Annotated in this window: 51 protein-coding genes and 2 pseudogenes (1 of these 53 only partly in view); 26 read left to right on the top strand and 27 right to left on the bottom strand. The window is 63.4% G+C overall.

Features of this window, described 5'->3' with window-relative positions:
* The 5 genes from cobT to Q3C01_RS28520 form a co-directional block, all read left to right on the top strand.
* Positions 1–1699 carry the 3' portion of a cobaltochelatase subunit CobT gene (cobT, locus tag Q3C01_RS28540; protein WP_458148617.1) on the top strand. 206 nt of this gene lie to the left of the window's left edge, so 1699 of the gene's 1905 nt are visible here — the last part of the coding sequence; its start codon lies off the left edge, out of view; the stop codon is at positions 1697–1699.
* Positions 1696–2769 (top strand): esterase-like activity of phytase family protein, encoded by a 1074-nt coding sequence (locus tag Q3C01_RS28535; protein WP_458148616.1) that lies wholly within the window; start codon positions 1696–1698, stop codon positions 2767–2769. The genes cobT and Q3C01_RS28535 overlap by 4 nt, the downstream gene beginning before the upstream one ends.
* Positions 2770–2860: 91 nt before the next feature.
* Positions 2861–3556, top strand: a complete 696-nt coding sequence (locus Q3C01_RS28530; protein WP_458148615.1) for a hypothetical protein — start codon at positions 2861–2863, stop codon at positions 3554–3556.
* Between the two features lie 163 nt (positions 3557–3719).
* The gene (locus tag Q3C01_RS28525; protein WP_458148614.1) at positions 3720–4832 is read left to right on the top strand and encodes an NADH:flavin oxidoreductase/NADH oxidase; all 1113 of its coding nucleotides are present in this window, start codon (positions 3720–3722) and stop codon (positions 4830–4832) included.
* A gap of 343 nt (positions 4833–5175) precedes the next feature.
* Positions 5176–5583, top strand: a complete 408-nt coding sequence (locus Q3C01_RS28520; RefSeq protein ID WP_458148613.1) for a hypothetical protein — start codon at positions 5176–5178, stop codon at positions 5581–5583.
* A gap of 58 nt (positions 5584–5641) precedes the next feature.
* Here Q3C01_RS28520 and Q3C01_RS28515 read toward each other — a convergent pair whose 3' ends face one another.
* Positions 5642–5890: a PilZ domain-containing protein gene (locus Q3C01_RS28515; protein WP_458148612.1), complete on the bottom strand. Its 249-nt coding sequence runs from the start codon at positions 5888–5890 to the stop codon at positions 5642–5644.
* A 269-nt stretch (positions 5891–6159) separates the two neighbouring features.
* Positions 6160–7521, bottom strand: a complete 1362-nt coding sequence (locus Q3C01_RS28510) for a DUF2235 domain-containing protein (protein ID WP_458148611.1) — start codon at positions 7519–7521, stop codon at positions 6160–6162.
* A 265-nt stretch (positions 7522–7786) separates the two neighbouring features.
* On the opposite strand from Q3C01_RS28510, the gene Q3C01_RS28505 reads away from it, so the two are divergent.
* Positions 7787–8314 (top strand): hypothetical protein, encoded by a 528-nt coding sequence (locus Q3C01_RS28505; RefSeq protein ID WP_458148610.1) that lies wholly within the window; start codon positions 7787–7789, stop codon positions 8312–8314.
* A 236-nt stretch (positions 8315–8550) separates the two neighbouring features.
* On the opposite strand, the gene ftsZ is transcribed toward Q3C01_RS28505, so the two are convergent.
* The 4 genes from ftsZ to Q3C01_RS28485 all read right to left on the bottom strand — a co-directional run bounded on the left by ftsZ (position 8551) and on the right by Q3C01_RS28485 (position 11652).
* Positions 8551–9807, bottom strand: coding sequence for a cell division protein FtsZ (gene ftsZ / locus Q3C01_RS28500; protein WP_458148609.1), 1257 nt, complete (start codon positions 9805–9807; stop codon positions 8551–8553).
* 51 nt (positions 9808–9858) lie between these two features.
* Positions 9859–10371 (bottom strand): hypothetical protein, encoded by a 513-nt coding sequence (locus Q3C01_RS28495; RefSeq protein ID WP_458148608.1) that lies wholly within the window; start codon positions 10369–10371, stop codon positions 9859–9861.
* Positions 10372–10558: 187 nt separating this feature from the next.
* Positions 10559–11239, bottom strand: a complete 681-nt coding sequence (locus Q3C01_RS28490) for a DUF7002 family protein (RefSeq protein WP_458148607.1) — start codon at positions 11237–11239, stop codon at positions 10559–10561.
* Between the two features lie 113 nt (positions 11240–11352).
* On the bottom strand, positions 11353–11652 hold the full coding sequence (locus Q3C01_RS28485; protein WP_458148635.1) for a helix-turn-helix domain-containing protein: 300 nt from the start codon (positions 11650–11652) through the stop codon (positions 11353–11355).
* A 171-nt stretch (positions 11653–11823) separates the two neighbouring features.
* Here Q3C01_RS28485 and Q3C01_RS28480 point away from each other — a divergent pair, with 171 nt between their 5' ends.
* Both Q3C01_RS28480 and Q3C01_RS28475 read left to right on the top strand, forming a co-directional pair.
* The gene (locus Q3C01_RS28480; RefSeq protein ID WP_458148606.1) at positions 11824–12387 is read left to right on the top strand and encodes a hypothetical protein; all 564 of its coding nucleotides are present in this window, start codon (positions 11824–11826) and stop codon (positions 12385–12387) included.
* A gap of 128 nt (positions 12388–12515) precedes the next feature.
* Positions 12516–13889 carry a hypothetical protein gene (locus tag Q3C01_RS28475; protein WP_458148605.1) on the top strand — a complete coding sequence of 458 codons (1374 nt, stop codon included), beginning with the start codon at positions 12516–12518 and terminating at the stop codon, positions 13887–13889.
* Between the two features lie 3 nt (positions 13890–13892).
* Here Q3C01_RS28475 and Q3C01_RS28470 read toward each other — a convergent pair whose 3' ends face one another.
* The 3 genes from Q3C01_RS28470 to rpmB form a co-directional block, all read right to left on the bottom strand.
* A complete protein-coding gene (locus tag Q3C01_RS28470; RefSeq protein WP_458148604.1) occupies positions 13893–14582 on the bottom strand; it encodes a DUF7002 family protein in 690 nt (229 codons plus the stop codon).
* The gene (locus tag Q3C01_RS28465) at positions 14579–16177 is read right to left on the bottom strand and encodes an adenylosuccinate synthetase (protein ID WP_458148603.1); all 1599 of its coding nucleotides are present in this window, start codon (positions 16175–16177) and stop codon (positions 14579–14581) included. The genes Q3C01_RS28470 and Q3C01_RS28465 overlap by 4 nt, the downstream gene beginning before the upstream one ends.
* 247 nt (positions 16178–16424) lie before the next feature.
* Complete coding sequence (rpmB, locus tag Q3C01_RS28460) at positions 16425–16733, bottom strand: 50S ribosomal protein L28 (RefSeq protein WP_458148602.1); 309 nt, start codon at positions 16731–16733, stop codon at positions 16425–16427.
* Positions 16734–17267: 534 nt separating this feature from the next.
* Here rpmB and Q3C01_RS28455 point away from each other — a divergent pair.
* The 5 genes and pseudogenes from Q3C01_RS28455 (at position 17268) to Q3C01_RS28435 (ending at position 24375) form a co-directional block, all read left to right on the top strand.
* The gene (locus Q3C01_RS28455) at positions 17268–18068 is read left to right on the top strand and encodes a DUF3108 domain-containing protein (protein WP_458148634.1); all 801 of its coding nucleotides are present in this window, start codon (positions 17268–17270) and stop codon (positions 18066–18068) included.
* Between the two features lie 938 nt (positions 18069–19006).
* A complete protein-coding gene (locus tag Q3C01_RS28450) occupies positions 19007–22402 on the top strand; it encodes a helicase-related protein (protein WP_458148601.1) in 3396 nt (1131 codons plus the stop codon).
* Positions 22403–22474: 72 nt separating this feature from the next.
* A pseudogene (locus tag Q3C01_RS28445) lies at positions 22475–22741 on the top strand (RNA-binding S4 domain-containing protein); the annotation flags it as partial.
* Between the two features lie 137 nt (positions 22742–22878).
* A complete protein-coding gene (fdxA, locus tag Q3C01_RS28440) occupies positions 22879–23217 on the top strand; it encodes a ferredoxin FdxA (RefSeq protein ID WP_027526516.1) in 339 nt (112 codons plus the stop codon).
* Positions 23218–23562: 345 nt separating this feature from the next.
* Positions 23563–24375, top strand: a complete 813-nt coding sequence (locus Q3C01_RS28435; RefSeq protein ID WP_458148600.1) for a CarD family transcriptional regulator — start codon at positions 23563–23565, stop codon at positions 24373–24375.
* Between the two features lie 110 nt (positions 24376–24485).
* Here the strand turns inward: Q3C01_RS28435 and Q3C01_RS28430 are convergent, their stop codons facing one another.
* Positions 24486–24965, bottom strand: coding sequence for a hypothetical protein (locus Q3C01_RS28430; RefSeq protein WP_458148599.1), 480 nt, complete (start codon positions 24963–24965; stop codon positions 24486–24488).
* A gap of 339 nt (positions 24966–25304) precedes the next feature.
* On the opposite strand from Q3C01_RS28430, the gene Q3C01_RS28425 reads away from it, so the two are divergent.
* From Q3C01_RS28425 to Q3C01_RS28410, 4 genes are all read left to right on the top strand, one after another.
* Positions 25305–26561 (top strand): GTP cyclohydrolase II, encoded by a 1257-nt coding sequence (locus Q3C01_RS28425; RefSeq protein WP_458148598.1) that lies wholly within the window; start codon positions 25305–25307, stop codon positions 26559–26561.
* A gap of 8 nt (positions 26562–26569) precedes the next feature.
* A complete protein-coding gene (locus Q3C01_RS28420) occupies positions 26570–27808 on the top strand; it encodes a URC4/urg3 family protein (RefSeq protein WP_458148597.1) in 1239 nt (412 codons plus the stop codon).
* A 54-nt stretch (positions 27809–27862) separates the two neighbouring features.
* Positions 27863–28492, top strand: coding sequence for a uracil phosphoribosyltransferase (upp, locus tag Q3C01_RS28415; RefSeq protein ID WP_458148596.1), 630 nt, complete (start codon positions 27863–27865; stop codon positions 28490–28492).
* 128 nt (positions 28493–28620) lie between these two features.
* Positions 28621–29103: a c-type cytochrome gene (locus tag Q3C01_RS28410; RefSeq protein ID WP_458148595.1), complete on the top strand. Its 483-nt coding sequence runs from the start codon at positions 28621–28623 to the stop codon at positions 29101–29103.
* A gap of 98 nt (positions 29104–29201) precedes the next feature.
* On the opposite strand, the gene Q3C01_RS28405 is transcribed toward Q3C01_RS28410, so the two are convergent.
* On the bottom strand, positions 29202–30041 hold the full coding sequence (locus Q3C01_RS28405) for a DUF1194 domain-containing protein (protein WP_458148594.1): 840 nt from the start codon (positions 30039–30041) through the stop codon (positions 29202–29204).
* A 238-nt stretch (positions 30042–30279) separates the two neighbouring features.
* Complete coding sequence (locus Q3C01_RS28400; RefSeq protein ID WP_458148593.1) at positions 30280–30567, bottom strand: hypothetical protein; 288 nt, start codon at positions 30565–30567, stop codon at positions 30280–30282.
* 476 nt (positions 30568–31043) lie between these two features.
* Between Q3C01_RS28400 and Q3C01_RS28395 the strand changes: the two genes are divergently transcribed.
* Positions 31044–31943, top strand: coding sequence for an AraC family transcriptional regulator (locus tag Q3C01_RS28395; protein WP_458148592.1), 900 nt, complete (start codon positions 31044–31046; stop codon positions 31941–31943).
* Between the two features lie 11 nt (positions 31944–31954).
* Here the strand turns inward: Q3C01_RS28395 and Q3C01_RS28390 are convergent, their stop codons facing one another.
* The 8 genes from Q3C01_RS28390 to cyoA all read right to left on the bottom strand — a co-directional run bounded on the left by Q3C01_RS28390 (position 31955) and on the right by cyoA (position 40451).
* A complete protein-coding gene (locus tag Q3C01_RS28390; RefSeq protein WP_458148591.1) occupies positions 31955–33370 on the bottom strand; it encodes an adenylate/guanylate cyclase domain-containing protein in 1416 nt (471 codons plus the stop codon).
* A gap of 164 nt (positions 33371–33534) precedes the next feature.
* Positions 33535–34068, bottom strand: a complete 534-nt coding sequence (locus tag Q3C01_RS28385; protein WP_458148590.1) for a response regulator transcription factor — start codon at positions 34066–34068, stop codon at positions 33535–33537.
* Positions 34058–35455, bottom strand: a complete 1398-nt coding sequence (locus Q3C01_RS28380) for an ATP-binding protein (RefSeq protein ID WP_458148589.1) — start codon at positions 35453–35455, stop codon at positions 34058–34060. The genes Q3C01_RS28385 and Q3C01_RS28380 overlap by 11 nt, the downstream gene beginning before the upstream one ends.
* Positions 35427–36266 carry an SURF1 family protein gene (locus tag Q3C01_RS28375; protein WP_458148633.1) on the bottom strand — a complete coding sequence of 280 codons (840 nt, stop codon included), beginning with the start codon at positions 36264–36266 and terminating at the stop codon, positions 35427–35429. The genes Q3C01_RS28380 and Q3C01_RS28375 overlap by 29 nt, the downstream gene beginning before the upstream one ends.
* On the bottom strand, positions 36266–36643 hold the full coding sequence (cyoD, locus tag Q3C01_RS28370) for a cytochrome o ubiquinol oxidase subunit IV (RefSeq protein WP_458148588.1): 378 nt from the start codon (positions 36641–36643) through the stop codon (positions 36266–36268). The genes Q3C01_RS28375 and cyoD overlap by 1 nt, the downstream gene beginning before the upstream one ends.
* A complete protein-coding gene (gene cyoC / locus Q3C01_RS28365) occupies positions 36640–37269 on the bottom strand; it encodes a cytochrome o ubiquinol oxidase subunit III (protein ID WP_458148587.1) in 630 nt (209 codons plus the stop codon). Before cyoC ends, cyoD begins: the two co-directional genes overlap by 4 nt.
* Positions 37270–39267 carry a cytochrome o ubiquinol oxidase subunit I gene (gene cyoB, locus Q3C01_RS28360; RefSeq protein ID WP_458148586.1) on the bottom strand — a complete coding sequence of 666 codons (1998 nt, stop codon included), beginning with the start codon at positions 39265–39267 and terminating at the stop codon, positions 37270–37272.
* An 11-nt stretch (positions 39268–39278) separates the two neighbouring features.
* Positions 39279–40451 carry a ubiquinol oxidase subunit II gene (gene cyoA, locus Q3C01_RS28355; RefSeq protein ID WP_458148585.1) on the bottom strand — a complete coding sequence of 391 codons (1173 nt, stop codon included), beginning with the start codon at positions 40449–40451 and terminating at the stop codon, positions 39279–39281.
* Positions 40452–40629: 178 nt separating this feature from the next.
* On the opposite strand from cyoA, the gene Q3C01_RS28350 reads away from it, so the two are divergent.
* Positions 40630–41958, top strand: coding sequence for an MFS transporter (locus Q3C01_RS28350; protein WP_458148584.1), 1329 nt, complete (start codon positions 40630–40632; stop codon positions 41956–41958).
* Between the two features lie 133 nt (positions 41959–42091).
* On the opposite strand, the pseudogene Q3C01_RS28345 reads toward Q3C01_RS28350, so the two are convergent.
* Positions 42092–43385 (bottom strand): annotated as a pseudogene (locus Q3C01_RS28345) (M48 family metalloprotease).
* A 69-nt stretch (positions 43386–43454) separates the two neighbouring features.
* Positions 43455–44207, bottom strand: a complete 753-nt coding sequence (locus tag Q3C01_RS28340; protein WP_458148632.1) for a thermonuclease family protein — start codon at positions 44205–44207, stop codon at positions 43455–43457.
* A 217-nt stretch (positions 44208–44424) separates the two neighbouring features.
* Here Q3C01_RS28340 and Q3C01_RS28335 point away from each other — a divergent pair, with 217 nt between their 5' ends.
* The 4 genes from Q3C01_RS28335 to Q3C01_RS28320 all read left to right on the top strand — a co-directional run bounded on the left by Q3C01_RS28335 (position 44425) and on the right by Q3C01_RS28320 (position 49650).
* Complete coding sequence (locus Q3C01_RS28335) at positions 44425–45636, top strand: ABC transporter substrate-binding protein (RefSeq protein ID WP_458148583.1); 1212 nt, start codon at positions 44425–44427, stop codon at positions 45634–45636.
* Between the two features lie 179 nt (positions 45637–45815).
* Positions 45816–46607 (top strand): enoyl-CoA hydratase, encoded by a 792-nt coding sequence (locus tag Q3C01_RS28330; RefSeq protein ID WP_458148582.1) that lies wholly within the window; start codon positions 45816–45818, stop codon positions 46605–46607.
* A 2-nt stretch (positions 46608–46609) separates the two neighbouring features.
* Positions 46610–47374 carry a VOC family protein gene (locus tag Q3C01_RS28325; RefSeq protein WP_458148581.1) on the top strand — a complete coding sequence of 255 codons (765 nt, stop codon included), beginning with the start codon at positions 46610–46612 and terminating at the stop codon, positions 47372–47374.
* A 161-nt stretch (positions 47375–47535) separates the two neighbouring features.
* The gene (locus Q3C01_RS28320) at positions 47536–49650 is read left to right on the top strand and encodes an acetate--CoA ligase family protein (RefSeq protein ID WP_458148580.1); all 2115 of its coding nucleotides are present in this window, start codon (positions 47536–47538) and stop codon (positions 49648–49650) included.
* A gap of 194 nt (positions 49651–49844) precedes the next feature.
* Here Q3C01_RS28320 and Q3C01_RS28315 read toward each other — a convergent pair whose 3' ends face one another.
* The 3 genes from Q3C01_RS28315 to Q3C01_RS28305 are packed head-to-tail and all read right to left on the bottom strand — an operon-like array spanning position 49845 to position 52906.
* Positions 49845–50651 carry an enoyl-CoA hydratase/isomerase family protein gene (locus tag Q3C01_RS28315; protein ID WP_458148579.1) on the bottom strand — a complete coding sequence of 269 codons (807 nt, stop codon included), beginning with the start codon at positions 50649–50651 and terminating at the stop codon, positions 49845–49847.
* Positions 50652–50662: 11 nt separating this feature from the next.
* Positions 50663–51823, bottom strand: coding sequence for an acyl-CoA dehydrogenase family protein (locus tag Q3C01_RS28310; RefSeq protein ID WP_458148578.1), 1161 nt, complete (start codon positions 51821–51823; stop codon positions 50663–50665).
* Positions 51824–51841: 18 nt separating this feature from the next.
* On the bottom strand, positions 51842–52906 hold the full coding sequence (locus tag Q3C01_RS28305; protein ID WP_458148577.1) for an acyl-CoA dehydrogenase family protein: 1065 nt from the start codon (positions 52904–52906) through the stop codon (positions 51842–51844).
* A gap of 237 nt (positions 52907–53143) precedes the next feature.
* Between Q3C01_RS28305 and Q3C01_RS28300 the strand changes: the two genes are divergently transcribed.
* Entirely contained in the window at positions 53144–53929 is a 786-nt protein-coding gene (locus Q3C01_RS28300) for an SDR family NAD(P)-dependent oxidoreductase (RefSeq protein ID WP_458148576.1), read from the top strand.
* A 197-nt stretch (positions 53930–54126) separates the two neighbouring features.
* On the opposite strand, the gene Q3C01_RS28295 is transcribed toward Q3C01_RS28300, so the two are convergent.
* Entirely contained in the window at positions 54127–54393 is a 267-nt protein-coding gene (locus Q3C01_RS28295) for a GlsB/YeaQ/YmgE family stress response membrane protein (RefSeq protein WP_458148575.1), read from the bottom strand.
* Between the two features lie 48 nt (positions 54394–54441).
* Positions 54442–55035: a YidB family protein gene (locus tag Q3C01_RS28290; protein WP_458148574.1), complete on the bottom strand. Its 594-nt coding sequence runs from the start codon at positions 55033–55035 to the stop codon at positions 54442–54444.
* Positions 55036–55241: 206 nt separating this feature from the next.
* On the opposite strand from Q3C01_RS28290, the gene Q3C01_RS28285 reads away from it, so the two are divergent.
* A complete protein-coding gene (locus Q3C01_RS28285) occupies positions 55242–56249 on the top strand; it encodes a 2-dehydropantoate 2-reductase (RefSeq protein ID WP_458148573.1) in 1008 nt (335 codons plus the stop codon).
* Positions 56250–56277: 28 nt separating this feature from the next.
* Positions 56278–56493 carry a hypothetical protein gene (locus Q3C01_RS28280; protein ID WP_458148572.1) on the top strand — a complete coding sequence of 72 codons (216 nt, stop codon included), beginning with the start codon at positions 56278–56280 and terminating at the stop codon, positions 56491–56493.
* Positions 56494–56718 lie beyond the last annotated feature (225 nt).

The raw sequence follows: 56718 nt of genomic DNA, 5'->3' as shown, positions 1-56718 counted from the left end.
CGTGCGCGGCCACGCCGACTCGATTGCGCTCAAGCTCGCCTGTCATGATCCGAAGCTGCACCGCAAGCTGATGCCGGGCAATCCGCAGGCACGCGGCGTGTTCGAGGCGGTGGAGCAGGCTCGGGTCGAGGCGATCGGCGCGCGCCGCATGGCGGGTGTTGCGAAGAACCTCACCGCGATGCTCGATGATCATTTCCATCGCGGCAAGTTCGACGAGATCACCGACCGGGCCGATGCGCCGCTGGCGGATGCGCTCGCGATGCTGGTGCGTGAACGCCTGACCGGAATGGCGCCGCCGGCAGCGGCCAAGAAGATGGTCGATCTCTGGCGGCCGACGCTGGAGGACAAGATCGGCAGACGGCTCGATCGGCTCGACAGCCTGGTCGAGAACCAGACCAAGTTCGGCGACGCCATCCATGACCTGTTGTCGGCGCTCGAGCTGGGTGACGAGCGCAACGCCGATTCCGACGAGGACGACAACCAGGACGACAACCGCGACGGCGACAACGATCAGGCCGGCGCGGAAGGCTCGCCCGATTCCGACGCCGCGCAGGAGATGAGCGCCGACCAGGCGCAGGCGACCACGGAGGAGATGAGCGAGAGCGCGATGGAAAGCGCGCAGGCCTCGACATCAGACACCTTCGACGATGGCGAGCTCGGCGACGACGAGACGCCGGGGGAAGCGACGCGGCCGAATTCGCGCGGGGCCAACGAGCCGCGCGGGCCTGAATATCATGCCTTCGCGCCGAAGTTCGACGAGGTGATCGCCGCCGAAGACCTCTGCGACCATGACGAGCTGGAGCGCTTACGCTCTTACCTCGACAAGCAGCTCGCGCATCTGCAGGGCATCGTCGCACGCCTCGCCAACCGCTTGCAGCGGCGGCTGATGGCGCAGCAGAACCGCGCCTGGGAGTTCGATCTCGAAGAGGGCATCCTCGACCCCGCACGTCTGTCGCGCGTGGTGACGGACCCCTATCACCCGCTGTCCTTCATGCGCGAGAAGGAGGCGACGTTCCGCGACACCGTGGTGACGTTGCTGCTCGACAATTCCGGCTCGATGCGGGGACGTCCGATCACGGTGGCGGCGACCTGCGCCGACATCCTGGCGCGCACGCTGGAGCGTTGCGGCGTCAAGGTCGAGATTTTGGGCTTTACCACGCGCGCCTGGAAGGGCGGACAATCGCGTGAGGCCTGGCTCGCCGCCGGCAAGCCGGCCAATCCCGGCCGCCTCAACGACCTCCGCCACATCATCTACAAGTCGGCGGACGCGCCGTGGCGCCGTGCGCGGAAAAACCTTGGCCTGATGATGCGCGAGGGGCTGCTCAAGGAGAACATCGACGGCGAGGCGCTCGACTGGGCGCACAAGCGCCTCTTGGGGCGCACCGAGCAGCGCAAGATCCTGATGATGATCTCGGACGGCGCGCCGGTCGATGATTCCACGCTGTCGGTCAATGCCGGCAACTATCTCGAACGGCACCTGCGGTACATCATCGAGGAGATCGAGACGCGCTCGCCGGTGGAGCTGATCGCGATCGGCATCGGCCATGACGTCACGCGCTACTATCGCCGCGCGGTGACGATCGTGGACGCCGAGGAACTTGGCGGCGCCATCACCGAAAAGCTCGCCGAGCTCTTCAGCGAGACGCACTCGGCGCCTGCGCAACCTGCAAGCCGGCCGCGCCGCAAACTGCATTCGTGACCGCAGGTTTCTCCCGCCGCCAACTTCTCGCCCATGCGGCGGGAGCTGCCATATCAGCGCTCCCTTCGCTTGCGCGCGCTCAGCGCGCGACGGAGCCACCGCCGAAATCTGCCGGCCACGCCGAGCACACCGTCACCGAGCCGGTCGCCATCGAGGTCAACGCGCGGCAGATCCCTTCGTTCGAGCCGCGCGATCGCGCACGCACCCGCTTCGGCGCGTTGGAGTATCGCAGCGGCCTGGTGCTGACCTCGCCCTATCGCGGCTTCGGCGGCCTTTCCGGCATCCGCTTCCTCGATACCAAAGGCGAGCGCTTCATCGCGCTCTCCGATCAGGGCGCATGGTTCAGCGGGACCATCCTTTACGCGGGGCGCGACATGGCCGGGCTCGACAACGTCGAGGCCGCGCCGATGCTCAACGCCGAGGGGCGGCCGATCACCGAGAAGCGCTACTGGTACGACACGGAATCGATCGCGCTCGATGGTTCCTTCGTCTATGTCGGGCTCGAGCGCGTCAACGCGCTGATGCGCTTCGATTTCGCGAAAGGATTTACCCGCGCCCGCGGCGAGGTACTGCCGCTGCCGCCCGCGGCGCGGACTTTGCCGCGCAACAAGGGGCTGGAGGCGCTGGTATTCGTGCCCAAGGGGCAGCCGCTCGCCGGCACGCTGATCGCGCTCTCCGAGCGCGGACTCGACCGCGACGGCAACCTGATCGCCTTCCTGATCGGCGGTCCCTCGCCCGGGCAGTTCAGCGTGCGCCGCACCGGAAATTTCGACATCAGCGACGCCGTGCTGCTGCCCTCCGGCGAGCTTCTGATCCTGGAGCGCAAATTCTCCTGGTTCACCGGCGTCAACATCCGCATCCGTTCGCTAGCCTTGAAGTCGATCGCCCCCGGCGCGCTGGTCGACGGCCCCGAGCTGTTCGCCGCCGATCTCGGCCACGAGATCGACAACATGGAAGGCATCGACGCCCATGTCGGTGCGGATGGCGAGACCGTGCTGACGATGGTCTCGGACGATAATTTCTCGTTTCTGCAGCGCACGTTGCTGTTGCAGTTCACGCTGGTGGAGTAGCGCACCTTGTCGTCCCGGGGCTCGCGACTTCGTCCCGCCCCGGGACGACAGTGGTGTTGAACGCGCAGCCGGAGAGCCGCGACATACCGTCATGCACCTCCCTCGCACTTTCCTCGCCGCCCTCGCTCTTACCCTCACCGCACTGTCGCCGGCCCATGCCACGGCCGAGCACGACTATGCCAAGGGAGAGTACGCGATCGTCACGGGCGGCAAGGCGCCGAACGGAAAACTGTCGATCGCCGTGCATGGTAGCGGCGAAGGCGGCCACGACAATTTCCACGCCTATCTGATGGCTGAGCCGGGCCACCGCCGGCTCGCGGTGCTCGACAACGTCTCGTCGGACAACAATCTCGATACCGCGCCGGACGCCTATCACGCCACCTGGTCGCCGGACTCGCACCACGTCGCCATCTCTTTCCGCAGCGATCGGCACATCGTGACGCTGAACCTCTACGCCATCGAAGGCGGCCGCGCGCAGCTGATCGCCGCGCCGGACCTGTTCCGCGACGTGACGGGACACAAGATCGACCGCAAGACCGACGGCGACATGCGCACCTTCGATCCGGGCATCGAATGGCTGGGCCCGCGCCGCTTTCGCTTGTCCGAGTATCGGCTCTTCGTGATGCAGGATGCCGGGCTTGCCGACAAGCGCGACGCGTTCGGCAAGTCGAGCAAGATGGATGACGGCCGCTACTCGATCGAGTTCTCGGCGAAGGCCGAAGTCGAGCTTGTCAGCGGCGACCGCTTCCGCATCGGCAAGCCGGAGCCGGGCGCGTTCTGGGAGTAACTCCTTGATGTCGTCCTGGCTTTCGCCAGGACGCCAGCGGTGAATGGGGCCGCGCCTTGCAATGCACCGCGCCGCTAGCCGCCATTCCTTCCGCGCGGCTAGCATTCCTGCGCCCGCCCACTACACTTCCCCTCATCGCCCTCCATCCGCCGGAACATCACGCATGAGCGCCCTGTTTTCCCCGATCGAGCTGCGCGGCCTCTCCTTGAAGAACCGCATCATGGTGTCGCCGATGTGCCAGTATTCGGCCGAGGACGGCGTCGCCACCGACTGGCACTTCACCCACGTCAATTCGCTCTCGCTGTCGGGCGCGTCGGTGTTCTGCATCGAGGCGACGCATGTCGAGGCGATCGGGCGCATCACGCCGGGATGCCTCGGGCTCTACAGCGATGCCTGCGAGGCAGCGCTGAAGCGGATCATCGCCTCCGTGCGCAAGCATTCCACCGCTGCCGTCGCGATGCAGCTCGCGCATGCCGGCCGCAAGGGCTCTTCCGCGCGGCCCTGGGATGGCGGGCAGTTGATCGCCGTGGAGCAGGGCGGCTGGCAGACGGTTGCCCCAAGTGCGTTGCCGCACAAGGAGGGCGAGGCGGCCCCCACCGCGCTCGACCGCGCCGGCATGATCCGCATCCGCAACGCCTTCGTCGACTGCGCGCGTCGCGCGGAGCGCCTCGGCATCGACGCGATCGAGCTGCACGGCGCGCACGGCTATCTCATGCATCAATTCCTCTCGCCGATCTCCAACCACCGCACCGACGCGTATGGCGGCTCGCTCGAAAATCGCATGCGCTTTCCGCTCGAGGTGTTCGACGCGGTGCGCGCGGCTTTCCCGCATGACAAGCCCATCGGCATGCGGGTGTCCTCGACCGACTGGCTCGAGGACGGCTGGGACCTGCCGCAGACCATCGAATTCGTCAAAGCGCTGAAGAGCCACGGCATCGACTGGATCGACGCCTCCTCCGGTGGCGTGTCGCCGCTGCAGAAGATTCCGCTCGGCCCCGGCTACCAGGTGCCGTTCGCGGAGGCCATCAAGCGCGAGACCGGCGTGACGACGATCGCGGTCGGCCTGATCACGGAAGCACGGCACGCCGAGGAGATCGTCGCCTCGGGGAAGGCCGACATGGTCGCGCTTGCGCGGGCCATGCTCTACGATCCGCGCTGGGGCTGGCACGCCGCCGCCGAGCTCGGCGGTACCGTCGATGCCCCGCCGCAATACTGGCGCTCGCAGCCCTCGACGCAGAAGGCGCTGTTCGGCAAGACGACGTTCGGGGCGAGGTGAGCGGGCGTATTTCGCGTGAGTTGCGATAACGCGACGACGTTCACGGTTATCGTCCCGGGGCGCGCGAAGCGCGAGCCCGGGACCCATACCGCGTGATCTAACTGTAGCGCGCAGTGATCGTTGCGCGACAAACTAACAGTCTTCGCCAAACTTCTCCCTGGGGGTATGGGTCCCGGATCAGCGCTCCGCTGCGCTGCGCTTGTCCGGGACGACAGTGGCGTGTGTTGCCCGTTCCTCACGCATCCTCACCACCACCTCGCATCACCCCTCCGTGACTCGACCAACCTTCCGCCACTGCCGAAATTAGCCTAACCTCGCCATCGCGAACCCCGCGAGGCCTGCCATGCGCTATGGTGTCCGGAAGTCTGCCCACGTGCTGGAGCGCTGTGGACTGGCGTTGGCGGGGGCGGCGTGCGGCCTGTTCGTCGGCGCCCATGTCGGATCGGCCATCCCGGAGCTCACCACGCAGGGCTTTCTGGTGCTGATGATGCTTCTCGGCGCGGTTGGCTTCTATCTCGGCATCGACACCCCGCAGCTTCCCTTCGACCAGGCGCATGAGCAGATCGACGCCGCGGAATTCCTGAGCTCGGCCGGCACCCTCTGCGCCAGTGTGACCGCCTTCGTCTCCGTCGCCGTCATCGTGCTGCGCGAGAACCCGCACATCTTCTGGACCTGGGTCGTCTTCCTCGTCTGGATCGCCGGCGTCACCATGCAGATCGTCGCGGGCGCCAAGGCAAGGTGGCGGAAGTAGGGGGCGCGGTCGTCCTGGCTTTCGCCAGGACGACGGCGGAGCAAGGGCGCATGTCCCCCTAAAACACCACGCCGATCCGCGTCCCGCGCTTCCATGCGACGCGGCAGCGCTTCTTCGTGTTGACGTGGAGCAGCTCGAAACGATCGGGGACTTTCACCTGGCCGCCGAGATCGACGCAGGCGCCGCCCGGCGAATAGTCGATCAGCGTGCAGTTGATCACCGGCGCCTTCGGGTCCGTGATGATCTTGGCCTGCCGCGACACCAGCCCGCTCGGCTTGACGCGTGTAAATCGGCGCGGATGCTGCATGTCGCTTGTCCTCCTTACGCGAAATGCGTCCTCGCGGGAAGGAATGGCACAGCGTGTCGCACCATCGCGCTAACTGTTGAGTAAGAATTTTAGCGATTCTTCGATGCGATTAAGGGAGCAGTAACCATCATCTCCGCTGTCATGCCCCGGCTTGACCGGGGCATCCAGTACGCCGCGGCTCCTCCGTATTCGTCACGGCCTCTGGAATACTGGATCGCCCGATCAAGTCGGGCGATGACGGCGAAGTGTGTGGCGCGCTCCCCCACCCCTCACGCCGCCTCCACTGTCGTCGGCTTCTCCGGCCCGACCGGCATCGGCACGGTGACGAACTGCGTCGGCAGATTCACCGGCCTGTAGTCGGGCACGTCAGCCATCCGCTTCACCACGCTCTCATGCACATGCGCGCCTTCGGGGATCAGGCGCGGCTCGCAGTCGGGGATGTAGAAGCCGAAATGGACCTGCCGCTCCGGCCATTCCTTGTACTTCGCGCTCTTCGGCAGATATTCCAGCACGCGCCAGGCAGCCGTCATCGAATTGTGCAGCTTGCCGGTCACGCTGGGCGCGACGTAAGTGAACGGGCTGTTCTTGCGCTGCACGCCCCAGGCGAGCTGGTTCACCGTGCGCGGGTTGAAATGCAGCCCGCACTTGGACGCCTCGTCGATCATCCACAGCAGCGGATATTTCGACAGCGCGCTTTCGGTTTCGGCATAGCCGCCGCCGACGTCGCAATGGCAGCCGGCAAAGTACACCTGCAGGATATCCTGCGGCTCTTTCTTGTCATCAGGGACGAAGCGGTTGCTCCAGAACTGCTGCGGCTCCATCCACTCCTTGAGGCGGAACATGCAGCGCCGCTCGTCGATCGCGATCGCCTGGCGAAAGATTTTTACGCTCGGGTTCTGCAGCGTGAAGGCGAGCTCCTCCAGGCTCGGCCAGTACAGCCGGTCCGGCCGCGGCACGATCACGCTCGCCACCGTGTCCCACACGCCGATGAATCGGATCGTCGGCCAGCGCGAGGAGGTGATGCGCGCGAACTGCGCGGCGAGATCGAAGCGGTCGGACGGCAGCGGCCCGTCCTCGTCGGAGCCCGCATCGGTCAGCGCGGAGAGATCATTGCCGCGCCCCATGCCGGAATATTGCTTGTAGGCGATCAGGCCCGAGCCTGCGAGGTTCGCCTGTTCCGGCGAGATCAGACCGACCTTGTGGATCAGCCCCGCCAGCACCCGCACGGTATAGGCGCCGCGCGAGAAGCCGAACAAATAGATCTGGTCACCCGGCGCGTAATGCTCGACCAGGAAGCCATAGGCCGAGAGCACGTTGTCATCCAGCCCATAGCCGGTGGCGAGTCCCAGCACCAGGTTGATGTTGGCCTTCACCCGGTGCCACGTCGAGGGCTCGGTTACCGTGCCGACGCCGGGATCATAGAACACCAGCTGCCGCGGCCGCGTTTTGTCGGTCTTGCGCAGGCAGCGATAGAGCTTGAGCACATTGGAGATGTTCTCGCTGATCTCGTTGCCGGTGCCGTCGCAGCAGATGACGATGTTCTTCGGTTCGTTTTTGGGTGCGGTCGTGTGTTCGTGCCTGGTTTCGTTGTTGGTCTCGTTGTTGGTCTCGTTCTTGGCTTCGTGCTCCATCGAAGCGTCCCCTCCGGTGATGCTACCGGGGCGAGTATAGCCGATTGCCGTATCAGTCTGTTGAAATTAACGACTTGTTAACCATGCGGTCGCCTAATGTGGACGATTGGGGGATCACCATGTCGGCCCAAGCATGTCAGTCCATGTGACGCGACCGAAATTGATGCCTGTTTCGGCCGATCCGGTCATCCGGTCGGTGGCGAGGCTGGCGGTTCGCGCCAAGGCCGTACTACAGACCAAAACGGCTGTCCTACGGAGTAACCCAATGTTCGGAAAGGACGACTTAGTGGACAATCTCAGCCGCGATCTCGATCGCGTGCGCGGACGACGCGATGCACTTGCATCCGAAGCCGAGACCCTGACGACTCACATCGCCGAACTCGAAGCCCGCCTTTCGGAGGAAAGAATAAGGCGGGAACGCGATCGCGTTCTGGCGGAAATCGAAGCGATAAAAACCCGCATCAAACAGGCCGCCGGCGCCTTTGCGCCTGTCGTCGACGGTCTCTGCAAGGCGATCGAGCCGGCTGCGGCCGTCATGCCCGAGGCGCGCGAGCTCAACAGTTTCCTGGTGTCGGTGGCGACGGAAATCGACAGCGTGCTCGATCCCCTGTTGCGCGGACTGGATCAGCGCGCGGACGCGGTGCGCGTTGGACACGTTGCGCTGGACTTGCCGAGTTCAGCCAGTGAGGCGCCCATCGAGCCGCCAAAAGACAACATCGATCGCCTGCTTCGTTTTCCAGCCTGGCTGTCTCGCGACAAGGAGCCGGAAAAAAAGGAACCAGCGGACTCGTAGCACGGCAGCGTGAAGGATCGGCGCTGCTTGCGTGCCTCAACTCTCGCCTGCAGGTTCGACGTCCGGAATTCGCCGTTTCCATAACAGCGTTGCTCCTGCCACAAACTCCGCCGTCGTCCCGGCCTAGTGCGCAATTGCGCACGGGGGGCCGGGACCCCCGCGCGAGCGCCTGCGCTCGCGCGGGGATCCCGGGCTCGCGCTTCGCGCGCCCCGGGATGACGACCTATTACGACCGCTCAGCTGCCCGTGCGGCGCAGGAAGGCTGGGATATCGAGAACGCCGTCGTCGGGCGCATTGCGCGCAGAAGCGCGGCCGTAGGGATCGAGCGGCCGAGGCGCCGCCTGGCGCGCATGGTCCGGAGCAGGCCTTGGCGGAGGAGCCGCTTGTGGCCGGGCTTCCGCGCGGAGCGGCGGGCTCGCCACTTGCGGCAGGCTGGCACTGCGCTCGATGCGATCGGCGATGCGGCGGCTGTCGTTGCGCAGCTTGCCGGCGAGCTGCGTGAGCGAGGTTTCCACCGGCATCTCCTGCGCCGGGTCGAGATTATCGATCCCGGTCGCCACCACCGAGACGCGGACGATTCCTTCGAGGCTTTCATCAAAGGACGCGCCGACGATGATGTTGGCGTCCGGATCAGCCTCATCGCGAATGCGGGTCGCCGCTTCGTCGACTTCGTACAGCATGAGATCCTTGCCGCCGGTGATGGAGATGATGAGGCCGCTGGCGCGCTTGATCGATGGGTTCTCGATCAATGGATTGGAAATTGCAGCCAGCGCGGCGGCGAGCACGCGCTTCTCGCCGGACGCCTCGCCCCGTCCCATCATCGCCTTGCCCTTCTCCTTCATGACGGAGAGAACGTCGGCAAAATCGAGATTGATCAGGCCTTCCTTGACGATGAGATCGCTGATGCAGGCCACGCCCGAATAAAGCACCTGGTCGGCCAGGGCAAAGGCATCGGCGAATGTCGTCTTCTCGCTGGCCACCCGGAACAGGTTCTGGTTCGGGATGATCAGGAGGGTGTCGACTGTCTTGAGCAGCTCCTCGATGCCGGCTTCGGCAGAGCGCATGCGGCGCTGACCCTCGAAGTAGAATGGCTTGGTGACCACGCCGATCGTGAGAATGCCGAGCTCGCGCGCGGTCCTGGCGACGACGGGTGCAGCCCCGGTGCCGGTGCCGCCGCCCATGCCGGCCGTGACGAACACCATGTGTGCGCCGGTCAGTTGAGCGCGGATCGTATCGATGGCCTCTTCGGCCGCGGCGCGCCCCAATTCAGGCTGCGAGCCGGCGCCGAGGCCTGCAGTCACCTTCGTGCCGAGCTGGATGAGGCGTTTGGCCTTCGACATGGCAAGCGCCTGCGCGTCGGTATTGGCGACGACGAACTCGACCCCCTGCAGCCCGGCCGTGATCATGTTGTTGACGGCATTGCCGCCGGCGCCGCCGACCCCAAACACGACGATGCGTGCCTTCATTTCGTGAATATCGGTGTTGCCAGCCATTCTTCCCTCGCGTTGGTCCGGCAAGCCGGGGATGTGAGAAAGTATTGCATGCTACCTGCAGGCCGCGCGGTCTGCGGCCACGATGGAAGCGGCCAGATGTCCCAATCGACGCGCGGCTTGTCCGGCGAGCGAGCCGCCAGCCTGGCGGCCGGTCCGCAAGTCCGCCACTTCATCTTCCAATCGTGCCGCCCACGCGTTGGTTGCTCTCGTCTCGGCAGCCGCCTGCAGCAGCTCGACGGCGAGGCGATCGGCGCGCTCCCGCTCGCGCTCGAAATCCGCCCTGTAGCCGGCTGCCCTTGCTTCGAGCCGCGCGATCTCGGCCTTGAAGGCCTCGCTCTTGAATGCCTCGATCTTTGCCATGGAGGCGGCGATGGGGTCCGCCTGGCGGCCGGTTCGCGGTCGGGGCCTGTAGCGCAGTTCGGAGAAATCGACGCTGACCCGCGCCTTGCGGTCATCCGACCGCGAGCGCGGCAACCGGCGCCGCCTGGCAAGCGACCGAGCGGCCTCGCGCGAGATGTTGAGGCGGGCGCCTAGCTCGGCATACGTCAACAACTCAACGGACATCGGCTGTCTTCCTGGATTGAACCGGGGAGGCATTTCAGGCTGATGATGGCTGGACGATCAGAGCAGGCTAGGCTGCGTTGGTTAATGGACGGTTAACGCGGGAACGGGGGACGGCAACGAATGGATGTTGGTCTTCCAGCGGTGCCACGGCGAGGGCTGCGTGACCGTTCCGAGTAACGACGTCGAACTATCTTTCCCAGAGAACTTGCAAGTCGTCGTTTCCTTTCATGCGGACTACCCTCCGTACAAACTTCTTGACGTCGGGCACTGAGTAGTCGATTGCGAGTTCCACGACTCGCTCGCCTCGGGGACGCTTCTTTTCCTTCTTCCACATCGCATAAGGGTAGTTCGGAATTCGGCTGAAAGTAGTGTTTCCCCTGGGATGCGGAAATGGTTTCGTGCTTCCGCTGTTGATCGGACAGAACCAAATACTTTCCTTACACGCGCTGATAAGCGGGGCGGTATCCAACAGCAATACGTCGTGTTCTTCGCTGCGATAATTGCCTGCGTTTAGCAACCGCAACAATCTAGGACGTGTCAGCCAGAAGAAGACCTTGTTGTTCAACAGGCGATACCAATCCTGAGGCAGTAACCCATCCTGAAGGCAACGTAGCAAACCACTATCGTCCATAGGCGATTGATCGCGCACGACGGCGCGACCGAGAGGCTCCTTCTGAAGGACAACACTTGCTGGCCGCCGCGCGGATTCGACCTTGTCTCGGTCAGTTCCAGAAACACCATACTTGTCCAACAGGGCTGTCGTACTTAGGAGGCCACTCTTCTCAATCGACTGCCAGCTGTCTCGTTCGGCCATATGGTAGAGTATGGGACAATCGCCGATTACCTCCTCAAGTTCTTCGTCGGTCACGGCATTTTCTCCTGAGGAATCGTGCCAGAGCAAAAAGAGCGGGTTCCCTTACACGCAACGCAAGTGAGAGGTGTCCGGAGACCGATCTCGTCCGCTTGCGCTAGTTGGCCAGATCACCCATGCGTCCTAAATTTGCGCAACTTTGCGATTTCCCGCAGGAGCGAAATGACCACGGAGGCATCGTGGTGGGTGCCGTTCCAAATAGCAATTGCGCTGTTTGCTATCTGCCTACGATCATCTTCAGCCCTATCCAGCTCACGAAAGTTTCCAATATCCATCTCAAAAAAAATGCAAATTTTGATTATATTCGAACTCAGCGTCTTGAAGTCGCCGGCGAGGATGCGACTAACCTGACTTTGATGGATTCCTGTAATTTTAGCGGTATCAGAGATGTTGAGGTCTCTTTGCTCCATGGTGCGTCGAAGGTTAGTCACAAGAATGCGTCGTTGCTCACTTGTAAGTTTCATGCAAATCGGCATAACTTGAATGACGAAGATTTGCAAATCGGTTTTTAGTAGTGCTGGTGACTGCGGTTCTTGCGGCCTGTATAGTGTGGAGAAGGAATGGCTTGGAGTATGGTCCCAATGGTCGCGGTGAAGGTCGGAGTAGGTCCGACGATCATGTTGCGAAGCGGGGCGTGGTTTGATTTTTGTGCACCAGCTTCCAGTGATTTTACGATAGAAGATATTGCCCACGGATTGGCGAATACCTGCCGGTATTCGGGTCAATGCGATGATTTCTATTCAGTCGCAGAGCATAGCATCTTGGTGAGCCAGGTCGCTGATGGTTGCGAATTCGAGGCGCTCTTACATGATGCTGCCGAAGCGTTCGTGGGTGATATCACGCGACCTCTGAAACAGATGCTTCCCGACTATAAGAAGATCGAAATTGAGGTCGAGCGCGCAATTCTCGATCGCTTTGGAATCTCATGGCCACTTCCGGAGAAGGTCAAATTGGCTGATCTGCGTGTTCTCGCCGCAGAACAGAGGCAAATAATGCCCGAAGGCACGGATACTTGGGCGCGCGAGCAGAGGGTCGACCCAGCGCCGATCGTAGTTCGGCATCTCTCTCCGAAGGACGCAAAACGCATATTTCTGGAGCGGTTTGAGGCGCTGCAACCTTCTTATCGGAAGCGCAAGAGGCTTTGAGCTGGAGTGCGTTTGTTCAGTGGACAACGGTAACAACCGAGGACGGCAGATAGACCGATCTGCACTCGGAGCCTAGCGATGCACATTCTACCCCAGTGCAACTACAATCATCGGACGGATCGCTAACTATGTCCTTCAGGAAGGACCATTCGCTGGATAAGCTTGCGAAGGTCGGTAACGTGGCTCAGTTCGTTAGCTTTGCTCCGCTTGATAGAGAGGCTGAGCAACAATTTAGCAGAGTCGCTGGTTATGATCCCAACCATATTTTCGCGACCAACCGTGAAGCGCTAGTCTCGCTACTCGCCTGCAGCCCTGATGGGACGATCAATCTACGTAGTTTTACTCCGGATAGCCCTCGGAGTCGTGATTTTTACTACGCGATCGCGAATGCAGATGAAGCTCACTCGATTCTTGAACGTCTGTCATCTGATGGTCTGTTCGTAATTGCAAACGAAACCGTTGATGTGTCGGACGGTGGCGTGTCTGGCGTGATTCAAGGCGGTGTGATCGAGTTTGCTCCTGACGATACTCCTCGATGCGTCGAGAAAGAGGGGGTCGCGTCCCTGCCGTTGGATTGGGGACTGGCCATCATTCGTAGAGTCTATGGTTTCGAGCCGGATCTTGTTGACGCAGGGAAAGGGCGACTCGAATTCAGTGTCCACCCAAAGCCAAGAGGCTGGAAAAGAACCCATACACTGATGTGGGAGTACGAGGCTTCGGACAGTGCTCCCGCGAATTCGGATCTTCGGTGGCCCAATCGCTTTAGTCGCCACGTCGGAGACAAGGCGTTTGGCCTCCTGATCGCCGATATAATCGGTGCTTCAGTTCCAAGTACAACCGTGATTGGAAGACGGGTCGCTCCGTTCTCCTTCGGTGAGCCGACTGGCTCATATGAGGTATGGACGCGTACATGTCCGGTCGAGCAGGAGCCGGGTCGCTTCACCACGGCTAAGGGGTGGCTCGATCCATTCCAGCTCATGCACAACGAGGATCCTGCAGGAAGCGCAATCGCTTCGGTCATTTGTCAGTGTGCAATACGCGCGCGCTTTTCTGGGGCTGCGATTACTAGCCGATTTGGTGAGGCAGTAATCGAAGGGACACGCGGAGAGGGGGATCGCTTCATGTTAGGTCAGCGCAGCCCCGAGAGTCTGCCGCCCCCAATCGTTGCTGATATCGAGACCGCGTACAAAGCGACGACCAGCGTACTGGGCCCCGTGCGGTTCGAGTGGGTTCACGATGGCGAGCGTGTATGGATAGTTCAGCTTCATAAGGGAGGCACCAATAGCGATGCAGCAATGCTGGTGCCCGGCGAAGCGGCGGAATGGGCGGTCTTCAGGGCATCGCAGGGCCTTGAAGAACTTCGTAGTTTCTTGGCGAAGCTACCAGAGGACGTTGGCGTTCGAATTGAAGGAGAGGTTGGACTGACCAGTCACTTCGCCGATCTCCTTCGCAAGACAAAGCGTCCTGCAAGAATTCTCAGATCCAACCTAGAGAACGCATAATCGCTACGGGCCGTCGTCGGCCGACGTTCCTGGTTTGCGCCAAAGCTCCTTCTGCTCACCTTTGTAAATCCGGTGTGCGGCCACAAGGTGATCGGATATGTCCGGAACACCGCGCCGCACCACCAGCTCCACAACCGCCTTGTCGGCCGATCTAGTTTTGCGGCGGTCCTCGAATGGATAGTCGTCGATGGGCAGAAACGTTTCGCGTCCACGAGGTTGAGGATTGTAGATCGTTGCTCCGCTGTTAAGCGGGCTCAGCTCTATTTTGTCTCTGTGGGCACTTAATAAGCTGGCAGTATCTACGGTCAGAACCGTTTGAGGTCTGTTGCGATAGGCGCGCGCGCCGAGAAGGCCGCGAAGTCGATCCCGCGACAACCAAAAGAAGGTTCGGTCGTTTAGAATCTCAAACCATTCCTTTGGAGAGAGATCATCCGCAAGACATTTACTCAAGGCACTCTGCGTCATTGGCTTCTGGTCGCGAATGGTCGCACTCGGAAGATCAGCCCTGGAAATCGCCACGGACTCGGAACGACGCGACGATTCTATTGCCGTGCGTTCGTCGCCTTTGATCTCGTAGAGGTCGAGCAGTGCCGAAGTGCTTAATAGCCCGTGTTCCCTTATAGAACTAAAGCTTCCGTCTTCTGCCATGTGCCACAATCGTGGAAAATGCTTTACAAGATCGGCTTCCTTCACCTCCACGATCTCCTGTCAATCACGCCGAAGCGATGAAATCGCGTCGATATGAGCGAGACCGGTACATTAGCAACAAACTCAACTTCAGCAATAAACCGCTTTGTTTCGTCAGATAGTTGCTCGTACCGACGCGCGTGTTCATTCTCTGCCGTAATGTAATCCGCAAAAGTGAGAGCGATATCTGTCGCGCCATTTAGGGCTGCGGATCGACGAAGCTGTTCCCAGTCAAATTCGGCCATGCGCCTCTTCGTCCCAGAGATTGTTCCTACTTCCGTCTTGTCAATTTGATGGAGCGGCAATCCGGACCGTTCGGCTATGGTCTGAGTCTCGATTGGCAGTGTCATTGGACCGGAGGTGCCTCCCACTCGGATCGGATATGTTCGCGTGACCATGACGACGCGGCGCACGCGACCGGGTGCAATACCTGCATCTGCAAGACATCCAGACGCAGTAGTTTCTCTGGACGTAACATAAGGATACTGCCCGTGGTGAAGACTCAGGCTAGTCCCTTGGGTGCCCTCGAGCATGATTCGTTTTCCGGTCGCGTAGGCATCTTCCAACTCTCGCGCCACCGACCCGACATATTCCTTAATGTCGGGATGCTCACAAGCGAGACGAACTCGGTCGCCAAACGGAGGCTCGCAGCCTCGTCCGATAATTTTTCGTGCGGTTGCTGCACCGACTCCTTGTTTTGTCGAAGCGATTCCACCCAGGAGCTTACTTTCAATTTCCCGATCGGACTGTTCGATGATCATGGCTCGTTCGTCGATGACTAAACGGTCTTTTGTCAGACCGCATTGTGCGATCTCTCTGATCATCTGATCGGGCCAGATAGTGGCTCCGGCTCCGATCAATACTCTGGTCGACGGATTCGAACGCGTGCCGGATGGCAGTTGCACATACTTTTGCTCGGGATAGGCAACCATGTGTCCGGCGTTTGGGCCGCCTACGCGCACCAGCACATCATAGTCGTGCGCAAGATGAGCGCAAATATTGCCCTTGCCTTCGCTCCCATATTGCCCCCCGACGATCACGTCCACCACTTGCTGTACGACAAGTGGGAATACGGCGAGGCCGGCAAATGCCCTTGCTAAGAGCGAGGCGGGGTCGCACTGATGATTTTCGATAGTCCGATCGGCGATACGATGAAGCGACCAGACGCGATCCTCTGTAGGATCGGATCGGACACGTTCGTACGGAACATCTCTGTCCCATTCCGCATCACGACTTTCATATCGCTGTTTGGCGATAGCTAGCGGTACCGACACATGGATATGGACGAACCGCTCGCCAAAACGCTCGCGCAAGTGTTGAATCTGGCGCTCCGTTCGCACTGCATCGACCAGGATAATGTCGTATTTGGTTTCGTGTTGTTCAACATAGCTGCGCGTTCCGTCGCTGATCCAGGCACCATCTGTTTCGCGATCAAGACGCTTTCCTTCTTCAATCAGAGAAGCCCTATCGTTGAGCGCGCCAGCGTCAATGAGGAGTTGGCGCGTTGAGATTCGATATGCCCTAAAGCGCTTTTGAATTTCACCTGCCAGAATAGATTTTCCCGAAGCTACGGGACCAGAAATAGCAATGAGATACTTCACTGAATGTTTCCTCGTTGGCTGCTCGCCTTTCTTCTTGCGTGGGACGATCGTGGTGCGCCACCGCAAGTTGCGAGGCCATATTGGCAGTCCAGCAGGGTTTCGCAAGTTCGACGATTGGTTAAAGAGATCACGCGCCGCAAAACAAAAACGGCCGGATCTTTCGACCCGGCCGTCACTCAAACTCAACGCCTTTAAAGCTACGCCACGCGACGCTTACGCGTGCCCCCGGCCCAGCTCTTGAAAACTCTTAGCTCGCCTTCTTGACCGGCGCAGCGCCGCCGACCTTCTTCTGGATCTGGCGCTTCAATTCCAGCGCGCGCGGCGAGAGCGCGTCAGCGTTGGCCTTGATGAGGTAGGCATCGAGGCCGCCATTGTGGTCGACGCTCTTGAGCGCATTGGTGGAGACGCGCAGGCGCACGTTGCGCTCGAGGGCTTCGCTGATGAAGGTCACGTTGACGAGGTTCGGCAGGAAGCGGCGCTTGGTCTTGATGTTGGAGTGGCTGACCTTGTGGCCGGTGAGGGGGCCCTTGGCCGTCAGTTCGCAGCGGCGAGACATGTCAAAAATCCTTATCCTTTCCCCCAGCGATTTGCGGCGGCCATTCGGGGCGCCACGGGGGGTGCAAATTCTCTGTCCTTGCAGGGAGCGGGCGGACGTATAGGGGGGAAGGGGCGGGTAGTCAAGGATTTGGCTGCGCTTCAGCCCACCCACCGGTGTCATCGCCCGGCTTGACCGGGCGATCCAGTACGCCGAGGCGCCTGTGATTGAACCGAGGGGCCGCGGCGTACTGGATGCCCCGGTCAAGCCGGGGCATGACGGCGGAACAAGGGGTGAGAGAGGTTTCCGGGTACGCGGCCCGCCACTCACGAAAACGGCAATGATTGAAATGCCTTACCATCACATAAAGGGCGTAATCGGGGCGGAAAGAGAGGCCGGTTCCAGGCGGCCGGGCGCTGATTGCCCGACCCCGACATTGTTTGCCGCCGGTTTTGGCTTAAGTACAGGGCTAGCGGTATCATCGGATTGCAGCTGAACGTGATCATGCCTCTGTCTTTCTCGCCCCGGCCGCGTGCCCGCGGCTGGCTGGCGCTGATGGCCCTTTGCGGCCTCGGCTGGGATGTGGCGCCGGCGGCAGCGCAAGGGCGGCTCGATGCGCAGTATGAGGCGACGCTGTCAGGCATTCCGGTCGGCCGCGGCGCCTGGACCATCGATATCCAGGAAGACGTGTTCTCGGCTGCCGCGTCCGGCGGCACCATCGGCCTCCTGAAATCCTTCACCGGCGGGTCCGGCACCGGCGCGAGCCAAGGGCGCGTCGTCAACGGCGCGCTGGTTGCGACCGGCTACCAGGCCTCAACCACCACCTCGAAGAAGACCGAAGACATCCACATCGTCCTGGACAAGGGCAATGTGAAGGAGTTCGGCATCGCGCCGGAGCCGCCGGTCGACCCTGATCGCATCGTCGTCACCGAGGCGCATCGCCGCGGCGTCTGGGACCCGATGACGGCCTCGCTGCTGCGCGTGCCCGGCGCCGGCGAGCCGGTGTCGCCGGAGGCCTGCCACACCGGCGCCCCCGTGTTCGACGGCCGCATGCGCTACGACCTGAGGCTCGATTTCAAGCGCATGGAGAGCGTGAAGGCCGAGAAGGGCTATCGCGGCCCGGTCGTGGTCTGCGCGCTCTATTTCGTGCCGGTCGCCGGCTACATCCCCGATCGTCCGGTCATCAAATACCTCGCCGCCCAGCGCAACATCGAGATCGCGTTCGCGCCCGTGGCGGGCACCCGCATCCTGGTGCCGTTCTGGGTGAAGATCCCGACCCCGCTGGGCCCGGCCATGCTCGAAGCCACCAGCTTCATCACCGTCCCCCAGCCGCCCAAGGTCGCCAAGACGCAGTAGGGCGCGTGCCGTCGTCCCGTAGCCCGGATGAAGCGAAGCGAAATCCGGGGTCGTGCCGCCCCGAGGGTCCCCCGTATTCCGCTCCGCTCCATACGGGCTACGCGTTGGCGATGGTGGACCCACTACAAATGGTGGAAAGCGCGACCCCGCTTGTCTATCCCTACTGTGCATGGGGTTGTTTTCGCCGAAATGAGCGAGGCGTGTGTGACGCCGCTTTTACCCTCCCCTGGAGGGGTCCGAGATGAGCGTAGCTCGCTCGTGGGTCGATCGCGCGTCGCGCGAGCGGGGTGGGGTGAAAGTCTCTCCACCTCAACAGTGCCTGCGTGGAGAGATCACCCCACCCCGGCGCTTCGCGCCGACCCTCCCCCTCCAGGGGAGGGTTGGGCCACATGAATCCATTTGACTCTCAGTCGATTCTGATTCGACTCCCTCCCGTCCCCAACATTAAGGAACTCGCCCCGAAAACGCCGCTTGTGCCGACGGCCAAAACTCCATCTAGTGCACCCGAAATCGACCTGGCACGAGATGCTGCGTGAACGAATCCGGAAGCAAAGCGGAGTCAGCGATTCGGCCGCGATTCGTTCCGGAGTCGTTCCGAAGCTTAAGCGTGGGCGAGAAAGCGTTGCAAAATGAGACAGTTGCGGGGGAGGCGGGGAGTCTCTCCACTCACTCCATCGTCATCGCCCGGCTTGACCGGGCGATCCAGTACTCCGAGACGCCTGTGATTGAACCGAGAAGCCGCGGCGTACTGGATGCCCCGGTCCCGTCTCCGCCAAGGCTCCGACGAGGCTCGCGAACTCGGCTCGCCGAAGCTTCAGCGAAGGCGGCGAGCCGGGGCATGACAGCGGAGCAAGCGATGACAGCGGTATGTGTGGCGCGCACTTCGCCCCCAAACGCCACTGACAAACGGCCCAATCACGACTAGCTAATCCCCCAGAATGGCCTTTCCTCCCTCCTCCTTCGCTTCCGAGCGCGCGCCTGGCGCGGGCGTCACTGCGGTGCTCGGGCCGACCAATACCGGCAAGACGCATCTCGCCATCGAGCGGATGCTCTCGCATTCGTCTGGCATGATCGGGCTGCCGCTGCGGCTGCTCGCGCGCGAGGTCTATAACAAGATCGCCGATCGCGCCGGCGTAGAGAGCGTCGCGCTCGTCACCGGCGAAGAGAAGATCAAGCCGAGGAATCCGCGCTACTGGGTCTCGACCGTCGAGGCCATGCCGCGCGATCTCGATGTGTCCTTCCTTGCGGTGGACGAAGTGCAGATCGCCGCCGATCTCGAGCGCGGCCACGTCTTCACCGATCGCATCCTCAATCGCCGCGGCCGCGACGAGACGCTGCTGCTGGGCGCAGCCACCATGCGCCCGATCATCGAGCGCCTCTTGCCCGGCGCCTCCATGATCACGCGTCCCAGGCTTTCCAGCCTTGAATTTGCCGGCGATCGCAAGATCACGCGCCAGCCGCGGCGCACCGCGATCGTCGCGTTCTCGGCCGACGAAGTCTATGCGATCGCCGAGCTGATCCGCCGCCAGCATGGCGGCGCTGCCGTCGTGCTCGGCTCGCTCTCGCCGCGCACGCGCAATGCGCAGGTTGCGATGTTCCAGAACGGCGACGTCGATTACCTCGTCGCCACCGACGCGATCGGCATGGGCCTCAATCTCGACGTCGACCACGTCGCCTTCGCCTCCGACCGCAAGTTCGACGGCTATCAGTTCCGCCGCCTGACGCCGGCCGAGTTCGCGCAGATCGCGGGCCGCGCGGGCCGTGCCACGCGCAACGGTACATTCGGAACAACGGGCCGCTGCGCGCCGTTCGAGCCCGAGCTCGTCAACGCGCTCCAGAACCACACCTTCGATGCGGTGAAGGTGCTGCAATGGCGCAACTCGAAGCTCGATTTCTCCTCGCTCGGCGCGCTGCAGGTCTCGCTCAATCTGGCCCCCGGCCATGAGGCACTGACGCGCGCGCCGATTGCCGAGGACATGCGCGTGCTCGATCACGCCGCCCGCGACGGCGAGGTCCGCGACAAGGCGCACGGCAAGGCGGCGGTGGAACGGCTGTGGGAGGCCTGTCAGGTCCCCGATTACCGAAAACTCTCGCCGGCGGCCCATGCCGAGCTCGTCACCACGCTCTACGGCTTCCTGATCGACAAGGGCTGCATCCCCGATTCCTGGTTCGCCGCCCAGGTCGACCAGTCCGACCGCATCGACGGCGACATCGACACGCTGTCGGGCCGGATCGCGCAGATCCGCACCTGGACCTTCGTCGCCAACCGCCCGGACTGGCTGAAAGACCCCGAACGCTGGCAGGGGGTGACGCGGGAGGTCGAAAATAAATTGTCAGATGCGCTCCATGAACGGCTTACAGAGCGTTTCGTTGATCGTCGTACCAGTGTATTGATGCGCCGCCTGCGGGAGAACACGAGCTTGAATACTGAAATCGGCAAGACCGGCGAAGTCATCGTCGAAGGCCACGTCATTGGCCGCCTCGATGGGTTCACCTTTGCACCGGATGCTGCGGAAGCAGGATCCGATGCGAAAGCCTTGCAGGCTGCGGCGCAGGCGGTGCTCGCCGGCGAGATCAATGCACGTGCCGAGAAGCTCTCCGCTGCGCCCGACGAGCAATTCGTGCTGACCTCGGAAGGCACCATCCGCTGGACCGGCGATGCGGTCGCGCGCCTCGTTGCCGCAGAGGAAGCGCTGCATCCGCGATTGCGCATCATTTCCGATGAGCGTCTCACCGGGCCCCCGCGAGAAAAAGTGCAGGCGCGGCTCGAGCTCTGGCTCAAGACGCATATCGAAAAGCTGCTCGGGCCGATGTTCGAGCTGTCGAAGGCCGAGGACGTCACCGGCATTGCCCGCGGCATCGCCTATCAGCTCGTCGAGGCACTCGGCGTTCTGGAGCGGCCGAAGATCGCCAATGAGCTGAAGGATCTCGACCAGCCTTCGCGCGCGACGCTGCGCAAATACGGCGTGCGGTTCGGCGCCTATCACCTCTATTTCCCACAGCTCTTGAAGCCCGCCGGGCGTGCGCTGGCCGCGCTGCTCTGGGCGCTCAAGCACGACAATGTCGATCTGTCGGCGCTGTCGGGCGCGCAGCATCTGGCGAGCTCGGGCCGTACCTCGTTCCCCACCGACAAGGCGTTGCCGCGCGATGCCTATCGCGTGCTCGGCTACAAGCAGTGCGGCGAGCGCGCCGTGCGCGTCGACATCCTGGAGCGCCTTGCCGATCTGATCCGCCCGGCGCTGGCCTGGCGGGAGACTTCGCCCGGCGAAAAGCCCGCCGGCGCGTTCGACGGCCGCAGCTTCGTCGTGACGCAGGCGATGACCTCGCTCACGGGCTCGGCTGGCGAGGATTTCGCCTCCGTGCTGCGCGCGCTCGGCTATCGCATGGAGAAGCGCCCGCCGCTGCCGCCGAAGCCGGCTGCTGCCGAGACGGTCGTGCCTGAGGCTGCGCCTGTCGAAGGCAGCGCCGAGACGTCGAGCGAGGCTGCGGCGGAAGCCGTTGCCGAACTGTCGGCGGATGACGCGGTGCCTGCCGTTGAGGCAGCGGCCGAGCCGGTTACCGTCGAGGACGCTCCGGGCATGGAGCAACATGACGAAGAGCCTCATGCCGAGCCCGCGCTCGACGCTACGCCCGAGGCGCCGGTGACGCCGGAGGATGCGCCCGGCATCGCGCCGCCGGCTGATGAAGCTGCAACCGTCGAAGCCGCCACCGAGGCCGTGCCGGCCGACGTTGCCGCCGCCGTGGAAGCCGCCGCATCTTCCGATGCTGCCGCGCCTGCGGAAGCTGCGGCAGAAGCCGCCCCCGCCGAGCCGCAGCTCGTCGAGGTCTGGCGTCCCGGCGGCCGCCACGAGGACCGCAAGCCGCGCCACGAGCGGCACCGCCCGCGCCATCACCACCAGCCGCGTCCGCAGGAAGGCGCCCAGGCAGCCCCCGCAGAGGGCGAAGCCGCAGCCACTGATGCCGCGAAGCCTGGCGAGCGCCATCGTCACGGTGGCGGTCGCAAGGAGTTTCGCAAGGGACGCGAAGAGGGCCAGGGTGGCGGCCAAAGCGGCGAGCGTCGTGAGCCGCGTGATGACAAGGGCCGCCGCTTCGAGGGCCAGGAACGTAAGGACCGCGACAAGGATCGCGATCGGGGCAAGGGCAAGTTCGGCGAGCGCGACGGCGGCCGTGGCCGCGACAAGGGCCGCGATCGTCGCGACCGCGAATCCGGTCCGTCGCATCGCCCCTATGCCTCCAGCGCTTCCCCGCGCGAACGCGATCGGCCCATCGATCCGAACTCGCCCTTCGCAAAGCTCGCCGCGCTGAAAGAGCAGCTCGCCGGCCGCAAGGAGTAGCGCAGCGTTTTCGAGCGAAGTGCGGAGCGGTTCGCGTGAAGAAAACGCGTCAAAAGGAATAGCGCCACGACCGAGCGCCAGCGACTCGACAAATGGCTGTGGCACGCGCGCGTGGTGAAGGCGCGCACTTCTGCGGCCGAACTCGTCGAAAGCGGCCATGTCCGCGTCAACGGCATGCGCGAGACCTCGCCCGGTCATGCGATCAAGATCGGCGACGTCCTGACCATCGCGCTCGATCGCACCGTGCGGGTCATGAAGGTGATCGCGTTCAACGAGCGGCGCGGCGATGCAAACTCCGCGCGTGTGCTGTATGAGGAGTTGAACGAGCGCAAAGCGTAATTAATTGCGTCTTACGTTCACTTCTTGGCCGAAGACTTGCGAAAACCGGTCATGATCGGCCGTTCCCGACCTTGCGGCGTGGGTGTTTACGCGCTACGCAAGCCGCGAATTTGAGAGAGCTTTTCGGAGCGTTGTGGATGACTTACGTCGTCACTGAAAACTGCATCAAGTGCAAGTACACCGACTGCGTCGAGGTCTGCCCGGTAGATTGCTTCTACGAGGGCGAGAACATGCTGGTCATCCATCCTGACGAATGCATCGATTGCGGCGTGTGCGAGCCGGAATGTCCGGCGGACGCCATCAAGCCGGACACGGAACCGGGCCTCGAAAAGTGGCTGGAAGTGAACGCCGAATACGCCAAGAGCTGGCCGAACATCACCCAGAAGAAAGATTCGCCGGAGGATGCGAAGGAATTCGACGGCAAGGAAGGCAAGTTTGAGAAATATTTTTCTCAAAACCCCGGTTCTGGAGACTAACTCGGATCAAACTTAACCCTAATACCTTAGTCAGCGCCATAAACAGGTCAAAAAACCCCTAAATCATTGATTTTTGCGGGAAATGTGCTATATTGGGCACATTAGCCGAACCCCGTCAGCCCCGTTGGCCCCTCTGGGTTCCCGTGAAACCTCATGACGAACAGGGGCGTGGCAGTTTTCCGCGCGCAGGCTGTGTCACAGAAAACGCGTAAAAAGAGTACTTCTGCTAAGGCGTCCCATAAGGATGCCAAAAAAGTCGCCACGGCAAGCCGTAGCGCATCCGCATCCAAGGGTCGTGCCGCGACTAAGCACACGGCTGCAAAGTCCTCGAAGAAAAGAAGCGCAATGCCTCACAAGACTGCCAAGCCGGCCGCGAAAGCGACCGTTTCCAAGCCTGCGGCTGCCAAGGCTGCGGTCAAGCCTGCCGTGAAAGCGCCTGTTGCCGCCGCGCCCAAGGCACCCGTCGCTTCCAAGACCCCCGTCGCTGCCGCCAAGCCCGCTGTGAAGCCGGCCGCCGCTGCGCCGAAGGTCGAGGAAAAGAAGGTCGTGACCCAGCGCCAGGGCTTCAAGGCCAATGAATTCGTCGTTTATCCCGCTCACGGCGTCGGCCAGATCCTGGCCATCGAGGAGCAGGAGATCGCCGGGGCCAAGCTCGAGCTGTTCGTCATCAACTTCATCAAGGACAAGATGACGTTGCGCGTTCCGACCGCGAAGGTCGCCAATGTCGGCATGCGCAAGCTGTCCGAGCCCGCGCTGGTCAAGAAGGCGCTGGAGACCCTGAAGGGCCGCGCCCGCGTCAAGCGCACCATGTGGTCGCGCCGCGCCCAGGAATACGAAGCGAAGATCAATTCGGGCGATATCGTCGCGATCGCGGAAGTCGTGCGCGACCTCTACCGCTCCGAATCGCAGCCCGAGCAGTCCTACTCCGAACGCCAGCTCTATGAAGCGGCGCTCGATCGTCTTTCCCGCGAGATCGCGGTGGTGCAGCACTCGACCGAGACCGAAGCGGTCAAGGAGATCGAGGCGCAGCTCGCCAAGAGCCCGCGCCGCACCGGTGCCAAGGCCGAAGCCGCCGAAGGCGAGGCCGATGCGGACACCGAGGGCGATATCGACGATACCGATGGCGACGATACGGCGGTCGCCGACGAGGCGGCATAAGCAGCTTCGTTCGCGCAAGCATTCAAAAGCCCGGCCGTTCGGCCGGGCTTTTGTGTTTTGGCGGCGGACACTTGATCCGTCGGCAACTCCTTGATTGTGTTCGGCCCGCGTCAGCGCCGATTGCTTGCTTCCGCAAGGTGCGGAAGCTGGCGTCGAAGCCGAGGCCAGCTCCGGGTCAACGATGTGGATTTCCGGACGGGCTTGACCGGCTTGCAGTCGGGAAAGCGCGCGATCAGCTCGGCCTTTAGAAACTGGAGGTGGCCGATCTGAGCGACGAGCTCCTTCAGCTCTCGTTCGCCGTTGATCAGCTCCATCTCGAGGCCTCGCAGTCGCTCCTTGTCGTCGTCGTCGCGATCGACGAATTCATCTGCGCTATTGCCGGCCGCCACGGCGGCGCGCGCAAGCACGTCCTCCATCCGCTCCTTCAAGCTGGCCTGTCGGGCCGTCGCGGCTGTCAGCCTCGCATCGAGCGCCTGGGCGATCGTGTCCATGTTCAACGGATCGGCCTCGATGGCAGGTGTCAGCTGACGCGCGGCCCTGCCCAGCACGACAGCGAGGAAGCGCGACTTCATCAGCAATGTCAACATCATGCGCGTTGGTCGCGTCGTTCGGTCGGCGGGTTCGACCCCATCTGCGTGCTCTTGGCGACGACGCTTGACCCTCTGCGCCAAATCCGAACAGGTATCGCGAAACCTGCGATCAACCCGGTGTCACGCCCGCGCAGGCATTGCGTATCCACTCATTCATCCTCCTTTTGGGTCCGGCTCGCGCTGCCGCGCGCCGGAGAATGCGGGAACAACCGTTCGTTACAACACTGGCGATTAAGAGATGAACTGCTATGTTATTGAGATCGGTCATGAATGGCTTTGCCCTCTGACCGCGCTAGGCCCGTCCGACAGGCGGGCCGTTGGCTTTATAGGAGCCTGGTTATGAGTCGCTCGAACCGCACCGAACATATCCGCCTCACCTCCCATCCGGAGCCGGGTGGAAAGGCGGCCTTCCCGATCCAGTGGGGTGCCGCGGACGCGCGTGCGCGTGGGCCGATCGTCGGCACGGTATCGCGAGCCCAGGACCGCAACGTCATCGGCAGCCATGGCGGTTCCTATGCCGTCTATCGTGCGCTCGCGGTCTCCTCCGGCGCCCTCGACCCGATCCGGCGTCCCGATCTCACCAACACGTTTCCGGCCGCGACCATCGGTCCGTTCCCGCAATGGAGCGATCCGGAAAAGATCGTCGCGCTCGATCCCTGGGGACATCTCGTCGCCGAGAATTTCCGCAAGGAAATCGCCGAAGGGGCCGATATCCGCCCGAGCATCGCGGTGACGCGCGCGCGGCTGGATCTGCCGGAAATCCGCGGCGCGCTGGTTGCCAAACGGCTGAAGCCGGATGGCGAGGTCGTGCACGCCAATGGCAGCGTGTCGGTGGTGAAGATCGCGATCGATCCGGTCTGGTATCTGCCGGGCCTTGCCGTGCGTTTCGGCACGACGGAGACCGAGCTGCGGCGCACCCTGTTCGAGCAGACCGCCGGCATGTTCCCCGAGCTCGTGACGCGGCCCGACATGAAGGTGTTCCTGCCACCGATCGGCGGCACCACGATCTATCTGTTCGGCGACGTGACCAAGCTGCCCGATCATCGCACCAGGATCACCTGCCGCGTGCACGACGAATGCAACGGTTCCGACGTGTTCGGCTCCGACATCTGCACCTGCCGCCCCTACCTCATTCACGGCATCGAGGAATGCGCGCGCGGCGCGCAGGAGGGCGGGCTTGGGCTCGTCGTCTACAATCGCAAGGAAGGGCGCGCGCTCGGCGAGGTCACGAAATTCCTGGTCTACAACGCGCGCAAGCGCCAGGAGGACGGCGACGCAGCCGCCGCCTATTTCGAACGGACCGAATGCGTGGCCGGCGTGCAGGACGCACGCTTCCAGCAACTGATGCCCGACACGATCCACTGGCTCGGCTTGAAGCGCATAGATCGCTTCCTGTCGATGAGCGACATGAAATATGACGCGCTCACGGGGCAGGGCATCGATATCGTCGAGCGCGTGCCGATTCCGCTGGAGCTCATTCCGGCGGATGCGCATGTCGAGATCGCCGCCAAGAAGGCGGCTGGATATTACGCCGAAGAGATCCCAACGGCGAAGGATTTGACCGACACGGTCGGACGCTCGCTGGAGAAATATTGAGTTACGTGATGGCGGCGGCCACAGAACGAGAGGCCCGATCGCTGCTTTCAGCGGAAGTGGTCCGCGCGCGCGCGACGCAGATGCTCGAGATCGGCCTGAGCGACGGACTGACGCATTTCACGGTTCATCTCGATCGCATGGACGCGGTCGTGGATGCCGTGCTCGCTGTCACGCGACGGTCCTATCCTGCACTGGATATTCCCTTTCACGCGCGGTGGCGGCACTTCGTCCTCGGTGGCGCCGACCGTTGGTCGCGCCTTGCTGACACCGTGTCCTGGCCGGATCGCGCCGCGCGGGCGCGTGCTGAATTCGATCTTGCCATCGTCAGCGTGCTGCTGGATGCGGGCGCTGGCGCTGCATGGCGCTATCGCGACGCGACGACGGGGCGGGCGATCAGCCGCTCGGAGGGGCTTGCGCTGGCAAGCCTCGACATGTTCGCGGGCGGGGCGTTTTCCGGTGACCCGCCCTCTCCCTTCCGCGTCGATGCGGATGTGATCTCGCAACTCCCATTTGCGCGGCTCGAGTCTGGCTTTCAGGTCACGGACAGCAATCCGCTGCTGGGCCTTGAGGGACGCACGGATTTGTTGCGGCGCTTGGGGCAGTTGGTGGCGTCACGCCCGCAGGTCTTCGGTACACGTGATCGGCCGCGTCCGGGCGGCTTGTTCGATCATCTCGCGGCAAGGGCCGCGAGCGGCTCAATCGCCGCACCGGTCATTCTCGCCGAAGTGCTGAACCAGCTCGGATCGATCTGGCCGTCGCGACTGGAGCTTGCCGGCATTCCGCTCGGCGATTGCTGGCGTCACCCCGCGATCAAGACCGATGACGCGACGACCGGTCTCGTGCCCCTGCACAAGCTGTCACAGTGGCTGAGCTATTCGCTGATCGAACCCTTGCAGCGCGCAGGCCTTGACGTGACCGACATCGATGGCCTCACCGGGCTTGCCGAATACCGCAACGGCGGCCTGTTCGTCGATCATGAGGTGCTCCGTCTGCGCGACGACGCCGACGCCGAACGTGCGCACGCGGTGGATTCGCTGCTCGTCGTGGAGTGGCGCGCGCTGACGGTCGCGCTGCTCGACCGGCTCGCAGGCCACGTCCGCGCAAAACTCGGCCGCCCGCCGGGGTCATTGCCTCTCGCCAGCATTCTGGAAGGCGGCACCTGGGCCGCGGGCCGCGCCATTGCCTTCGCGCGCCGTCCCGATGGCGCGCCGCCACTCAAGGTGATCAGCGACGGCACGGTTTTCTAGCGCATGGGCCGAACCTGTCGCAATGCGCGCCGATAATTTCAGGAGCATCACGTCATGGAAGGCGTCACGATCGTCGATCATCCGCTGGTCCAGCACAAGCTGACGCTGGTGCGGGACAAGTCCATCTCGACGAAATCCTTTCGCGAGCTGGTCAAGGAGATCGGCATGCTCCTGTGCTACGAAGTCACGCGCGATCTTCCGCTCGCCGAGGTCGTCGTCGATACGCCGCTCGCGCGCATGCAGTCGGCAAAGATCGCCGGCAAGAAGCTGGTGTTCGTTCCGGTCCTGCGCGCCGGCACGACGTTCGTCGACGGCATGATGGATCTGGTCCCGACTGCGCGCGTCGCCCATATCGGACTCTACCGCGAACCGCACAGCTTCGCGGCCGTCGAATATTTCTTCAAGTCGCCGTCGGACCTCGGCGAGCGGCTCGCGATCGTGGTGACGCCGGTGGTCGCAACCGCCAACACGGCGGTAGCCGCAGTCGACCGGTTGAAGGAGCGGGGCGCGAAGGATATCCGCCTGGCCTGCCTGATCGCCGCACCCGAAGGCCTCGAGCGGATTCGCGGCCTGCACCCGGACGTGCCGATCTGGACGGCGGCCGTCGACGAAGGGCTTGACGAGCACGGCTACATCGTGCCGGGCCTCGGCGATGCCGGTGACCGCGCGTATGGAACGAGGTAGCGAAACGGCCCTGGCAGACAATTTCATTTGAATTCCGGCCCCGCTCCGCCACTTGCAAGATGGCGGTGAGATACGGGACTTCGAAGCCGCCCTGAGCCGCACAATCGCTGCGCCGGCGAGGTGATCAAATGAAGCAGCCGCAACTCCTGGCACGCCTTGCCTTGTCGAAATCCAGCCGGTGGCGAGACGCGTGTGTGCAGCGCATCGGTTTGGTGGGCGCACTCCTGGCCCTCAGCGGGGGCGCGTACATGCTGCATTCGCCCTCCCATGCACAGCAGCCGGCACGACAAAGCGTCGATACCGCCTCAGGACAACGTGCGTTCAACAATTCATGTCGGACCTGCCATACGATCAAGGACGGCGACAATCGCCTGGGCCCGCATCTGTACAGGATCCTCGGAAGGAAGGCCGGCTCGCTGCCGGATTACAACTACTCCAGCGCGATGAAGAGCGCCGACTTCGTGTGGGACGAAGAAAAGCTCGAGCGCTTCATCGCTGATCCGGATGATCTGGTGCCGGGCAACAGCATGAAGCCATTTGGTGGACTTGCATCTGCCGACGACAGGGCAAGAATAGTTTCTTTCCTGCGATCGGGCGCGTCGAGCCGATAGGTCTCCCTCACTCGCCCATTCGCCACCTGTTTGCCGCGGCTATGAGCGTTGATCGCAGCTGAGGCCTGCTCTTAACCAGAAAGAGCCGTTGCCGATGCTCACCATCGGCTTCGTCTCTCCCAGATGTCCTCGCCAATGCCACAGGATATCCTCGGCCCTTCTTCGGCCACCGGGACGATCCGGTACGCCGGCGTTCGGCCGGCGACCTCCAGCGTGAGCTTGGTCCGGATTGCCTCCTTGAATCTCTCGCGCTCCCTGATTGCCAGCATGAACGAGCCTGGGCCTCCGATCACGCAATCCTCGTAGTAGATATCAAGGTTATCGATGTCCATCATCGAGACGGTCGTTCGCTTCATCATGATCGGCAGGCCGTTGATGGTGATGCCCTTCGCCAGCGCCGCATTCCGCGCCTGGGTAACAGGGGGGCCCTCGTTGTTCGCACCATCACCGGAAATATCGATCACGCGTCGCAGCCCGCGATACTGATTTTGGTCAAACAGCGGTATTGCAAACTGGATCGCACCGGAAATCGACGTGCGGGATCCCCGGCGAACCGGCGTTCGCATGATCTCGGCGGCCAGCGCATCTGCGGACTCCGGGCCGTCGATGAGCCTCCAGGGCACGATGATCTTCTGATCATCCAATGCGGACCACTCAAAATAGGTGATGGCCAACCTCTTGGTCGGCCCGGCCTTGAGCGCCTCGAGAAATTCCTCGGAGGTGACGGCCTGCGCATAACCCTCGCGTTGGACACGAAGTTCGTCCTCATCCATCGAATAGGAGACGTCAACGGCAATGGCGAGCTCGGCATCAACGGCGGGCAAGGCGTCCTTGTCGGCCAATTGATATCCGAGATTGCCGACGGCCGTACTGGCGAAGTCGCCTCCGGCGATAGCGCCTGCGATCAGCACCCTCAGGAGCCAGACATACTTGCGCATGGGAGGTCCTCGTTCGGGTTGTACTTGCATGCATGGGCTCAGACGACGCGCGCGGGTCCAACTTGATCGCGCAGACGGAGGTAACCTGTCACTGTGTGGCGAAATGGCACACCGGGCTCCGTCGCCGCCGCCCCGGATAGAAGAATGCCCGAGGCGGCTCCTGAAATCATGCTTGCGTCAAAATGGCATCGGTAAAGTTGAGACTGGTAGCGGGATCGGGATCTCACAGGCCGCGCTGCTAGCGCGAAGAGAACCCGATCGTGGTCAGTTTCGGCCCCTTTTGCAGCGCGATCATGTTCTGACGTGGAGTCAGTACGGCGATCTGATGGGGAGAAGCGGGCATGCCAGCAAATTCCAGCGTCGGAGCGGGAGACTGCTCCTGGACCCCGGATGCCCCCATCACAGCAACCTGGTGCCAAGTGATCGGAAAGCCCATGAGTTCAAAGCTTGGAAGTTCTGCTGCCCCCGCTGAGAAGCCGACTACCATCGCCGGCGCAATCGCAACCATCAAGAACATCTTCTTCATGGCAATCTCCTTCCATCGGCTATCCGCGAAGAGTGAACCAGCTCACATCCCGCCACGATAAATTGAAATATGCTATTTTCCTGCACTCCATAACTTGCCACTCTAGCGAACGAACGGCAGATCTTCTTGGTCAATTGCGAACGGCAGCACCGAACCTGGGTACGTGAATTGTCAACACGCTCGGATTGTGGTTCGGCTGAATCAGTTGCCGACTGTGTCCTGATCGAAGGAGTGATCGAGTCAGTCAGCAGATGCCTCGACGCTCTTCCGGAGTGGAGTACCAGCCGGTGCGTGCGACAACGGGTTTTTTCAGCGTCTAACGTCTGGACCCCGCTCTTGCCTAGCGAGGTCTCGAGGCGAGTCTGAGGTCGAAGTTCATGAGTGAAACAGGAAAGCACCAGACGTCGGAATGCTTGCCTGAACTCGCAACATTTCGACTTTCGACTGACAAGTTTCCCCAGCGAGAGCGCCTGTCCATGTGGCGCCAGGAATTCGGCGACAAGATTCTTCGGGTCGATATCGAGCCGTTGTCGGATATTCCATTCCACGCCCGGTCGACGTTGCGTACCCTGCCGGGGCTGAATGCGTTCTCTTCCACGTCATCGCCGCTTCGGTTTCGTCGCACCAGCGATGCGGCGGATGCTGATGGATCCATTGCCCTCATCATAAACATGACGAAAGACTGTGTCGTATCTCAGCGGGGCCGGGAAGTGACGCTGCGCACGGGCGACGCAGTCGCAGTGCATCACAGGAGTACCGGGAGCGCGAGCTTTGCAGAAGGAAGCTACTTCGCTCTGGTGATCCCGCGGGCCGAGCTTGCGTCGCGCCTGAGCAATATCGATGAGCCGACGATGCAGCCCATCCCGCGCGAGCAGACCACCCTGCGGCTCATCAGAAGCTATATGCGTCCGCTATGGGACGAGCTTCGCCTGGCCACGTCCGATCTGCGTAGCCTGGTGGTGACGCATGTTCATGATCTTGCGGCAATGATGCTGAGCGATAATCGCCTGCCGAGCGAGAGCAACGCCAGCGCGGTGGTGGCGACCCGGTTGGCCGCCGTATTGGACTACATCGCTGCTCATTTTGACGACCCGGAACTCAATCTGGAAACGGTCGCGCATAGCCAAGGCGTCTCTCCGCGCTATCTGCAACGGCTGCTTGAAACCTCGGGATCATCGTTTACCGCTCAGGTGAATGAGTTGCGCCTGCAACGAGCGTTCTCGCTTCTCACGGAGGCGGCCGCGAGCCCGAGATTGATTTCCGAGATCGCATTGGAAGTCGGCTTTTCCGATATCTCCTATTTCAATCGATCGTTTCACTCGCGATTTGGCGAGTCGCCGAGTGGCGTGCGGGCTCAGTCAAGAAGATCGCATTGACGCCGCCGCCGCTATGCTACGACGTCCGTGCCTGAAGCGGCACGCGCCTGCGTCCAGATCGCGATCGGCTGCTCGAGGCCGCGGACAGTCTGCGGGGTCTGTTCTATCAGCGGACGAAACGCCGCTTCGGCCTCGCCGAGCTCGATCCTGGCGCGCCTGACGAGATCGTCGCTCGCCACCAGCGCGCAGCCGAGCGTGCGCGTCAAGGATTCGAGTCGGCTCGCCGCGTTCACGGTCGAGCCGATCACCGCAAACTCGAGACAAGTCAGTCCGATATCGCCGAGCACGACGGGGCCGTAATGCAGGCCAAAGCTGACGCGGATCGGTGGCTCGCCAGCCGCCTTGCGCTGCTCGTTCCAGCGATCCGCGGCCGCCATCATCGCCTGTGCGCAGCGTAGCGCGTTGATGGCATCAAGCCTGCCGACAAAGGGCGTGCCGAAGGTCGCCATCAACCCGTCGCCGAGATACTTGTCCAGCGTGCCGCTGTGACGGAACACCTCCTGCTCCATCAGCGCATGGAATTCGCGCAAGGTGCGTACGACGTCTTCCGGCGTGCGCGCGTCGGCAAAGGCCGTGAAGCCGACGATGTCGACGAACAGCACCGCGACGTTTTGCGTACGCACCTGCCTCAACGGCTCGTCGTGCCGCGACAGCTCGTCGACCACGTTCGGCGAGAAATAGCGCGCGAGATTGCCGCGTTCGCGCTCGACGGCGGCGTGACGGATCAGGAGATCATTGCTGCGACGCACCGCCAGGGCGAGCGTCACTGCGACGATCATGAACACGACGATCTCCTGGATACGCGTCGCGAGCTCGATCGAGTTGGGCGAGATCAGCTGAAACATCCGGTGATCACCGCCGATCGCGGCGGCTATGCGGGCGGTCCGCGCGGGATCGGGGTCGGGCTGCCACCACACCCAGGCAACGCCGATGATCCAAAGCGCCGCGGTCCAGGTGCCAACGGCGATGACGGTCCGCCACGAATAGGCCAGCGTCGCGCCCGACAGCAACACGAAGAAATAGATGAAGTTACCCAAATGGAGTTGCATCGCTGCCGGCCAATGCCCGGAGCCGAAAGGATTTGGCCCCAGGAGCACGAACGTCAGCAGCGCGAGGTCGCAGAACAGCAGCGCCAGTTCCAGCCGCGACACGCCGACCCGGCCAACCCTGACCTGCGCCCAGCCAATCAGTGCGAACACGCCGAGCAGCGCCACATAGTAGAGTTGGTCCCATACCGGATTGATGTATATGAGCAGGCAAGCGATCACCGCGAGCGCGAAGTAGCGCGCCCGCACCGCCAGCTGCAGACCCTCCTGCTTGGCCGCTGCGAGCGCGGCCTGTGCAAACTCGACGGTTTCGGTCTCGCGCCGATCGCGCGCACGCGGCAATACGGCAGACAGGTCAAGGCGCTCGACAAGCGTGGTCACGGGGCAGTCTCCTCGCGTGGGCCTTCGCAGCCGTCGACCTACGTCAACAGCCGCGTAGGGTGGGTTAGCGAAGCGTAACCCACCTCTTCCCCTTCTGCGAAGATGAACAGTGGTGGGTTACGCTTCGCTAACCCACCCTACGATGACGGCGAGGCAGGGTCAGCTCACTTCACCGGCCGTTTCTCGAGCTTTCGTGCCAGCGTGCGGCGGTGCATGCCGAGCCGGCGTGCGGCTTCCGAGATGTTGAAATCCGTTTCGATCAGCGTCTGGTGGATGCGTTCCCACTCCAGAGTCTTGATCGAGGTAGGCCGGCTATCCAGCGCGACCTCGGCATTGCCTTCGGCTTTCTGGAACGCGGCCTCGATGTCATCGGTGTTGGAGGGCTTTGCGAGATAGTGGCAGGCTCCAAGCTTGATCGCCTCCACCGCGGTGGCGATGCTGGCAAACCCCGTGAGCACCACGATCAGCATGTCGGGATCATGGGTGTGCAGGAGTTCGACGCAGGCCAGCCCCGAAGCGCCGCCGAGCTTGAGATCGACGACGGCGCGACCGAATGATTTGTCCTCGAGCTCCTTCCGGACCTCTTCGATCGAGGCCGCGATCACGACCGAATAGCCGCGGCGCTCGAACGAGCGTTTAAGCGTGCGCGCAAAGCCGGCGTCGTCCTCGACGATGATCAGGGACTGCTCAGGCGTCAAAACCGCCTCCGATGGCGAGCATGGAGAGCGGTAGCACGAGCCGAACGGTGGCGCCGCGCTTCCTGTGGTTCTCCGCGGTCACCACGCCCCCGAGCTTGCGCACGACGTTGACCACCAGGAACAGGCCGAGCCCACCGCCGGCGCGGCCCTTGCTCGACTGGTAGGGTTTTCCGAGTTGCGCCAGCATCTCCGGCGCAAAGCCCGGGCCGCGGTCGCTGATCGACAGCACGAGCTTGTCGTCCTCGCGCTCGGCCAGGAGCTCGACCCAGTCGCGCGAGACCTCGTAGGCGTTGTCGAGCACGTTGAAGATCACCTGCTTCAGCGCGATGTCGGAGACGATCGCAACGTCCTCGCCGAAGGTGTTGGTGAAATAGAGCGTGCGCGCCGAGCGCGCGTTGCGCCATTCCTCGACCAGCGCGGTCAGGAACGCGGCCACCGTCGTCGGCGCCGAGTCCTCGCCGCGGGCTTCGCCGGCCGAGACCAGGATGCCCGTCACGATCGACTTGCAGCGTTGCAGCGAGGTCTCCATCTCAGCGAGATCCTCGGCGAGCTCACGGTCGTCTGCGAGATCCGGCATGCGGCGCCAGTCGTTGAGGATGACCGAGAGCGAGGCGAGCGGGGTGCCGAGCTCGTGCGCGGCGCCGGAGGCGAGCAGGCCCATGCGAACGATGTGATCTTCCTCGGCGGCATGCTGGCGCAGCGCCGCCAGATGGGCATCGCGCTCGCGCAGGTTCCTGTTGATGCGGGTCACGAACACCACCAGCAGCACCGCGTTGAGCGCGAAGCCGAAGAGCATGCCGACGACGGTCAGGCTGTAGGTGTTGCTCAGGGGGTTGTGCGGCAGGTCCAGCGGCCGGTAGGCGACCGTCAGCCAGACGAACGCGGCGCAGGTCAGCGCCACCAGCGACCAGGTCGAGCGAGCATCGAGCAGCACCGCACCAAGCGTTACCTGCAACAGGAACAGTGAGGTGAAAGGATTGGTGGCGCCACCGCTGAGGTAAAGCTGGGCGGTGAGCGCTGCGACGTCCAGCATCAGCGCGACCAGCAGCTCGTTGTTGGTGATCGCTGCGCGATGGCGCACCCAGACCAGGCTCGAAATGTTGAGCAGCACGAGCGCGGAGATCACCGCGCCCATCCGCGTAAGCGGCAGCTCGATGCCGAGTCCGAAATGCGCCGCCCCGATCGTGACGATCTGGCCGACGACTGCGGTCCAGCGCAGCTGGATCAGCAGCGCCATGTTCTTGCGGTTGGTCTCGTCGTCGGTCGGCGCGGGCAGCGACGCCGCGGTCAGCTCGGTGCGGCCGTCCGCCTGCGCGGGAAGCGCAGCCGCATCATGTCCGAGAGAGAGCTGTTCCTTCTCAGGTCGGCCCGACGATCGTTCCAGCATCTGATCCCGTCCCGTGGGCGGCGGTCTCGCCGACCCTTTCGTGGACAACGCGCCCGCGACGGAATGGTCCGCCGCCGAATGTGACGTAAAGTTTGCCGGCCAGCATAAAGGCCAGCGCAAACCATGTCAGCGCGTAAATCAGGTGGTTATTGCGAAAGCGGACCACGGTCAATCCGCCGATCGGATAGACGCTGGCGTTGGGGACCGCGTCGGCGTCGATGAAGAAGGGCGCGACATCGCCCAAGTCGCGCGCGGCGGCGATTGCCGCGACGTCGCGGGAGTACCAGCGGTCATGCGCGGGATCGTTGTCGCGCAGGAAGCCTCCCTTCGGCTCGGTCATGCGCAGCAGGCCATCGATCTCGATCGTATGGGGCGCACTGCTGTCTGCGCGCGTCGCGGGATCACGCTTGTCCGCCGGCACGAAGCCGCGATTGATCAGGACGAGCCTGCCGTCGTCGCGCCGAAGCGGCGTCAGCACCCAGAAGCCGGCGCCTTCCTCGGTCACGGCTTTGACCAGCGTCTCCCGGTCATTCAGCAGGCGGCCGGCGACGCTGACGTGGCGGTATTCGTCGGTCGCGGCAGTGACCGCGGACCAGGCCGCGGGCGGCGGCAACATGGTCGGCGCGGCATGAACGCGCGTCTCTACGCGGTCGATCAGCGCCAGCTTCCAGGCGAGCCGTTCGATCTGCCAGACGCCGAGGCCAATCAGGATGGCGATGGCGAGGAGGGAGAGCGTCGTGAGCCACAAAGACGGGCGCGCAGCCCTGGTGCGGCTGCGCGTTTTCCGTTCGTCATGTCTCACGGATGCGATCAATTCATCCCGCTCATCTGGTGGACCGGCATCATGTTGCCGTTGAGGTGGTTCATCACCCACAGCGAGCCGGACAGCGCGATCACGACCATGACGATGGTGAAGATCATCGCCATCATGCTCCAGCCGCCCTCGACCTTGGTGTTCATGTGCAGGAAGTAGATCATGTGCACGACGATCTGGACCATAGCGAAAGCCATGATCACGAGCGCGGTGACGTGCTTGTTGGGAATCGCTCCGCCCATGACGAGCCAGAACGGAATGGCGGTGAGCACGACCGAGAGCACGAAGCCCAGGAGATAGGTCGAGAGCGAGCCGTGCGCATGCGCATCGTGATGATGATCGGCCGCATGTGCGGCGTGAGTGTCGGTGCTCATCGCAGAACTCCAAGGAGATAGACGAAGGTGAAGACACCGATCCAGACCACGTCGAGGAAGTGCCAGAACATCGACAGGCACATCAGCCGGCGGCGGTTGGCCTCGATCAGGCCGAACTTCCAGACCTGCACCATCAGCGTCACCAGCCAGATCAGGCCGCAGGTAACGTGCAGGCCGTGGGTGCCGACCAGGGTGAAGAAGGCCGACAGGAAGGCGCTGCGTTGCGGGGTTGCGCCCTCGTGGATCATGTGGGCGAACTCGGTAAGCTCGATGCCGATGAAGGCGGCGCCGAACAGGCCGGTGATCAGGAGCCACATCTGCGTCTGGCCGATCTTGTTCTGCTGCATCGTCAGCATCGCAAAACCGTAGGTGATCGACGACAGCAGCAGCATCGAGGTGTTGACCGCGACCAGCGACAGGTCGAACAGATCCTTCGGCGCGGGGCCGGCGGCGTAGTTGCCGCCGAGCACGCCGAAGGTCGCGAACAGGATCGCAAAGATGAGACAGTCGCTCATCAGATAGATCCAGAAGCCGAGCGAGGTGCTGTATCCTTCCGGATGCGGGTGCTCGTCAGCGAGGTAGAACAGCGGCTCGCCCGACTGGTCGGGTTTTACAGCGATCGTCATTTACTTGGCTCCGGCGAGCAGTTGGGTGCGCGCTTCTTCGGTCCGGACGACCTCATCGGCCGGAATGTCGAAGTCGCGGTGGTAGTTGAAGGTGTGACCGATACCGACGGCGAGCATCGCGATGAAGCTCGCGGCGGCCAGCCACCAGATGTACCAGATCAGGCCGAATCCCATCGCGGTGGCGAAGCCGGCGAGGATGATGCCCGTGCCGGTGCTGCTGGGCATGTGGATCGGCTTGAACCCGGTGAGCGGACGCCGGTAGCCGCGCTTCTTCATGTCCCACCACGCGTCATTGTCGTGAACGACGGGGGTGAAGGCGAAATTGTAGTCCGGCGGGGGTGAGGAGGTCGCCCATTCCAGCGTGCGCGCGTCCCAGGGATCGCCGGTGACGTCCTTGAGCTGCTCGCGCTTGAGGAAGCTGACCGCGAACTGCATCAGCATGCTGAGGATGCCGAGGAAGACGAGGCCGGCGCCGATCGCGGCGATGACGAACCAGATCTGGAGCGAAGGATCGTCGAACACGCGCAAGCGGCGGGTCACGCCCATCAGGCCGAGAACGTAGAGCGGCATGAAGGCGAGGTAGAAGCCGGTGACCCAGAACCAGAACGAAAGCTTGCCCCAGAACGGATCGAGCTTGAAGCCGAATGCCTTCGGGAACCAGTAGTTGATGCCGGCGAATGCGCCGAACACGACGCCACCGATGATCACGTTATGGAAGTGCGCGATCAGGAACAGGCTGTTGTGCAGGACGAAGTCGGCCGGGGGAACGGCGAGCAGCACGCCGGTCATGCCGCCGAGCACGAAGGTCAGCATGAAGGCGATCGTCCACAGCATCGGCAGCTCGTAGCGAATGCGGCCGCGATACATCGTGAACAGCCAGTTGAACATCTTCGCGCCCGTCGGGATCGAGATGATCATCGTGGTGATGCCGAAGAACGAGTTGACGCTGGCGCCCGATCCCATCGTGAAGAAGTGGTGCAGCCAGACCAGGTACGACAGGATGGTGATGACCACGGTGGCGTAAACCATCGAGGTGTAGCCGAACAGCCGCTTGCCGGAGAAGGTCGAGGTGACTTCGGAGAAGACGCCGAAGGCGGGCAGGACCAGGATGTAGACCTCGGGATGGCCCCAGATCCAGATCAGGTTCACGTACATCATCGGGCTGCCGCCGAAATCGTTCGTGAAGAAGTTGGTGCCGATGTAGCGATCGAGCGAGAGCAGCGCGAGCACGACGGTCAGAACGGGGAAGGAGGCGACGATCAGGACGTTGGTGCAGAGCGACGTCCAGGTGAACACCGGCATCCGCATCATGCTCATGCCGGGGGCCCGCAGCTTGACGATGGTGCAGATCAGGTTGATGCCGGATAATGTCGTGCCGACGCCGGCGACCTGCAGTGCCCATATGTAATAGTCGACGCCGACATCGGGACTGTAGCCGATGTTCGAGAGCGGCGGATAAGCGAGCCAGCCGGTGCGGGCGAATTCGCCGATGAACAGCGAGGCCATCACCAGCACTGCGCCGCCGACCGTCATCCAGAAGCTGAAATTGTTCAGGAACGGGAATGACACGTCGCGCGCGCCGATCTGGAGCGGCACGACATAGTTCATCAGGCCCGTGACCAGCGGCATCGCCACGAAGAAGATCATGATCACGCCATGGGCGGTGAAGACCTGGTCGTAGTGATGGGCGGGGAGGAAGCCTTCCGAGCCGCCGAACGCGAGCGCCTGTTGCGCGCGCATCATCAAGGCGTCGGCGAAGCCACGCAGCAGCATCACGATGCCGAGGATCATGTACATGATGCCGATGCGCTTGTGGTCCACGGTGGTGAACCACTCGCGCCACAGATAGCCCCAGAGGCGGAAATAGGTGACGCCGGCGAACAGCGTGATGCCGCCGAGCGCGACAGCGATGAAGGTGCCGACCAGGATCGGCTCGTGGAACGGCAGCGAATCGATGCCGAGACGGCCGAAGATGAGCTTGAGAAGATCAGGAGACATGCTGGATCTCTTTAGGAGTCTGACTTCGGACGATGTCCGAGGAAGAAGGACGTCGACTTGAGCGGCGTGAGGGTTGGCCGCTTCAATCCGGCGCCGAGCAGCGGCGTGGTGTCGGCGCGGGTCTTGATCGCGGCGCTCGTCTGTCCCTGCGGTGCGTCAGGCGTGCAGGTGCTGGCCACGAAGCTCGGCTCGGGACCGAAGGCGGTACCGCGGCGGGCATATTTGTCGTAGGCAAGCGGCTGGGTGTTGTTCAGCCCTTCATGGCCGGCGCCGCCCTTGGCGTCGATTGCCATCATCTCGCTCATGCACATCTTGCCGGGCTCGACACACATGTTGAGGATGAGGCGGTAGAGATCGGCATCGACGCTGGCGTAGCGGCGCACCGGCTCGTTCTGGCTCGGCTTCTCGAGCTGGAGATACTCGCTACGGCCGAGCGATCCGCCGGCAGCTTTGGCCTTCGCGATCCACTCGCCAAAGCCCTTGTCGTCGAGGCCGTGGAAGGCGAAGTGCATGCCGGAGAAGCCGGCGCCGGAGTAGTTTGCCGAAAAGCCCCTGTAGGTGCCGGCGTGGTTGACCACCGCGTGCAGCTTGGTCTCCATACCCGGCATCGCATAGATCTGGCCGGCGAGCGCGGGGATGTAGAACGAGTTCATCACCGTCGAAGCGGTGATGCGGAAATCGATCGGGCGATCGACGGGAGCAGCCAACTCATTGACGGTGGCGATGCCGTAGTCGCGATAGATGAAGAGCCACTTCCAATCGAGGGCGACGACATCGACCTCGAGTGGCACCGTCGCCTCATCGACTCGCTGATTGGCGGCGATGCGATCGAGGGAGCGGTAGGGGTCGAGCAGATGCGTTCCCATCCAGGTCAGCGCGCCCAGGCAGATGATGATCAGCAGTGGCGTCGACCAGATTACGAGCTCGAGCTTCGTCGAGTGGTCCCATTCCGGCTCGTAGCGGGCGGACTTGTTGGACTGGCGGTAGCGCCAGGCGAACAGCACCGTCAGCGCCATCACGGGCACGACGATCAGCAGCATGAGCACGGTGGAGATGATGACGAGGTCGCGTTGCTGGGCCGCGACATCGCCGGCTGGCGCCAGCACCACAAAGTCGCAGCCAGAGAGTGCGGCAGCCAAAGGTAGTAGCGCGAAGATCCTGAGGATCAACCGTAAACGGGACACGGGTAGGCCTTTTGTTGGAAATTTCGTAGTCCAGCCAAGGCGTAGCTGCGGCGCACCAATTGGGACATTGGACAATTTGTCCAATGTTGCAGTGCGGGAGGTTGCGCCAGACAGGGGCAGGCTGCCCGGCGACCGCGGGGTGGTCGGCTTTGGTTTTCAGGACGTTAAGAGCGCAGGAATGGCGACCGCACAGACCCCCGCAATGGCAGGCATCCACCCCGGCGAGCACGGCCATGACCATGCCAATCCCGGCGAGATCGCCATCGGCGTCATTATCGGGCGCACGTCGGAATTCTTCGACTTCTTCGTCTATGCGATCGCCTCGGTGATCGTGTTTCCGCGTCTGGTCTTTCCGTTCGCCACCGAACTGACCGGCACGCTTTATTCCTTCGCCATCTTCGCGCTCGCCTTCATGACGCGGCCACTCGGCACCGTCATTTTCATGACGATCGACCGCGAATACGGCAAGACCGCAAAACTGGTCGCCGCGCTGTTCCTTTTGGGCACCGCGACCGTGGCGATTGCGTTCCTGCCCGGCTACAGCGACATCGGTGCGGCTGCGATCTGGCTCTTGGCGCTGGCGCGGGCAGCCCAGGGTCTCGCCTGGGGTGGCGCGTGGGACGGGCTCGCCTCGCTGCTCGCGCTCAACGCGCCGCCGAACAAGCGAGGCTGGTACGCCATGGTGCCGCAGCTCGGCGCGCCGCTCGGGCTGATCGTGGCGAGCGCGCTGTTTGCGTATTTTGCGGGCAATCTCTCGGCCGACGATTTCTTCGACTGGGGCTGGCGCTATCCATTCTTCGTCGCCTTCGCCATCAACGTCGTGGCGCTGTTCGCCCGCCTGCGCATGGTCGCGACGGAGGAATATGCCTCGTTGTTCGAGACCCGCGAACTGCAGCCCTCACGCATCTCCGACACCGTCGCGCGCGAAGGCCACAACATCATGCTTGGCGCCTTCGCGCCGCTCGCGAGCTTCGCGCTGTTCCACATGGTCACGGTGTTTCCGCTATCCTGGGTATTTCTGTTCACCCATGAAAGCCCGGTCAGGTTCCTGATGATCGAGATCGTCGGCGCCGCCTTCGGTGTCGCGGCGATCGTGGCCTCCGGCATCATCGCCGATCGCGTCGGCCGCAAGTCGCTGCTGATGGGCTCGGCGATCGCGATCGCGGTCTATAGCGGCTTTGCCCCGCAACTGCTCGATGCCGGCGCGTTCGGCGAGACCATCTACATGGTGCTCGGTTTCATCCTGCTTGGGCTGTCCTTCGGCCAGTCCTCCGGCGCGATCGCCTCCAACTTCAAGCAGATGTACCGCTACACGGCCTCGGCGCTCACCTCCGACATGGCCTGGCTGTTCGGCGCCGGTTTTGCGCCACTCGCCGCGCTCCTGCTCGCCACCAATCTCGGCGTCATTGCCTCGGGTGCCTATCTGCTCTCCGGCGCATTGTGGACGCTGATGGCGCTCTGGCTCAGCGGCCAGCGCGAACGCGGCGATATGGATGCGGGCAACTAGTCAGCTGCTTGGCAGCCGCACCAACTCCAGTGCGTAGGGTGGGCAAAGGCGCTCTTGCGCCGTGCCCACCATCTATCCACGATGTGCGACATAAGTGGTGGGCAGGCTTGCGCTTTGCCCACCCTACGAGAGCTCAATCCACCACGATCTTCACGCGGTCGCGCACTTTCACCTGCGCGTGGGCGTCGAGGCCGTTGAGCACGCGGAAGCGCTCGGTCGGGTGATCGACGCCGGCCATGCGGTGAGCGAGCGATTCTACGGTGTCGCCGGGCTGCACGGTGATCACCTTGATGCGCAAGGGACGCGCGGCCTGGATTTCCTCGAGCGTCAGGCGGCGGAATGAGTTCACCGTCTCGCGCGCGTTGCGCTCGCTCTCGGTGGTCTTCTGCCGGCTCGCGAAGATGAAGCGGTAGACGTCGCTGCCGAAGCGCAGCGCGTAGACCTTGAACTGCCACTGGTCGCCCTTGGCGGTCACGGCGGCAGCCGGGAAGCCGTTGATGGTGATGTCCTCGGTCGAGGATTTGTCGACGCCTTCCATCCATCCGGAATTGAGATAGTCGCCGAGCGTCTGCTCGGCCGGCACCCGCACGACGTCGAAGCGCATCGCCTGTGAGCCGCCCTCGCGCACGCCGATCACCGCCTGCGCGGTGTTGTCGAGCGTGAAGTTGTCGGGCGCCTGGAAGGTGAAGCCGAGCTTGGGGTGCAGGAAACGGCGGCCACGAACAAAGCCTTCGCTCGGGTCCTCGCCATAGACGATGTTGTCGATCGCGCCGAGATAGGCCTCGCGGTCGCGCTCGGCGCCCTCCGGCGCTGCATATTGCCGCGCGATCGACTGGGCGTTCTGTACGCGCTCGGGGGTAGCCGGATGCGAGGAGGTAAAGTCCTGCGCGCGCGGATCGAGCGCGTTCTTGCCGGCCTTCAGCTCGGCGTTGCGCTCCATCGCCGAGAGGAAGCGCGCCGCGCCATAGGGATCGAAATGCGCCCGCGCCGAGATGCCGACGCCGATGCCGTCAGCCTCGAATTCCTGGTTGCGCGAAAAGCTCGCCATGGTGAGCTTGGTCTTGGCGAGCGCGAGCGCGGTGAGCTCGGGATCGTTGCTCATGTCGGTGACGACGCGGGTGACGATCGCAGCTTGGCGCGCCTGGTCCTCGCGCATCGCGGCGTGCTTGGACAGCACATGCGCCATCTCATGGCTATGTGTATAAGAGACAGTCGTAGGCCCCACCATAGCTGGCAAGGATGCGCTCGTGTTCCTTCTCCGTGGCCGGCGTCTGCGCCACCGCGGGCTTCGGCTTGGGCGGTGCGACGACCGGCGGGGCCGCGGTCTGGAACCGGCCCATGTCGCCGCAGCCCGAGAGCAGCGTCCCGAGGCCAAAAGATAGACCGAGGCAAAGCGCAGCCGGCGCAGCCCGAAGGCGGCGGCTCACCTCTGTTCCGCGTCCCAAAACCCCATCCACGTCGCTTAACCCGTGCCTGGCCTTAAGGCCTTACCCCGGCTAGTTCGTGCCCAGCAATTCGATCTGTCCCACCCGGAGCGCGTCAATCCGCGGCCCAACATTTCCCTCGACCCAACCCCGGACTCGAATCTTTCGATTTTCCAGGGACTTGAGAACGATCCCGGCGCTCTCGAAGGCCGGAACCATGCGCCTTGAAATAGTCACAGCAAAGCCGCGTGTCCAGTTCCGGCCGAAGTTGAGGTAAGTCGTTGCCCCAGCTTGCCGGACGGAGAGGACTTTACCCTCGACCACTACGAAGCGCCCGATCCCGGTCAAAATATCGTCCGGACTTTCCGCGTTTTTTATGACCAATGGGTCAGCCCAGCTGCCCTTTTTTTCGCGACGCGCCTCGGCCTCTGCCGCCATCAGGGCTGCCGCGCAGTCCTTGTCTGCGATCTCGGCGGAGAGGATTGCATCACCCTGGGACAACAGGAGGGCCTGTACGGAGGTGTCGCTCTCGCCGACGAAAACCAGCGCTGGCTGACGGCCATAGCGGTCCGGCGTGTCATCGGCGCCGCGCAGGCGAACGTCGCGGCCGGCGAGCATCGCGGCCAGCGCCTGCTTCGTCGTTGCAGTCGGCTCGATGCCGAGGAGGCGCGCCTCGCGCCCGTCATCGAGACGCAAGCTGCGCGCATCGACGATGTCGGCGACGCGTCCTTCGCCCTGCGGTTCGAACTGGCAGGCAGCGGCAAAGGCTGTGTCGTGACAGGTCGCGAGAAGCGCTGCTGCGATGAGTATCGTAGGGTGGGCCAAGCGAAGCGTACCCACCACATTCGTTGTTCGAGGAAATTGGCCGGCACGGCGCGTTTGCGCCTTTGCCCACCCTGCGAAGTCATTCCATTTTGCGGAAAACAAACGTCTCACCTCGCGATGCTGCTGCGCTTGCTGCACCCTGACGCATGCTGCATGATCTCGCCAATACCAATAATCAAGCCGCCATCAGAGTACGGCGCGATAAGGGAGATTTGCCATGAAGAGGATTTTGTCCGGCATTTTCATCGCGGCGTTGGTCGCGAGCACGGCGCAAGCCCAGGACAAAGCCCAGGACAAGCCGCCTCTCAAGCTCGGCGGCATTCTCGACATGTCGAGCCTCTACGCCGACATCACCGGTCCTGGCAGCGAGATGGCGGCCAAGATGGCGGCGGAGGATTTCGGCGGCGAGGTGCTGGGCCGCAAGATCGAGATCCTCGCAGCCGATCACCTCAACAAGGCGGACCTTGCCGCCAACATCGCGCGCGACATGATCGACAACCAGGGCGTCGAGATGATCTACGACGTCGCGGCCTCCGCCACCGCGCTTGCAGCAGGCGAGATCGCGAAAGCGCGCAACAAGATCGTCATCTTCAATGGCCCGGGCTCGATCCGCCTCAGCAACGAGGCCTGCGGCCCCTATACCGTGCATTACGTCTTCGACACTTTTGCGCAGGCCAACACGACCGGACTTGCCGCTGTGAAGTCCGGCCTCGACACCTGGTTCTTCCTCACCGCCGACTATGCCTTCGGCCAGGATCTGGAGAAGGACACCAGCACTGTCGTGGTGAAGGCCGGCGGCAAAGTGCTGGGCAATGTCCGCCATCCGCTCAACACCTCGGACTTCTCGTCCTTCCTGCTTCAGGCGCAGGCCTCCAAGGCCAAGGTGATCGGGCTTGCCAACGCCGGCGGCGACACCGTCAACGCCATCAAACAGTCGGCTGAGTTCGGCATCATGAAGGGCGGCCAGAAGATCTCGCCGTTGCTGGCCTTCGTCACCGATATCGATTCGATCGGGTTGGAAACCGCACAGGGCCTGCTCCTGGCGGAGGCCTTTTACTGGGACATGAACGACGAGACGCGCGCTTTCTCGAAGCGCTTCATGGAGCGCGTGAAGCGGCCGCCGACCTCGGCGCAGGCCGGCGTCTATTCTTCCGTCACGCACTACCTGAAAGCCGTGAAGGCGGCCGGCACCACCGATGCCGCCGCGGTCATGAAGGTGATGAAAGGGACGCCGATCAACGACTTCTTCGCGCATGATGGCAAGATCCGCGAGGACGGCCGCATGGTGCACGACATGTACCTGTTCGAGGTCAAGAAGCCGTCGGAGTCCAAGGGGCGGTGGGACGACTACAAGCTACTCGCCACCGTGCCCGGCAACGAGGCGTTCCAGTCGCTCGAGCAGTCGCGCTGCCCGCTGGTGAAGAAATAGCCGTCATTGCGAGGAGCGAGCCCGACAACAGGTCGTCATCCCGGGGCTCGCGAAGCGAGAGCCCGGGATCCATCGGGCCGCAGAGATCGCTGGGGGATGGATTCCGGGCTCGCGCCAAGGGGCGCGCCCCGGAATGACGATGTGAGAGAGTGGCACCATAGAAGAAAGGCAAAACACCCATGAGCAACGACATGGTCCTGCAAAAGCTCGAAGGCGGGCTGCTCACCATCACCATGAACCGCCCCGAGCGGAAGAATGCGCTGAACCCCGACATGGTGCGCGGGCTGGTCGAGGCGGCGCGGCGCGCGGCCGATGATCCGGATGTCCGCGCGGTGCTGTTCAGGGGCGCCGGCGGCAGCTTCTGCGTCGGTGGCGACGTCAAGTCGATGGCCGAGGGGCGTGCGCCGCTGCCGTTCGAGACCAAGCTCGCGAACCTGCGCCGCGGTATGGAGGTGTCGCGCATCCTGCATCAAATGCCCAAACCCGTGGTGGCGCAGCTCGACGGCGCGGCGGCTGGCGCGGGTCTCTCGATGGCTCTGTCCTGCGACCTTCGCATCGCCAGCGAGTCCTGCAAGATCACGACCGCCTTCGCAAAGGTCGGCTTCTCCGGCGATTACGGCGGCACTTATTTCCTCACCCAACTCATCGGCAGTGCGCGGGCGCGCGAGCTTTATCTGATGTCGCCCGTGCTGAGCGCGAAGGAGGCGCAGGCCATCGGCCTCGTGACGAAAGTGGTGCCTGACGCCGAGATTGACGCCGCCGCGCACGAGCTCGCGCTGTCGCTGGCGCAGGGTCCGTCGATCGCCCTTGGCTACATCAAGCGCAACATCAACAATGCCGAACACCTCCCGCTTGAGGACTGCTTCGACGGCGAAGCCATTCACCACACCCGCTGCGGCGATACCGAGGACCACAAGGAAGCCGCAAAGGCTTTTGTCGAGAAGCGGAAACCCACTTTCAAGGGCGCTTGACCATGGCACCTTATATACGCTTGCGGCAGATCTGCCTGGTTGCGCTTCAGCTCGAGCCCGTGATCTCCGATATTGCAGGCATCATGGGCCTTTCCGTTTGCTATCGCGACGGCAATGTCGCGAAATATGGCCTGGAAAATGCGCTGCTGCCGATCGACACGATCCTGCTGGAGGTGGTGGCGCCGTCCAGGGACGGCACCGCAGCCGGCCGTTTCATCGCCAAGACCGGTGGCCGCGGCGGCTATATGGCGATCTTCTGCTGCGACGATCCGGACGCGCGCGGCCGCAACGCGAATGCAATGGGCGTGCGCACCGCGAACGTGATTGACCATCCGCCCTATCAAGGGGTGCAACTGCATCCCCGCGACTGCCGCGCCGCCTTCATCGAGTTCAATCACACCAAGGGCAGCGACGATATCTTGGGCCCCTATCCGCCGGCGGGGCCGGATTGGCAAAAGTTCATCCGCAAGGACGTGACGCAGGCGCTGACGGCGGTCGAGATGCAGAGCCCGGATCCGCAAGGCCTGGCCGAGCATTGGGGGAAACTGATCGGCGTCGCGCCGAGCAAGGCGGATAGTGGCGAGACCGAGCTGAAGCTGCCTAACGCCACCTTCCGCTTCGTCAAGGGCGGCGCTGAAATCATGAGCGCGCTGGAGTTCCGCGTGGCCGATGTCGCGGGTGTTCTGCACGCTGCAAGGGAGAAGGGGCTCGCGGTAGCAGGCAATGAATTCTTGCTGAGTGGGGTGACGTTCCGGCTCAGTGCTTGACCAGTTGGCACATTTGCCTGTTGGGTCGTCATGCCCGGGCTCGTCCCGGGCATCCGCGTTCTTGACCCGAGATGCTGGTGCAGGAGGTGAGGCGTGGATGGCCGGGACAAGCCCGGCCATGACGGGGATAGGTTGAACAAGAGCAAAGAGATACATACCCCATGCCGCATCTGCTCGACAGCTTCTTCGCGCCGGCAAGCATCGCGCTGATCGGCGCCTCGCGCGATCGTGAGAAGATCCCGGGCCGGCTGCTGTCGATGCTGCGCAAGAACGAGTATCCCGGACGAATCTATCCCGTGAACCCGAACTACGCCGAGATCGACGGGCTCACCTGCTACAAGTCGATCACCGACATTGGTGTGCCGATCGATCTTGCCGTCATCATGATCCCGGCGCTCGTGGTGCTGCCGGCGCTCGAGCAATGCGCCGCCGCCAGCGTGAAGAACGCCGTCATCATCTCCTCGGGCTTCGCGGAGGAGGGCGGCGACAGCGCCGTGATGCAGCAGGCAATCGCTGATCTGGCCGCACGCACGGGCATGCGCATCTCCGGCCCGAATGCCGAAGGGTTTTTCAGCCAGGTGCAGCGCGTGGCGGCGACGTTCAGCCCGGCGGTCGACGTCAAGCCGGGCGTGGCGCCGCTGGTCGCGACCACGCGGCGGATCGGCATCGTCGCGCAAAGCGGCGGCATCGGTTTTGCCTATTACAATCGCGCGAAGGCGCTCGGCGTTGCCGTGAGCTACGTCGTCTCGACCGGCAACGAGTCCGATCTCGGCGCTGGCGAGTTCCTGGACTATTTGGTGCAGGACGCCTCGACCGAGGTGATCCTGCTGTTCATCGAGGGCATCCGCGACGTCGAGAAATTTCTCGCAGCTGCACGGCGTGCCGCCGAGGTGAAGAAGCCCGTCATCGTGACCAAGGTTGGCCGCAGCAGTGCGGGCGAGCGTGCGGCGGCATCACACACTGCCAGCATGGCCGGATGGTCCTCGGCTTATGATGCCGTGTTCGCCAAGTACGGCTTCATCGTCTCGAACGATCTCGACGAAGCGCTCACGATCGCCGCGGTGCTTGCCAGCAATCCGCTGCCGAAGGGCGATCGTGTTGCAGTCGTCACCGTGTCCGGCGGCGCGGGCATCTGGGGCACCGATGCGGTGGCGCTGAGGGGCTTGCAGGTGCCGGAGCTCTCCGAGCCGGTTCAGGCGGAGATTGAGACATTGATGCCGTCCTACGGCACTGCACGCAATCCGATCGACGTCACCGCCCAGGGCGTGACCTCGGGCGGTTTGCAGAAAAGCGTCGATCTGCTCAGCGCTTCCGACGAGGTCGATGCGATCCTGGTCATGCTGTCGCTGTCGAGCGAGGTGCGGATGCCCTTCAAGGAGGCGGAGCTGAAGCCGCTGCTGGCGGCGCAGAGGAAGCCCGTGGTGTTCTATTCCTACACGCTGCCATCGGATTTTGCGCGACGGGAGCTGGCCAAGTCCGGCGTCGTTGTGCTGTCGGGCCTCACCCATGTCGGGGGCGCTTTGCGGCAGCTTGTGGACTTCGCGAGATTTGACCTGCCCAAGCCTGCGGAAAAGGCGCAGCGACCGGGGCACGATTTCTCGGCTTTTTTGACGTCGCCGGTGCTGTCCGAAACCGACAGCAAGGCCCTACTCCGTTCGGCCGGCATCGCGCTCCCGGACGAGGTGCTGGTCGCAGAGAAGAGCGGACTCGATTCGGCGATCGCGCGTGCCGGCTTTCCGCTGGTGATGAAGATTCAGTCGCCCGACATTCCGCACAAGAGCGAGGTCGGCGGCGTGCGGGTGAACGTTACGACCAAAGGCGAGGTGTTTCTGGTGTTCGAGCAACTCCTGAACAATGCGCGCAGGCATCGGCCGGATGCCGCGGTTCAGGGCGTTCTGGTTGGGCCAATGGCAAAGAAGGGCGTCGAGATCATTGTCGGCACGATGACGGACAAGACGTTCGGCCCGATGGTGATGGTGGGGCTCGGCGGTATCACGACCGAATTGTTCCGCGACGTCATCTACCGCCCCGCGCCGGTAAGCGCGGCGGAAGCTGGCGCGATGCTGGCCGGGCTGAAAGCAGCGCCGCTGCTGAACGGGTTTCGCGGGGCTGCCAAGGCGGATGTTGCGGCACTGGCGCAGTTGATCGCGGACATCTCCGTGCTTGCGGCACGGCATGCGCGGGAGATTGCGGAGATCGAGCTCAACCCGGTGCTCGTACATCCAGAAGGGCAGGGTGTGACGATCGTGGACGCGCTGGTGGTGAGGCGGAAGTAGCTAGCCGCAAACACCGCTGTCGTCCCGGCGAAGGCCGGGACCCATAACCACAAGATTTAGTTTAGCGAAGACTCGTGGTTACCAGCTTCGTGCTACAACCTCGCCCTGGGGGTATGGGTCCCGGCCTTCGCCGGGACGACAGTCGAGAATATGGCGACAGCGGAAAGCAATGGCGTCGGCTTGCGCAGTCGTAATCACCGCCCTTTGAAATTCGCCACGCGCCGTTCTTCCGTGGCTTTGACGCCTTCCTTGAAATCTTCCGTCGCGCGCAACCTTGTCTGCTCGGCGAGCTCGTGATTGGTCGCCGCCATCACGCGATCGGCCAGCCCTGCCCGCATCGTGGCACGCGTGGAGACGAGGCCGAGCGGCGAGCATTCGGCGATCTCGCCGGCGAGCCTCAACGCGGCCGCCTTCACCTGGTCCTGCGGCACCAGTTCGTTGGCAAGGCCCCATCTGTGGGCCTCTTCGCCGGTGACGCGGCGGCTGGTGTAGAACATCAGCTCGGCGTTGTTCTTGCCGATCAGCTCGGGCAGCGTCACGGTCAGGCCGAATCCGGGATGGAAGCCGAGTTTGGTAAAGTTGGCGGAGAAGCGCGCCTCCGGGCAGGTGACACGAAAATCTGCCGACACCGCGAGCCCGAGCCCGCCGCCGATGGCTGCGCCATGCACGGCGGCGACGATCGGCTTCTTGGCGCGGAAGATGCGAACGGCCTGGATGTAGAGATGATTGATCGGCCCAAGGCTATCGGCCGGATCGCCTTTTGCTGCGCGCGCCTCCTGCTCCTGCCGGGCCGGGTCGTTGAAATTGGCGCCGGCGCAGAACGCCTTGCCCTGCGCCGACAGGACGGAGGCGCGGATTTCGATGTCAGAATCGAACTCGTCGAGCGCATCCGCGATCTGGTTGATCAGGGAGATGTCGAAGAAGTTGAGCGGCGGGCGGCGGATCTCGATGGTGCCGACGTGCCCGACCTTCTCGACGCCGATGTCCTTGTAGCTCGTCATGATGATCCTCGTTAGCGCAAACCAAGTCCGCGGGCGATGATGCCGCGGAGCACTTCGGTGGTGCCGCCCTGGATGGTCAGTTTCGGCGCGGTCTTGATGGCGAAATCGAGCTGCCGCTCGAGTGTCTCGCGATTGCTGGCAGTCTCCTCGACGAAGGCGGCGAGATCGCGGACGCGATGCGGCAGCTGCTGCTCCCACACCGTGCCGATGTCCTTGACGATGGAGGCCTCCACCACGGGCTCCTTGCCCGCCTGCAACATGCCGGCAACCGAGACCGACATGCGCCGCATGGTGTGGAGCTGCGCGACGAGGCGGCCGATGCCTTCGGCGCTGCGCGTATCCGGATCGCTGCCGATTGCGCGCACCAGCTCGGTCAGCACGTAGTAGGTTTCGAGGAAGCGTTCCGGACCCGAGCGCTCGTAAGCGAGCTCGGATGTCGCCTGCTTCCAGGCGCCGTCGACCTCGCCCAGCACGTGATCGTCAGGAATGAAATGGTCGGTGAAGACGACCTCGTTGAACTCGTACTGGCCGGTGATCTGGCCGATCGGGTTCACCTTGATGCCCGGCTGCTTCATCTTGACCAGGAACTGCGTCAGGCCGTGACGGCGGTTTTCCTTGGTCGGCTGCGAGGTGCGGAAGATCGCGATCATGTAGTCGGCGATGTGCGCCGACGAGGTCCAGATCTTTGTGCCGTTGATGAGATAGCCCCCGTCGGTCCTGGTCGCCCGCGTCTTGGCCGCGAACAGGTCTGACCCCGAATTCGGCTCGCTCATGCCGATGGCGAAGCACAATTCGCCGCGGCAGATGCGCGGCAGGATGTCCATCTTGATGTGCTCCGGCGCGTATTTGAGCAGGATCGGCCCGCTCTGGCGGTCGGCGACGAAGAAGCGCCGCGTCGGCGCGTTCGCGACGCGCATCTCTTCCGTCACCACATAGCGCTCGAGGAAGGAGCGCTCATGGCCGCCATATTTCTTCGGCCAGGTGATGCCGATCCAGCCGCGCTCGCCGACGCGGCGGGAAAATTCCGGCACGTCGGTGTCTTCGCGATTTGGCTTGAAAGGGTTGAAGGTGCCGCGGGCCATTTCCTCGGCGAGGAAGGCGCGCACTTCCTTGCGCAGCTCCTCGCATTTCGGCGGCAGGCGGATCGGATCGAAACGGAGGGCAGCGGTCATGTTTTTGTTTCCTATCCCTCAGCGTGATGCCACCAGCGGCCACAATTCATCGGCGCCTCTGGCGGCAACGAGCTTGCCGAGCTCGACGGCCCAGTAGCTCTCCGAGCCGAAATCGTCGCGCCAGGCCAGCGCCCGCAGCGAGTAGCGATGCAGGATGTGCTCGATGGTGAAGCCGATCGCGCCGTGCACCTGATGCGCGATGGCGCCGCCCTTTTCGGCGGCCTCCGCGCAGCGGATTTTTGCGGAGGCGGCTTCGAGATAGACCTCGTCATTGAAGGCGGTCGCGCTCGCGATCGCATCGGCGGCGGAGGTCGCAGCCGCCAGCGCCGCGGCGGATTCGCCGGCGAGCTTTGCGAGGTTGTGCTGCACCGCCTGGAATTTCGAGATCTTCTTCTCGAACGCGACGCGCTCGTTGGAGTAGCGCACGGAAATGTCGAGCATGGATTCCAGCGCGCCCGCGATCTGGAGGCTGCGCGCCACCCCGCCCATCAGCATCAGCGTGGTCTGATCAAGGTGCTTCGGCGCGGGCTTGATTGTGATGGGCGCGACCTTGTCGAGCGTCACGACATCGCTGTCGTCGTAGCCGACATTGAGCCCGGCCTCGACCTTAGCCTTGCCGGCATCGACCAGCGCGATGGACACGCCGCCTGCGCCATGCGCCAGCACCGCAAAATGCCTTGCGGCTTTCGCAAAAGGCACGTCGCGGACGCGGCCGGAGAGCGAGCCGTCGGGATTGAGGGTGATGCGGTTCTGCGGGCTTGCCGGCAGCACCGTCATCTCGCCTTCGGTGGAGGCAATCTTCGCCTGCGCGAGCAGCCAGCCGGCGAGCATGGTTTCGGCCAGGGGAACCGCAATGGCAAAACGTCCCGCCGCGTTGAGGAGCGCAAAGCCGTCGGCAAGGCTTGCGCCGGAGCCGCCAAGGTCCTCCGGCACCCACGCCAAAGGCAGGCCGGCCTCGCTCAGCGCCTGCCACAGCGGCGCTTTCCACGCGTCCTTCTTGTCGTTGTTGATGGTTTGCGGATCAGCGAGATCGGCGAAGATTTTCTCCGCGGTCTCGACGACGATGTTGTCACTCTCCGCCACAGCGTTCCCCGTGTTTTGCCATTGGCGCGCCCGTGTTTTCGAGCGGGTGCGCAGCTCTCTTCTTGCGCCCGATGATCGGAAAAAGCCACGGCCCTGACAAGCGTTGGTCGCAGGTCCGCCTGCGGCGCGGGCATGGGCAAAGAGACTAATTCCGCTTAGCGGAGTTTGGTCGATTTGCAGCCGTCCGCAAACTCGCTAAACAGACCGCTGGCATTCACAGCAAGAGAGGATAACCGGATGGCAAAGGACGGCTTGTGCGCAATCGTGACGGGGTCCGCATCCGGTCTTGGAGCTGCGACCGCGGAAATTCTCGCGCGCGGCGGCGCGCGGCTTGTCATCAATTACTCCTCGAGCCAGAAGGAAGCCGAGGCCACCGCCGAGGCCTGTCGCAAGGCAGGCGCGGCCGAGGTCGTGATCGCGCAGGGCGATGTCTCGCGCGACGAGGACTGCCGCAGGATCGTCGCGGCGGCCGAGGCCTGGGGCCGGCTCGACGCGCTCATCAACAATGCCGGTACGACCAAGCACGTCGCTCACGCCAATCTTGACGGATTGTCGGCGGAAGATTTTCAGCGGCTCTATGGCGTCAACACCATCGGTCCATTCCAGATGGTGCGTGCCGCACGTAAGCTGCTCGAGGCCGGCGCGAACGCCTCGGGGCGGGCGTCAGCGGTGGTGAACGTGTCCTCCGTTGCCGGCATCAGCGGCGTCGGTTCCTCGATCGCCTATGCCGCGAGCAAGGGCGCGCTCAACACCATCACGCTGTCGCTGGCGCGCGCGCTTGCGCCGCTGATCCGCGTCAACACGGTCTGTCCCGGTTATATCGATACGCCCTGGTTCACCAAGGGCCGCGGCGAGGATGCTGCCAAGCAGGTGCGCGACAACGTGGTCGCGAAAGTGCCGCTCAAGGTCGCCTCGAGCGCCGACGACGTCGCGCAGCTCGTCTGCTTCCTGGCAACGCCAGCCTCCAGCAACATGACCGGCGAGATCGTGCGCATGGATGCCGGGCTGCATTTGGTTACGTGATGCGTCATTGCGCGTTTACGGCAGGTGCGATTCACATCCCCGCTGTCGTCACCCGCGAAAGCGGGTGATCCAGTATTCCAGAGACATCAATCGTATGCGGGGAAGCCGCGGCGTACTGGATGCCCCGGTCAAGCCGGGGCATGACGAGCGGAGTAGCAGCAGAGGCTCGTGGTTTCAGTTAGCCCCGGCTTATGCCGTCAGCCCTTGATCACGCCGCTCGCCACCAGGCGATGCCAGATGAACAGCACCACCACCGCGCCGATCGTGGCGGTGATGAAGCCGGCGCCCTGGTCCAGGCTGTAATGGCCGATGGCCTGGCCGATAAAGGTTGCGAGAAACGCGCCGACGATGCCGAGGACGGTGGTGAGTATGAAGCCCTGCGGATTCTTCGGTCCCGGCATCAGCCAGCGCGCGATGAGGCCGGCGACGAAGCCGACGACGATGATCCAGATAATCCCGCCCATGTTCGCAACTCCCCTTGCAGCAACGATACGACTGAAATCAGAGCTCGATCAGATCCTGTCCGACAGCTCGTTCTCGGTCGGCAGCCGTCCGTCCGGCGTCAGGTGATCGATCACCTTCGGTAAATACTGGCTGAGACCTGACAGGAGCTCGTCGCGCGACAGGCCGCTCTGGGCCGACAGGCTCTGGATCTGGTCGGCGCCGAGCGCGTTGGCGAGATCGCCCGGTGCGATCGGCTTGTTCTCACCCTTGCCGACCCAGGAATTCGCCGTTTCGCCATGGCCGCCTTGCTGGAGCTGGTTGAGGAGATCGCCGAGCCCGCCGCTGAGCACGCTGCCGGCCGCGCCGCCGGCGAGCAGGCCGCCGAGGCCGCCCTTGAGCACATCGCTGAGCCCGCCGCCGCCGGGCGCGCCGCCCGGAAGCGCTGCACCGCCGGCATTCGCTTGCGTCGGCGGCGGCAAGGGTGACGATTGCGGCGCCGCGCTGCCTTGGCCTGCCGTCAAATGCTTGAATGCCTTCCACGCCAGCAGGCCAAGGATCGCCATGCTCATTGGCGACATGCCGCCGGAGGATTCTTGCGAGCTCGGCGTGCTGGGGCCGCGCGGGCCGTTCTGCATGCCGTTGAGGACGTCGAGTAGACCCATGGTGCTCTCCCGCTGAACATGCCCCGGGCGAAAACATATGGGGCTCTCATGACGGTTACAAGGCGGTCGCGCCGCAACCGCAGGGGCCGATGGGCAAGCGGCGCGGCCTTTGCTATCGAAGGTCCGGCAGGCGCAGGTCCGGTCAGGCGCAGGTCCGGTCAACGCCGCTGTCGAAAGCGGCAAGTTGTTTGGGGAGCAGAGATTAGGTGGTGACGGATCGACCGATCGCCGTTGCGGGCGCGGGGGCCATCGGCTGCTTCGTCGGCGGCACGCTCGCTGCCGCCGGCCGCCGCGTGGCGCTTCTGGTGCGGCCGCGGGTGAAGACCGAGATCGAGCGGTTCGGCCTGCGCCTGACCGATTTCGACGGGGATGAACGGCGACTCTCCGCAGGCCAGCTCGCGCTGTCGGAAGATGCCTCGATTTTTCACAGTGTTGGCGTCGTTCTGGTGACCGTGAAGAGCGCCGACACGACTGAGGTCGCTGAGCTGATAGCCCGGCATGCGCCGCAGGATGCCGTCATCGTCTCCTTGCAGAACGGCGTCGGCAATGTGGGTCTCCTGCGCGAGAGACTGCCGGGGCGACGCGTGCTCGCGGGCATGGTGCCGTTCAACGTCATCGCGATGGGCGAGGGGCGTTTCCACCGCTCGACCTCCGGCGACATTCATGTCGAGAAGGATCAGGCCAATACGGCCGCGGCGCTGTCGGTGCCGGGCCTTGCTATGCGCGCGAGCCCGGACATCGCCGGCGTGCAGTGGGGCAAGCTGATCATCAATCTGAACAATGCGCTGAGCGCCTTGTCCGACATGCCGCTTGCCGCGCAGCTCGCGAACCGGGACTGGCGAAGATTGTTTGCGGACCAAATGGCTGAGGGGCTCGCGACGATGACGGCGGCTGATATCAAGCCGGTGTCGGCGACGCCGATTCCGCCGCGCTGGACGCCGACGCTGCTGCGATTGCCCGACATGATCTTCAACGTGATCCTGGGGCGGACAATGAAGATCGATCCCGAGGCGCGCTCATCGATGTGGCAGGACCTGAAGCAGGGCCGCAAGACCGAGATCGACTATCTGCAGGGGGCGATCATCGCGCTGGCGGACCAGCACGGGGTGGACGTGCCGCTGTGTCGCCGCATTGCGGCGCTGATCAGGGAGGCGGAAAGCGCAGGCCAAGGCCCGCCGCGCCTGACGCCGCGGCAGATCCGCGGCGGTGCATGAGCGCGCTGGTCCGACCCGAGGCGTGCCGATGAAGCCTGTTCTGATGATGGCGATTGCGGCTGCGATGCTTTGCGGTGCATCCACGCTTGCGCAAGCCGTTCCACCCACCGTCACACCGTCGCCCGGCTATGACAGGCGGTTGCAGGAAAGCCGGTCGGCGCCGGGCGGTGCGACGACGACGGTTGCGCCGACCACCGCGCCGGCGACCACGCACAAGCATTCAAGGAAGAAGCATACGAATTGACGCGCTGCATGGTGCTGCGGCTTATCAAGGCCAGTTGGCGACGCTCGAGGCCACACGCTCCCTTGTCATTCCCCGCGAAAGCGGGGAATCCAGTACGCCGCGGCCTATCGATTCAATCACAGCCGTCTCTGGAATGAGCCCGATCAAGTGTTCAGCCCGGGGACATGACCGACGGGTGTTCGGGGACATAGCCGACACTTTTGCCGCTCGCCAAGTCGATGATAG

This window comes from Bradyrhizobium sp. UFLA05-109, from assembly GCF_054185165.1.
Note: the sequence above shows the minus strand (reverse complement) of the source record. Positions and strands in the feature narration are given on the sequence as shown.

What these genes read in the sequence shown, in the direction of transcription:
- Q3C01_RS28530 (WP_458148615.1), top strand. Translation starts at nt 2,861, where the DNA reads ATGCACCTCCCTCGCACTTTCCTCGCCGCCCTCGCTCTTACCCTCACC.
- Q3C01_RS28525 (WP_458148614.1), top strand. Translation starts at nt 3,720, where the DNA reads ATGAGCGCCCTGTTTTCCCCGATCGAGCTGCGCGGCCTCTCCTTGAAG.
- Q3C01_RS28520 (WP_458148613.1), top strand. Translation starts at nt 5,176, where the DNA reads ATGCGCTATGGTGTCCGGAAGTCTGCCCACGTGCTGGAGCGCTGTGGA.
- Q3C01_RS28515 (WP_458148612.1), bottom strand. Translation starts at nt 5,890, where the DNA reads ATGCAGCATCCGCGCCGATTTACACGCGTCAAGCCGAGCGGGCTGGTG.
- Q3C01_RS28510 (WP_458148611.1), bottom strand. Translation starts at nt 7,521, where the DNA reads ATGGAGCACGAAGCCAAGAACGAGACCAACAACGAGACCAACAACGAA.
- Q3C01_RS28505 (WP_458148610.1), top strand. Translation starts at nt 7,787, where the DNA reads ATGTTCGGAAAGGACGACTTAGTGGACAATCTCAGCCGCGATCTCGAT.
- ftsZ (WP_458148609.1), bottom strand. Translation starts at nt 9,807, where the DNA reads ATGGCTGGCAACACCGATATTCACGAAATGAAGGCACGCATCGTCGTG.
- Q3C01_RS28495 (WP_458148608.1), bottom strand. Translation starts at nt 10,371, where the DNA reads ATGTCCGTTGAGTTGTTGACGTATGCCGAGCTAGGCGCCCGCCTCAAC.
- Q3C01_RS28485 (WP_458148635.1), bottom strand. Translation starts at nt 11,652, where the DNA reads ATGGAGCAAAGAGACCTCAACATCTCTGATACCGCTAAAATTACAGGA.
- Q3C01_RS28480 (WP_458148606.1), top strand. Translation starts at nt 11,824, where the DNA reads ATGGTCGCGGTGAAGGTCGGAGTAGGTCCGACGATCATGTTGCGAAGC.
- Q3C01_RS28475 (WP_458148605.1), top strand. Translation starts at nt 12,516, where the DNA reads ATGTCCTTCAGGAAGGACCATTCGCTGGATAAGCTTGCGAAGGTCGGT.
- rpmB (WP_458148602.1), bottom strand. Translation starts at nt 16,733, where the DNA reads ATGTCTCGCCGCTGCGAACTGACGGCCAAGGGCCCCCTCACCGGCCAC.
- Q3C01_RS28455 (WP_458148634.1), top strand. Translation starts at nt 17,268, where the DNA reads ATGGCCCTTTGCGGCCTCGGCTGGGATGTGGCGCCGGCGGCAGCGCAA.
- Q3C01_RS28450 (WP_458148601.1), top strand. Translation starts at nt 19,007, where the DNA reads ATGGCCTTTCCTCCCTCCTCCTTCGCTTCCGAGCGCGCGCCTGGCGCG.
- fdxA (WP_027526516.1), top strand. Translation starts at nt 22,879, where the DNA reads ATGACTTACGTCGTCACTGAAAACTGCATCAAGTGCAAGTACACCGAC.
- Q3C01_RS28435 (WP_458148600.1), top strand. Translation starts at nt 23,563, where the DNA reads ATGCCTCACAAGACTGCCAAGCCGGCCGCGAAAGCGACCGTTTCCAAG.
- Q3C01_RS28430 (WP_458148599.1), bottom strand. Translation starts at nt 24,965, where the DNA reads ATGATGTTGACATTGCTGATGAAGTCGCGCTTCCTCGCTGTCGTGCTG.
- Q3C01_RS28425 (WP_458148598.1), top strand. Translation starts at nt 25,305, where the DNA reads ATGAGTCGCTCGAACCGCACCGAACATATCCGCCTCACCTCCCATCCG.
- Q3C01_RS28420 (WP_458148597.1), top strand. Translation starts at nt 26,570, where the DNA reads ATGGCGGCGGCCACAGAACGAGAGGCCCGATCGCTGCTTTCAGCGGAA.
- upp (WP_458148596.1), top strand. Translation starts at nt 27,863, where the DNA reads ATGGAAGGCGTCACGATCGTCGATCATCCGCTGGTCCAGCACAAGCTG.
- Q3C01_RS28410 (WP_458148595.1), top strand. Translation starts at nt 28,621, where the DNA reads ATGAAGCAGCCGCAACTCCTGGCACGCCTTGCCTTGTCGAAATCCAGC.
- Q3C01_RS28405 (WP_458148594.1), bottom strand. Translation starts at nt 30,041, where the DNA reads ATGCGCAAGTATGTCTGGCTCCTGAGGGTGCTGATCGCAGGCGCTATC.
- Q3C01_RS28400 (WP_458148593.1), bottom strand. Translation starts at nt 30,567, where the DNA reads ATGAAGAAGATGTTCTTGATGGTTGCGATTGCGCCGGCGATGGTAGTC.
- Q3C01_RS28395 (WP_458148592.1), top strand. Translation starts at nt 31,044, where the DNA reads ATGTGGCGCCAGGAATTCGGCGACAAGATTCTTCGGGTCGATATCGAG.
- Q3C01_RS28380 (WP_458148589.1), bottom strand. Translation starts at nt 35,455, where the DNA reads ATGCTGGAACGATCGTCGGGCCGACCTGAGAAGGAACAGCTCTCTCTC.
- cyoD (WP_458148588.1), bottom strand. Translation starts at nt 36,643, where the DNA reads ATGAGCACCGACACTCACGCCGCACATGCGGCCGATCATCATCACGAT.
- cyoC (WP_458148587.1), bottom strand. Translation starts at nt 37,269, where the DNA reads ATGACGATCGCTGTAAAACCCGACCAGTCGGGCGAGCCGCTGTTCTAC.
- cyoB (WP_458148586.1), bottom strand. Translation starts at nt 39,267, where the DNA reads ATGTCTCCTGATCTTCTCAAGCTCATCTTCGGCCGTCTCGGCATCGAT.
- Q3C01_RS28350 (WP_458148584.1), top strand. Translation starts at nt 40,630, where the DNA reads ATGGCGACCGCACAGACCCCCGCAATGGCAGGCATCCACCCCGGCGAG.
- Q3C01_RS28335 (WP_458148583.1), top strand. Translation starts at nt 44,425, where the DNA reads ATGAAGAGGATTTTGTCCGGCATTTTCATCGCGGCGTTGGTCGCGAGC.
- Q3C01_RS28330 (WP_458148582.1), top strand. Translation starts at nt 45,816, where the DNA reads ATGAGCAACGACATGGTCCTGCAAAAGCTCGAAGGCGGGCTGCTCACC.
- Q3C01_RS28325 (WP_458148581.1), top strand. Translation starts at nt 46,610, where the DNA reads ATGGCACCTTATATACGCTTGCGGCAGATCTGCCTGGTTGCGCTTCAG.
- Q3C01_RS28320 (WP_458148580.1), top strand. Translation starts at nt 47,536, where the DNA reads ATGCCGCATCTGCTCGACAGCTTCTTCGCGCCGGCAAGCATCGCGCTG.
- Q3C01_RS28315 (WP_458148579.1), bottom strand. Translation starts at nt 50,651, where the DNA reads ATGACGAGCTACAAGGACATCGGCGTCGAGAAGGTCGGGCACGTCGGC.
- Q3C01_RS28310 (WP_458148578.1), bottom strand. Translation starts at nt 51,823, where the DNA reads ATGACCGCTGCCCTCCGTTTCGATCCGATCCGCCTGCCGCCGAAATGC.
- Q3C01_RS28300 (WP_458148576.1), top strand. Translation starts at nt 53,144, where the DNA reads ATGGCAAAGGACGGCTTGTGCGCAATCGTGACGGGGTCCGCATCCGGT.
- Q3C01_RS28295 (WP_458148575.1), bottom strand. Translation starts at nt 54,393, where the DNA reads ATGGGCGGGATTATCTGGATCATCGTCGTCGGCTTCGTCGCCGGCCTC.
- Q3C01_RS28290 (WP_458148574.1), bottom strand. Translation starts at nt 55,035, where the DNA reads ATGGGTCTACTCGACGTCCTCAACGGCATGCAGAACGGCCCGCGCGGC.
- Q3C01_RS28280 (WP_458148572.1), top strand. Translation starts at nt 56,278, where the DNA reads ATGAAGCCTGTTCTGATGATGGCGATTGCGGCTGCGATGCTTTGCGGT.